Here is a 47,940-nt window from a genome sequence, read left to right on the forward strand (position 1 = left end):
TCATGGAATTTCCAGAAAAGATCATTCCCTAATTCACCATAAACCGTTTCAGCAAATAAAGCTGTTCGGTGAGAATCTACAGCAATAAATGGATCTTGGAAGAAATAAAACTGAGCTATGCCAGTCTCCACAAAAGCTTTATAAATCTGTTTTACAAGCTCTTCATTAAATGTTTTGCAGGCTGGGCACTTATAATCACCAAACTCTACAATTTTAACTTTGGCAGTCTCTTTACCAAAGTAAGGCTGCCCTTCATAGTCTGTAGCTTCCATCAATGCCAGTTGCGTTGATTTCGGCATAAGAAAGAGAAACGCCACTACTAAAACAGCTATGATTCCGATACTCCAAAAAATCCATTTTGAAGATTGATCAGAGGATTGTCCTTTTTTACCTGATCCAGCTTTCGTCTTTTTGTTGTGTTGCTTTTTCAACTTGACACCACCCATACTATTATTTATTTACTTACAAAAGTACAGTTATTTTCCATAGTAGTTGATCTTGGACTTTATCGCAATGCTGTGATCTTCTCTAAAGTGGATATTTTTTGAACGAATTGTAACATTACTTCTAGTTTTCATTTTTTTCTAATCAGCAATCCTTATCGAGTATCTTCAGTATATTTTTTATTTGTTTCGAATTGCAAGTCTCTTCTTTGCCAATTTCGCTTTATTAGACATTTATGATGTATGGATTGCATCACTGTTTAGACAATTTCCTTCAGTTTACATCAACTGAAGGATTAGTAATTATTTCCTTTATTTACTTTGGATACTTTTATCTTAACTAAAAAACTTTCCCAGTATAAAAGCTTTTAATTAAAATAATGGAAAAAAACGACACGAACCTAGCAGGAAAAAAGATGAAAAATGGGACGACAGTATGACTTTTTTCTCTTGTAAAAAAGCGTGATAAGCACTATTCTGATACTTAGCCGTATATTTTTAGGAGTTCTATTTTCGAGAGAATTCCATGCTAACTTGCCGTTTCAATATCGGGATAAAATGTTTACAAATGAGTATCAAAAGAAGATTGATCCACTATCTGGAGGGGAAAGACATGTTTAAAAAGAAAACGCTACTTTTGCTGTCTTCAGCTTTGTTAATCGGGGCTTTGCCTGCTACAACTGATGCAGCTGTCGTGAAAAAAAATATTCAAGCTACTTACAACAATGTGAAAGTAAAGTATAACGGCTATGTAGTTCCAACTGATACCGAACCATTCATCGTAAACGGTACTACATACATCCCGCTTCGCATGATGGCAGGGGTATTTAACAAGGATGTTTCTTGGGATCAAGCTACCTTTACAGTATCTGTAGGAGATCGTGTAGATCCTAAAATTGCACAGCTACAAGCAGAGCTTGCTGCCAAAGATTCTAAAATCTCTACGTTAGAAAAAGACGTTACCTACTATAGAGATCAATTAGATAAGAAGGATAAAGATAAAAAGAAAAAGAGCAAAAAAGATGATGTAGATGATCTAGAGGACAATCTAAACGATGATTACGGTAAATGGAAAAAGATTGAATGGGATATCACTCTAAAAGGTGACGAGGATGATATCGACGTAACCATTAAGGTTGACCTTGATGATTATAAGAGTAAATATGAAGACCTAAGTGATTCAGAAATCAAAAAATTCATCAAAGATATCTGCGATGACATCTGGGATGAGTTTGATGATGCTGACATTGATGGAACAATCTATGACACTGATGGTAAAGATGACTTGTGGGAATTCAAAGGTAAAGGTAAAACGAATAAAGTTACCTACGACAAGCAATAAGCTAAATAACCAAGAATTCTTATTCAATCGGTCCCGGGGGCTTTCTCCGGGGCTTTTTGCATGATGTTCAGCCTATAAACAAAAGGAAACAGAAAGCTGAACAGAACAAGAAACCAGATATGAACAGAAATTACCTGTTTCATCTTCTGGCTTCTTTAGCATTTATCCCTATATTTATAAATAAAAGGTACTCGTACCTGAACGATTAATTACCCAAGCTTCTGTGCAAAGGTAGCGCCAAACTCCTTGCATTCCTCAATTTCCTTATCTCCAGGCGAAAGCTCTATTTTCAAGCCCTCTACTACGATTTCTGCTCCTAAGGATTGCAGCTTCTTAGTCAGTGTCTCTACAGCCTCTCCAAACATTGGATAGCTCGTATCGCCAGAGCCGAATACAGCCGCTTTCTTGCCGCTAAGATCAAGTCCGTCCATTTCATCATAAAAGTCTAGGAATTCATCCGGCAGATCTCCGTCGCCCCAAGTGTATGCCCCTAACAGGATTGCATCATATTCAACCAAGTCAGCAGCTTTCGCATTCCATACCTCTTTTACTTCAATTTCTAACCCTTGTTCCCGAATGCTTCCCGCAATCAATTCTGCCATTTCCTCGGTGTTTCCTGTCATGCTCGCATATATCATTCCAATTTTGCTCACGGAGATCTCTCCCTTATATCTATATTTCTAATCCTTAAATGAAAATTATTATCACTTACATAATATTGATACTGATTCTCATTGTCAATATTTTTTTTATAAAATAACAAGCTGATTTTACACCAGCTTGTTGCCTACATATCCTAGAAGAAGCCTTGCCCCATTCTTCATTCTTCTTTCTCTTCTGAAGGGGTTGCTGTTAATCTTTTTCTCGAGCTTTGATATTTACCAGTGGCAGGGACCTGACCAATCGCTTTGGCTAGCCCGAACAACGGCATATTCGCGTAAATTGCCTCGTACTTGGAGGGTTCCATGCTATATGTTTCGTGAAAAATACCTACACTTCCATCTGAACCTATTTTGCGCTGAAAATTCTTCCAAGCCTCCAGATGATAGCCACCATGCGCATAGCTTTCTAGCTGTTCATAGGAATTCCAGTACTGTATGAGACCGATCGTTCTACCATTCCAACAATTTTCTGCTCCTATAAACCCTAATTCTGGGTGCTGGTATAGCTCTTTAAGCATTTTCACCATTGCAAGAAATACAGGGAGCCATTTATGGACGGCCCACCATTTATTGATGCGCATCCCAATATAAAACACCACGAAGGATTTGCCCGCTGATGCTGCGAATCGACCATTTTGTACTTTATTCATCGTCTTCTTCTCCTATTCTTTTTGTATTCTTATTTCGCATCTTCAGTTGTTACGCAATATATTTTTATAGCTGTAGTACAAAATAATTGAGAGGATCACTACTAGAATAATAGTAAGGATTATTTTAAAATTGCGCGTCTTTGTTCATCTTGCTTCCATGTAAGCTAAACACTCCTATCAGCATACCGACTGGCGGTTTGTATTCGATAAAAAATAAGGAGCTCCTATGCTCGTTATCGCTCAAGGCAGAAGGATCGTGTTCCATACTTGGGTCATTTGAAAAAGCCCCTTTCCCTGTAGGTCAAGCAGACGGAGATCAGTAGTTGATCCCCTGCTATTCCTAGTATTTTTCACTTTCTTCGTTTTTGTTTTGTAATAAATCATTCATAATATGGTATAAATCATCAGCCGAAAATAGATTAACGCCCATTTCTTTTGCAATTATGCTCCCATACATATTTGTCATAAAAAAATGAGCCATTTTCCGTGGATCGATATTTGGGGAAATAGCATCTGCTTCCTGCCCACATTGAAGCCACTTCATTTGCATGTCAACAGAAAATTGATGAAATCGGTTCAATAAAGCAGCAATCCCTTTATTTTCTTTTTGACTAAGGAGATAAATAAAAATTTGACTGGAGACTTCCTTTTCTCCCTGTAGCAACTCAGTAAAACCATCAATGATGGCTTTTAGTGGATCATGCAATTCTCCACGTTTGGCAATTTCCACTTGGTGCTGAAATTGCTCGTTTACCTTTTCCATTTTCGTTTGCAAAATATAAGCAAATAGCTCATCCTTACTTTGCACATAATGGTAAATGGCTCCTTTTGACAATTTGGTTCTGTTCATAATCTCTTGTAGGGTAGTTTGCCGGCATCCGCGTTCACGAATGAGCTCCTCCGTAGTTGCTACTAGCATCTGAAAAGTGGACACGGCGTGATTCTGTTGTGTCATAAGCACGTTCTCCTTTTAGCATAATTTCCTTGTCACCATTTTATAAACCGACCAGCGGTTTGTAAAGAGGAATATAAAAAAACAGACAACAGATTAGCAGTCTGTTTTTCCTTTTGCGGGTTTTCATAGGACAAGTGTCAGCAGAAAAACCAAATCTAGCTAGCTACACCGATAAGTGAGACTTGATTTCTTTGATTTGCTCTAGGTGTCTTTGCTCATGAAGTCCAACAAATTCAATCCATTGATTTATGTCTAGAAGCCCAAATGCTGGATGAGTAAATCCTTTTTTAGCAAGCTGAGAACTTTCTGCACCTTCACAAACAGCCAGCAAAGAGGTACGAGTAGATTCCAGCTTCAGGAGTAAGTCCTGTAGATGTTTAGGCTCATCTGTTGGTTCATAAGGAGCGGGAGCTTGCACTTTGTTGCTACGATCCAGTATTAAGGAAATGGACTTTGGCTCGATTTGTACATCCTCATTACTTAACGCCTTTCTCACATGGTAAGCTACCGCTTTTTCGGTCAAATACAAATGCTCCATCACCTGTCCTATCGTCCAGACACCCTCCATTGCTCTCTGATTGAGTTCTTTATCTGACAAACCAACTACCGTGTTAATTAATTCTGTCCTGACTGCATGTATATTCATAGGTGTACCTCCTTTTTCTAGAATTTTTCCCATATCAATCTGTTCTTCACATTGATTGGAATTTCCTGTATGCGCTTACACTTATAGAATGTAAACTCACAGATAATATACAATGAATGCGGAATGTCACCGTAGTGTCCTGAAATATATTGTCCCATTGGTAAACGCATCCATCCCTTTTGATGTATTCACATACCTGATTTCGTATTCCTGAAAAATAAACACTCATCTAAAACATGTGTATAAAAATACGAGCCTTAGTAGTAAAGAATCAGAAGATCATACAAATATTTTTCGCACATGAAGAAGGCCACAACTCAAAAACATGAATTGCGGCTTTTTCGTATCTAGCTTGTTAATGGAATGCCTTCCAAAACGCTCCCTGTGTATTAATAATTGGCATAATCTCTTTAAATGGAATCCGAAAAGTAGGAAAGCCTGCAACATAAGGTGCGATTTCATAGGGGGGGAAATAGATATACAAAGCGTCCTCATGCACATAAAAGGGCTGGTCCGGCGCAATTCCTTTGTAGGTATCGGGAAAAACATAGGAGTATTGTGGGTCTGTCTTTATCTTTTGGCCGATAATGTAACTTAAAATCTTTACATAGTCACTACTAGATTTGAATAAATCCTGTAGCTTATAGAATTGTCCCGTCACCAAATCAATTGGAGTATAGATCTGTGTAGGCATTCCATGTGCAGCTCCAAACGGATAGTTATAACCCTGTAGCTTTAATTGCACAAGCTGTTTATCGAAAAAGTCAACAGAGAAGTCACCGAAATAATTATAATCTAGCTGGGCATTCGGATCGATCGGCTTGACTTGAGATAAATCTTTTAAACGCTTGTTTACTTGTTCCTGTATCGTGCTGGTAGCCATTCCCTCTATTTGTGGATAGTAGACGAGATAATCCTTGTTAGGACGATACATCTCCTCTTTGACCCGGTATTGCTTGGCGAGCGGAATAACTGTATTTTGTGCGTAAATCAATGTGCCATTTGGCTGATAATAGCTTACTCGCTGGTTCACATCAGCCCTAATTACGTTTCCTAGCTTACTAAGCGTTCCGTTTCCTTTAAGAATGGGGAGATTCCTCATAATCTTTCCAAAACGATCGATAAAGAAGGTAGACTGTTCATTAGTCGCTGAGGCTATCCCATCCTGGTATTTCTCTACTTTATTGAACACGAATTCTGTAAAAAAGCGCCCATCCTTATCAGCAATTGCATATGTAGAACCCATATATGGTGCTTTGCTGTCCCTAAGAACGCCTACTGCTACCCGGTCTTCCCCTAGCATCTCAATATCACTGTACCCCGGTTTAATTTTAAATGCTCCTGTTTTATCAATCAGCCCCAATTTAAACACGAAATCATCCACCGATGTATTAACTACAGCACGACCTCCTTTGAATGCCTGTGCTGAAGTAAATTGCGGCTCGATAATTATTTTTCCTTGTTCATCCATATAGCCAAACGGCTCTTTGTCCTTAAGCTGAACAGCCATTAATCCATCGCTCAACGGCCCTACAGCATGGTAGGGATACGTATGTAATACCTCCCCATTACGACCTAAAAGCGCATATTGATTCTCTTTGATTTTGGCAACTGCCTTCCCGTCAATGAAATCATTGGCTTCTTCATACTTGTTAGGTATCACAACCTTCCCTTCCAAATTAAGATAGCCATATCGATACCCCTGCTCATTTGTATCAGCAAATACTGCCCTTCCATCATGGTACGTTCCAATATAAGAGTGGGGTTTATCGCTTAGCACTGTTCCCTTGTCATCGATCACCCAAAAGCCCTTGTCATCGATTACAGTTGCTCGACCTTCCGTAAACAAGCTAATTGAATTGTAAATAGGCTTTACAACGTACTGAGCTTGTTCATTGATTAATCCGGTACCATTTGCAACCGTTACAACAGCAAGCCCGTTCTTTTCAAAGGGAAGAGCGTATTCAAATTGGGGGATGATTAAAAACTGTCCGCGCTCATTAATGTAGCCCCATTTCACTCCTTCCCTCGTACTCATTGATGCCGGATAGAGAGCAACTAATTTTTGTTGTAATTGCATGCGAATCGTTTGAATTAACTCATGCCATTTTGGTGCATAGATAGCTGATGAATTGATTCGGATACCTGCTCCTATAGATTCAACAGCCATAGCAGGTAAATTTTCCTGCAATTGAGCTTCAGCCAGATAGTACCAATAGAGCGGATGAGCCGTATCTTCAAGAACCGCCTGCCAACCAGCACAGTCTCGCTTGAGCATCACCAGTGAAATTCCCCCAGACCATCTATAAGCAACAGCAACGCTCAGATTGCCTTTTTTGCCCGTGTCAATTATACGAACATAAGATGTATGTTGAGGCTTTATCACCGGCAAAACTTCCGCATCATCCGGCAAATATTGTCGTGCCACCTCTAAGACATCCGATTCCTCCCACATCATGAGTCACCCTCCTCTAGTTGTGTTTTTCATATTCTATGTAATAGAAAAGGCAATGTGCCCAAACAAAAAAGCATCTGTCACAGCAATAACGCTATAAACAGATGCTCTACATCAATTTTTATTTTTTGCCAACGGAATGCCACGTCACATAAACACTTGCCTAAAGTGCCTGTTCAATAAAATGCTTTACACGCTTTTGATACTCTTCTTTTGCTACGGTAAATGATTTCGTGTGTCCTGCTCCAGGCACTATCCAGATCTGTTTTTCTCCTTGTGCAGCGTCAAAGATTCGATAAGCCATCTCTGTTGGCACCAGCTTATCCTGATCGCCGTGGATGATAAATAACGGTCGAGTATTCTTCTTCACTTGTTCAATAGGAGAGACTTCTGCAAACGAATAACCTGCCCGTAGCTTAGTCGTCCAACTCGTTGTTTGCATAAGCGGGAAAGTCGGCAACTGATATAAATGCTTCAACTGATAAGCCAATTCCTCGGTCATAGATGTGAATCCACTATCCTCAATAATTCCTTTTACCTCAGGCGGCAGTTCCTCACCGCTAGTCATTAAGACTGTGGCTCCACCCATTGAGACTCCATGTAAGAAGATATGCTTTACTTTTGCCTGCTTCGTCAGCATTTTAATCCAACCAAGATAGTCCTTACGATCATGCCAGCCGTACCCGACATAGTCGCCTTCACTATTACCATGGCCACGAGCATCCGGCATTAGCACTTGAAAGCCTAAGTCATGATAGAACTTTGCGTAGCTTTTCATGTCTTCCCCTTTACGGCGATAGCCATGAGCTAAAATAACTGCCTTGTCGCTAGGTTGATCACTTGGTATGTAAGTAGCTTTTAGCTTTAATCCGTCAAAGGACGTTTGCTCTAAACCGCCCTTTTCCTGATTTTTGTACCATTCCTCTACACGAATTTTATCCTGTTCCACTGCTGCATTTACAGGGGTAGCAGCAGCCTCCTGCTCACCAGAATACAGCGTGACCTGACCATCGCGACTGATGCTGATCTGATAAAAATAGCTACTGGCGGCAATGATCGCAATAAATAAGAAAGCTACGATTGAGCCACAAGTAATAATGATTCGTCGTTTGTTCATGCGTGTTTCTCCTCTTAACGTATGCTTATTCTGTTCTCACAGGATATTTGGTGTTACATTTCCTTGAAATAGAAATCAATACCAACTAATTCTATAAAAAATAACAAATCCCTCTGAATGTTATTGCGGACTGTCATATTTTTGTCAAAGGTGTTACCTGTGACCACCCCTTCTTCTAGAGAAATGAGGCACATTTCATTATATTTTTTGATTTCCCTATTCATGTCATCTATTATTTGCTGTATAGAACCCTTCTATTACCATTTACTCCCACATGAATTTTTCCATTCCTCTTTTTCAATAAGCAAAAAGCCATGCGCAAAGAACTCGCATGACTTTTTGGTTGTTGTCTATTTACTAAAGATTTTTTCAGCATGATCCAATGCCATTTTTGCCCCAAGTGCTGAGTAATCCAGCCACGGTTGTTCTGGAATCATGTAGACGTGATTTGCTTTCACAGCCTTTAAATCTTTCCAGATCGGATTGCTCTGTAATTGCTCAAACACCTTATCGGCCCCACCTCTATTGTTCACAATAACAAAGATGGCATCTGCATCAAAATCAGGGAGTACCTCTTGTGAAATCACTTCAAAAGCTTTCTTTTTATTTAGCTTCTCTACACCCTTCGCAGGTTTCAAGCCTAAATCGTCGTATAAAAGGGGTCCCATTGGTCTTCTTGTGCTAAATACGCGCAGCTCTTTCCCCGTTACACGTATTCCCATCACGGTTCCATCACCGATTTTGCTCTGTACAAGCTTTTTCACACGCTCTGCCTGTGCTTCGTAATCCTTAATAAAGGCTTCCGCTTGCTGCTCTTTGTTTACAAGCTTCCCTACTTTTTTCAAAGTATCTCGCCATGTACCATCATCTAGGTTAAATGAATGTGTTTCAGCAATTTTTTCATACTTAGATAAATCTTTTCCGGCATATTGTTGATCTACATAAATTACATCTGGTTTTAGTGCCAATAGAGCTTCCATATCAGGGTCCGCTACTACCCCTAATGGTTTCGTATCCTTCAGACGATCAGCTACGTGAGGCAGGAAGGATTTTAAATCGCCGCCAATGACAGAACCAACTGGCGTAATGCCTAATGCAAGCAGGTTATTTGTCAAATGGATGGACATGGAGGCAATACGGGGCTCTTTCTTATCTGCCGATTGCTCGACTGTTTGCCCTTTTGTCGACTCTGTATTTGACTGTGGCGTGCTTTGTCCACAAGCAGACAATACAAAAATAGTGAGGATGCACATCAGAATCAGTAATTTCTCTTTCATTTTTTCTCCTTTTGAAAATGATTTATTTTGTTTTACCTAATACATATAAAAAATAGGGGGCACCTACAGCGGCCACTACTACACCTGCTGGAATCGCATTTGGTTGAAAAATAGCACGACCAACCGTATCTGCAATCACTAGGATGACCAAGCCAATAAGACCCGCTATTGGCAGCAAATGCTGATACAACGGTCCAACAAGTCGACGCGCTAAATGAGGAGCGACTAACCCAATAAAACCTATTCCTCCCACCATCGAAACGCTGGCGCATGATAAGGCTACCGCGGTTGTCAGTAATAAGAAGCGTTTACGGTTCACGGCAGTTCCAATCCCCATGGCCACTTCATCCCCAAGTGAGAAAGCATTCAGTGCTTTTGATTGAGTGAATGCATATGGTGTAAAGATCAGAATCCATGGCAGAAGGGCCGCTACATTGATCCAATCTCGCCCCCATACGTTACCAACCAGCCATCTAGAAGTGAAAGCATATATTGTTTCATCTAAGGCAAGTGACAGAAACAGCGTAATTGCACTGAAGCCGGCTGTAATGGCAATGCCAACCAGTATGAGGCGAATAGGCAGCAATCCTTTATGTCGATCATAAGCAAGGAGCATGATCAGTACCGCAGTCACTACACCGCCTAAAAAGGTAAACAGTGGAATCAATAAAGCTTGGGACCCTTTTAGGGATTCAAAAAAACTAACAAAGATCATCAAGCCAAAAGCAGCGCCTGCATGCAGACCCAAAATCCCCGGATCTGCCAATGAATTACGGGATACCCCTTGCAGTATAGCTCCCGAAACCCCTAAGCCCACTCCAGCAAGCATCGTGACAACAATACGCGGCAGTCGGTATTCAAATAAAACCATCATATCCTCTTGACTGCCATTGCCTATAAAGGCTTGTAAAACAGTTAACGGAGCAAGTCGGATAGAGCCTGTATTAAGACTGATAAGAATGGCAACGAAGCTAATAAGCAGTAGAATGACCCCGACTATCCCTGCTCTCCTGTCTCTTTTGAAAATTAGTTGTTCCATTTATAAGCTCCTCCCTTCTTTGCAGGCAAGGTAAAGAAAGAAAGGAACACCGACAAGTGCCACCATTACGCCTATCGCTAACTCTCTAGGCGGATTTATTGTCCTTGCTCCCAAGTCAGCTAGCACCAGCAGAATTGCCCCTAATAAAGCTGACATTGGAATAATAAATCGATAAGTAACTCCTACTAGCTTTCGGGAAATATGCGGAATGACTAATCCGACAAATCCAATGGAACCAACAGCAGACACAGACACACCAGCAAGCAATACAGCAAGCGTAATTCCAAGTAACCGAATCCGCTTTGTATGAGCACCTAAATTATCTGCCACCTCGTCGCCCAATGAAAGTAACGAAACAGAACGCCCCAATAAAAAAGCAAACAAAATGGCAATCAGGATAACCGGCACCAGTATCCTAAGATGAGACCATCTCACTCCAGAGACACCGCCGGCATACCAAAAGGCCAAATCTTGACTCAAATCATAATAAATAGCGATTCCTGAACTGAGTGAATGTAAAAAAGCTGCAACAACCGCTCCTGCGATCGTTAGACGCAATGGTGTTAACCCTCCAGTTGCCCTCGATCCCAATAAAAAGATGAGTAAGGTACTAAGCACGGCTCCTAGAAATGACAGAACCATCAAGCTTGAGTAGGTCAAATTTGGAAAGAATGCAAAGCTGAGCGCTACAACAAACGTAGCACCTGCATTAATCCCCAAAATCCCTGCATCAGCTAGCGGGTTACGTGTAACTCCCTGCATCAACGCCCCAGCAACTGCGAACGCTGCTCCGACCACAGCAGCCCCAATCACACGCGGTAACCGCATTTCATGAATAATTTGATGTGTTGTCAGCTCCGAATGATAGGAAGTAATAGCTGTCCATACCGTTTCTAGTGTCAAATCCTTTGCTCCAAATGAGATGGCTATGAACATCGAAACAAGTAAACCGACAAGCACCAAGAGAAAAAGCATCGAGATGAGTGATAGACCCCATCTTGCTGTAGTTTTTTTTATCACAAGCGTATTCAACAGCATTCCTTCTCCTCAAACCAATTCTTGTTTGAATTTTATGTATAACGAGCTTATTCTTTGAAAATGATAATTATTTTCAGTTGTGATTATAGCTTGGTTATTTATGAAAAATCAAGAAAAATGATATCCACAATTGTTTTTATATTTTTGTGAAAGTTGTTCCTTCATTATTATCTATCAGATCGAAATCAATCTCTAACGTCAATAAAAAAAACAGCACCTGTTGGCGCTGAGTTTATAAAAGGAGCCATACTGCTTACGCTCGAAATATCACCAATAATGTGATTCATCTCTACTTGAAGAGCTTCATTGCCAGAATAGATACGTACCTCCTTAGGATGTTTCGTTAATAACTGGGTCACTAGCTCCCAGCCCCAAGAACCGGTACCTCCTGTTAATAAAAATGTCTCGTTTTTCATTCGAATTCCCTCCAGCGCGTTCTTGAAAAATGACTAGATATATCGTAGTGCTGAAGTGTTACGCCAGTATGACAAAAAAGAAAATGATACGATCGTAGTGCTTAAACGACAAAAAAGTCACCCTGACAGGTGACTTTCCATTGATAAATGACGTTATGATACTCCTATGCTTACGAACGAACCAATTCGATTTGGACGACCTTTAGCTCTGAGTTTTGATCTTGCTTTTGCTCTACGACTGTCCAATTCTTAGAGAGCACAGACTGTAGCCAGATGACTTCCGCTTCTTTCAGCTTGATTTCCGATAGATAGTCTCCCTTGTTTTGATAATCACGGTCAGCTACTTGGTTTAGTCTTACAGAGATCAGATATTTAATCCCATTGATTGTATTAAATTTAATCTGATATCCTTCTCTGACTGCTTGTTCAAGCTCATTCCAGTTTTGTCTGGAAAAATCGAGCAGATGAGAAAAGTCGAAGTCATCGCTACATTGCTGAAAATCGCTGATATCTTCCTTTTTTACAGCATCCAATAATTCTTCATCTGTCACACCCTCTGCTCGAAGGACTTCAATCATCAGTGCTTCATTTTGCGAAAGCTTTACTAGAGACATTGTGGAATACCCTCTCGATTTTTGACTTATTCACTGAATAAATGACAGGCAACCTGGTGACCCGCGCTAATCGATACTAGCTTTGGCTGCTCTTGTGCACAGCGTGACGATGCATAAGGACATCTCGATTGGAACTTACAGCCGCGAATGGTTGACAACGGGCTTGGAATGTCCCCCGTCATCATGATACGCTTTTGATCGCGCAGCTTCGGATCAGCTACCGGTATAGAGGAAAGCAGTGCTTGTGTATAAGGATGTGCCGGATGCTCATATAGCTCGTCACTTTCAGCTACTTCTACCAACTGACCTAAGTACATCACTCCAATGCGATCTGAAATATGACGTACCATTGATAGATCATGGGCGATGAACAGATAGGTCAACCCCAGTTCATTTTGCAAATCCTCTAGCATATTGACCACTTGTGCTTGAACAGATACATCCAGTGCTGAGATTGGTTCATCGCACATGATAAACTCCGGCTTCACAGCAAGAGATCGAGCAATGCTGACTCTTTGTCTTTGTCCACCGCTAAATTCATGCGGGTAACGCTCTAGATGTTCTTTCTTTAAACCTACACGCTCCAAGAGAGCCGAAATAACTTCCTTGCGTTCATTTGCCCCGAGCGATTCGTGGATATTCATAGGTTCACTGATCAGCTCAAAGACAGTCATACCCGGATTTAAGGAAGAATACGGGTCTTGAAAAATCGTTTGCATTCGTTTGCGGAATGGCTTAAGCTGTTGTTCGTTCATTTTTGCTACATCATGTCCATCAAACCGTATTTTCCCGTCAGTCACATCGAACAGTCGAACGATACTGCGTCCTGTTGTAGATTTCCCACAGCCAGACTCACCAACCAGTCCAAACGTTTCTCCCTTATAAATTTGAAAGCTGACATCGTCCACAGCCTTCACAGATGTCTTTACCCCACCAAAAAAGCCTTTATTGATTGGATAATATTTTTTGAGATGCTCTACATCAACTAAAATGTCTTTGGTTTTCATACCTGCTCCCCCCGATCTCTTCTCCCAGCCAGCATTTCATCCGTTGATCGGAACCCAATTCATAAGAAGGCGGAATCTGATTCAGACATTTATCCATCTTATGCGGGCAACGCTCGGCAAATGGACAGCCATTCGTAGGGTTTAATAAGCTAGGCGGAGTTCCCTCGATGGGAATTAGTCTTTCTTTATTTCCCTTATGATGTTTAGGCAGGGAACGCAAAAGCCCCTGTGTATAAGGATGCTGCGGGCGATAAAAGATATCCTCAACCTTTCCCTCCTCCATCACCATACCGCTGTACATGACAATTACTCTTGTACATACTTGGGCAACTACACCCAAATCATGCGTGATCAGCATAACTGCTGTATCTGATTGGTTAGCGAGCTCTTTTATTAAATCAAGAATCTGCGCCTGAATCGTAACATCTAATGCGGTAGTAGGCTCATCTGCGATCAATAGCTCCGGTTCACATGAAAGCGCCATGGCAATCATCACTCTCTGCCTCATTCCGCCGCTGAATTCATGTGGGTATTGGTTGAAGCGTTCTTCAGCAGAGGAAATGCCTACCTGTTTTAATAATTCGATTGCCTTTTGTTTCGCTACAGACTTACTCACCTTTTGATGTCTGATGATTACTTCCGTTAGCTGTCGCCCGATTTTATATACAGGATTCAGCGAAGTCATGGGGTCTTGAAAGATCATAGCGATCCGATTCCCGCGAATGGCTTTATGCTCCTTTTCTGTCGCTAAAAGCAGATCCCCTCCACCGAAATGGATTTCTCCACCAACAATTTTTCCCGGGTGTGCAATCAGAGAGAGAATGGATTTGGCGGTTACGCTTTTTCCACTTCCCGACTCGCCTACAATCCCAATTATTTCACCTTTGTGTACGGAAAAACTGACTCCTCTAACAGCCTGCACCTCTCCAGCGCGTGTGAAGAAGGACGTTCTTAAATTCTTCACATCCAATAAAACTTCCGTCATATGACTCACTCCAAGCTGATCATCTTCATTCGTTATTCTATGTCTATTCGTCATTGGCTTTTGGTTCAAAGGCTACTCGCAAAACATCCCCTAGGACATTAAAGCTCATTACCGTAAGCAGAATAAACAAGCCGGGAAATAGAGCTAGATGGGGTGCTTCCCCTATAAATCCTTGTGCGTTGTTTAGCATGCTCCCCCAGGATGAATTAGGCTGTTGAATACCTAATCCCAGAAAGCTCAGCGCCGACTCCATCAAGATGGCAGAAGCAATATTGATGGTCGCCGTCACAATGATAGTAGAAGAGATACTTGGAATGATGTGATAGCAGATAATTTTACATGAGCTTTGTCCTGATACCTTGGCGTACAATACATACTCTCGTTCCTTGACAGATAGTGTCTCTGCTCGGACAAGTCTAGCTACATTCATCCAGGTCAAAAGTCCAATAATAATAATCACGGTTTGAATACTAGGCTTTAAATACACACTTAGAATCAGCATTAATAAAAAGGATGGAATTGACATTAAAATCTCTACGGTGCGCATGATGACGCTATCGACCATGCCTCCAAAATAGCCGCTAATCGCTCCAATTGTTGTACCAAGTCCGGTCGCGATAATCATAGCAGCAAATCCCACCAGTAAAGAGACTCGCCCACCATGTAGAGCCCGAGAAAAATAATCTCTACCGTAATCATCAGTGCCAAAAAAATGCGTTTGGCTCATCGCCTGAAGTCTATCCTGGATAACGATCTGATTAGGATCATACGGAGCTAGAAAAGCAAATAGGGAGCCAAGGGCAAAAACAAGCAAAATCATAACCGAGATCAAGCCTAGCTTATTGGATAACAATTCCATTTTTACGTTATTCCATCTTCTTCTATTCATCTTGCTACCTCCATGCCCTGATTCGAGGATCAACTACGCTGTATAGGATATCTGCCAGTAAATTGCCGATGATGAGCAAGACGGACGTAAACATGGTAATCGCCATAATGATCGGGTAATCAAATCCAAAGGCAGCTTTAATACTAAGTGAGCCAATTCCCGGCCAAGAAAATACCGTTTCAGTAATAATCGCTCCAGCAATCAAATCAGGTAATGACATCCCCAAAAGGGTAATAATCGGTAAAAGTACATTTTTTAGCACATGGCGAAAAAGAATCTGCCATCGGGTAGAGCCGTACGCGTATTGGATTTGAACATAATCCTCTTTTAGTTGTCCAATTGTATTGGAACGAATATATCTCATATAAACAGACAATTGCCCAAAGCTAAGAACCAAACAGGGAAGAATCCCGTGCTTGATAACATCCCAGGTGGAGTTCACTCCGATCGTTCTTATTCCCATGCTAGGAAGAAGATGCAGTTTAATCGCAAAAAAGTAGATCAGAAGCATAGCAAACCAAAAAGCTGGAATGGAAATTCCTACATATGAAAACATATTTAGAATACTGTCAATCCATTTATTTCGATTTGCCCCCGCCAGCAATCCTAATGGAATAGCCAACAGAACAGAGAGAAGGATAGAAGCTCCCATTAAACCTGCCGTTGCCGGTAACCGTTCGATTACCTGTGTCAGCACAGGCCGATGATTGATAAGCGAATAGCCAAAATCACCCATAAACACATTTTTCAGCCACATAAAATACTGAACATACCCAGGTCGATCTAATCCCATGTTATGCCGAATCCGTTCGATATCCTCAAGACTCATTTTGGGAGTAATGAAGGCTTGCAGGGGATCACCAGGAGCCAGCTTTATCAAAGCAAAGCAAACAATAGAAATAAAAAATAACATCGGAATGGATTGAAGAATCCGTTTTGCTATAAATGAAAACACATGAATGTCCTCCTACAACAGCTTCTGGGAATGAAAATAAGCTGATTCGAATCAGCTTATTTTCTCCCTTGTTTCCTATAAATGTTCTAACTGTTATTATTGCTCGTAAATTTTCGACAAATCCTCAAACATGGTAACCGGCTTCGTAACCGCCTCTTGCAAACCACCAAATTTTTTGTCCACCGCTATAATGGATTTAGGGTATGCAATCGGATAGATCGGCACATCATCTGCTACTGTTTGCTGGATTTTTTTATACAGCTCAGCACGTTTTGCTGTATCAACCTCTACAGCAGCTTTGGACCATAGCTGATCAAACTCTTTGTTATTGTAGTGCGAATAGTTAAAAGGCTCTGTACTAACAAATAGAGATTTATAAGCATCCGGTTCATAGCCCATAATATAGCCGCCAAAGGACAAGTCATAATCTTTGTTTTTCATATCCTGAGATTTGTTTGAGAACGCTGCTGGATCTAATGGCTGTAGTTCAATTTCAATTCCGATCTCTTTCAATTTCTGCTGAAGATAGAGCGCTTGGCTGGTTTGCGGTTTATTGTTATTCACATAGGCCAATCTAAGCTTCAAATGATTGACTCCTGCTTTTTTAAGCAATTCCTTCGCTTTCTCGACGTTATAATCATACGTAGGCAACTCCTTTGTATAGTAAAGCGCATCAGGAGTAAGCAGGGAATAAGCAGGTTCAGCATAATCAAGAGACGAGTACGCTGCATGAACTAATTCATTTTTATCAATAGCATAGGCAATCGCTTGGCGAACCTCTTTTTTCTGTAGTACATCGATATTGAGGTTAAAAGCCATGTACACCAATCGACCTTCATTATATTTAATTAAGTTAAACATCTGCATGTCATTCATCTTGTTATAGTCCTGTGGGTCGATGAACCTCATCTGAATTTCGCCATTTTGCATTGCTAAATTCGCAGCGTTACTATCCTTGGTAATTCGATACGTGATCGTGTCTAAATAGGATTTTCCTGCAAAATAGGTATCAAAACGCCCTAAGGTTACATACTCTCCTGGTTTATATTCCTTGAATTTGAACGGACCAGAACCGACTGGACTGAAGTTTTTTTCACTCTTTTCAATATCCTCTACATTTTCAAAAATATGCTTAGGAATAGGGGAAACCTGAACCAAAGCTCCTTCAAAGGCTGCACTGACCTGAGGAAGTACAAAGTCTACTGTTGTATCGTCAATTTTTTTCACCTGAATCGGCTTTCCATCTAAGACAAACAAGCTTCGTTGTGGGCTGTGTTGCTTTTCATCCAAAATACTAGCAAGCGTAAAGACTACATCATCAGCAGTCAGCTTTTTCCCATCATGCCAAGTCAGGTTATCTCGCAGTTTTAGCGTATAGGTTAAAAAATCCTTGGATTGCGTCAGGCTCTCAGCCAATACAAATGTTTTCTTCCCATCATTGATTGTAAATAAGGGTGCAAACAAGGATTGATTAATCGTTAAGGTCACGCGATCCCCAGCATAGTTCGGGTTAAGTGCGCTAGGATCATCGCCAACTGCAATTACCAAGCTTCCCCCACTTTTGGGTGTGCCGCTCGCGGTTACAGGTTGACTTTGGTCTCCTCCCTGCTGAGGTGCTGTACCTTCACTAGCACAGCCGCTAAGAAATAAAAGGATACTCATCATAATAGAAATAATTCCAACGCGCTTCTTCATGTCGACTCCTCCGATTTTGATCTTCATTTCGGGAATAACGTTAAGTTGTTTTCTAGTATAGCACCTTAACCAAAAAAGGCAAGTAACCCGATCGGAATTTACACATAAAATAAAATAAAGCAGCCACTACAGGATGACTGCCTGTTAATGCCTGCTTTACATCTGGATAATTCGGCTTTGAACAAGATTCGCTCCTCAAGCATGAGAAGTTCACTACTGATGTTATTCACAAGGAAACGATAAGGTGATCGCCGTGCCCCTGCCTACTACCGTTTCTACCTCGACTGTACCGTGATGCCCCTCTGCAATGGCCTTTGCAATACTCATTCCCAGACCGGAGCCTTCTGTCTTCTCCTCCGTATGAGTGCCACGATAATAACGTTCAAATAGCTTTTCTTTCGTTTCCTCATCCATCCCTAATCCTTCATCTTTTACAATTAATATTGCTCTGTTCTCCTGGCGCTTCGTCATAACTGTAACCATCGTCCCCGGAGGAGTATGCTTCACTGCATTGATAATCAGGTTATCCAGCATGCGCGTGAACCACTTCGGATTAGCCATCATGTACAGTGGCTCAGGATTACTTTCGTAGGTAAATGAGGTTTCCTCTATGGTTACGTCATTGATATGCTGCAAGATAATCCTTCTTACAAATTCATTTAGCTCCACCCGCTCTACTGAAAAGGATACCGCATTGTTCTTTAATTGAAAGGAAAGAGAAAAATCCTCTACTAAGATACGCATATAATCCGCCTTTTCTCGAATCATATGCCCCACTTGCTGTAATTCCGTTTCTGTCCAATCAAGCTGTTTGCTCTCAAGCATATGTCCATAGCCCTGAATTGTTGTCAGAGGTGTTCGCAGGTCGTGAGTAATTCCAGTCATCCACTCTTCCCTGGTTTTTTCCAACCGTTTTTTCTCCCGCTCCGACTCTGTTAGCTTTTCAGCCATCTTATAAAAAGCCTCAATAACCTCCTGATAAAGTCGATATCGCATGCGCAGCTTTCCGTTTTTACGATACGCATTTTTCCTGTCCTTCTTGGTCAATACCTCATCGTAGCGCCCCTGTCCCATTCGCTCCAGCCAGCCGATAAATAACAGCAACGGCTGACCATAACGATAGCCATGCCAGATGGAAAAAAGAATGGCCAGAGCAAAAAGTCCCCCGCATAATTTTACGAGAGTATAAATGATTTCATGTAAAAGCGGTTGCTTTTGATACTCTCCGTCTTTTTTCGTAATATGTAGAACCCACGTATTAAGAGATGCAGGGTCATAATATACATCAATTTTCGTCGGATAAGACCCTGGCTCCATCTGCATCTTCACTAAATCAATAGGAAGATACCGCTGTTTTTCTGTTTTTTTTCCAATTGCTTGAATAACATTTCCTTGTGGATCGACAACATGCAGGTAACCGTCTATTTCATTCACTTCTTTTTCTATCTGTGCCATAGAAGAAGGGGCCACTATTCCTTGGTGAGCATAGCGGGCAAACCATTTAGCCGCCAATTCTTTGTTTGGTTCCCTATTACCTAGTAAAAATAAATAATACAGTGAATCGAATGTGTTATAAATTTTTGTGTATACAGTATATGAATTCCAATGACTTGTTTGATGAATCCCCCACAGCTCATCGATTCGATAGCTGTTTGGCAAGCCTTCGGGAACATTGACTGAATGAACAACGCGCCCATCTTCACTAACGATTTGTAGCCACATGCCCTTTTCACGCATCTGCTTTATTAACAAGTCATTTAATTGGACTTTGTCTTTTTCAATTATGGTATCAGACACCATGATGTCCAGTGCACCTGTGGGAAAATTCCGCTTAATCTCGTTCTGACTGATTTCTTGTACAAGTACAATTAATCCTACAGTGATGAGCAGAAGCGTCCCGATTGCAAGTAAAAAAAACTGATACATAAAGTGTACAGCTAGCCTTCGTTTTAACCTACTCACGTCTGTTCTCCTTGACAAGTTTGTACCCCAGCCCTCGAACGGTTACCAGATATTTTGGATCGCTGGGATTCACTTCAATTTTTTCACGAATTCTACGAATATGAACCATGACGGTGTTATCATCTGCTAGACCATCTAATCCCCACACCGCTTCATACAATTGACCTTTCGAAAATATCCGGTTGGGATGTTTACACAAATAGAGCAGCAACAGAAAAACCTGTGCCGGACACGAGACCCGCTGTCCTTCCACGATAAGCTCCCCTGCCGTTTCGTTTACGATAAACCTGCCAAAATCGTAGCTATATGTTGTAATCTCTGGCTCTGAGATTGGAATGGATAAATTACCTCGTCTCAGGCGAGCCTTAATTCTCGCGGCGATTTCCAATGGATTAAATGGTTTTGTTACATAATCATCTCCGCCTGTAGCAAATCCCGTCAAAATGTCCAAATCCGAGGTTCTTGCCGTAACAAACAAGATATGGGCATGGGACATCTGCCTGATTTTTGGACAAATATCAAACCCGCTTTGGTCAGGCAGCATGACATCAAGCACAATGAAATCTGGTTTCTGCTCCTGAACCATTTGCAAGGCTTCCTTTGCTGTTGAAGCGTGAAATATTTGATTAAAGCCTTCATTTCTCAATACCTTCTCCAGCATCATAACAATTGATCTTTCATCATCAACAAGTAATATCTTGGCGTTCTCCACAATTCTCCACCTCGTTGTTATCCTATCACAGTAACCTTAACAACACCTTAACGTTAGGGAGGAGATTTTATCCCTGCATAAGGCTGTGTTTACTTTTCCATAAAGGAGCTGTCTTATAGTAGTGGCTGAGGTGAATACAAAATGGAGCTAAACAGACAAAGAATAACAGTCGTAGACGGAATCCGCGGAGTAAGCCTTTTAGGTATCCTGATGGCTAACATGTTGATTTTTCAATATGGACTGTGGGGTAAGGATCAGCTACATCTTTTCTCCCCTTCCTTATTGGATATCTCTACTTACTCCTTTCTGAAACTAATGGTGGAAGGAAGCTTCATGCCAATCTTTACATTTCTGTTTGGATTTAGCATGGTGAAACTGAAGGAAAGCTTAGAGAGGCGTGATTGCAAATACAAAAGGCATTTCATACGTAGATTTTTGTTCCTGATCTTGATTGGAGCGCTTCACGCTACATATCTGTGGGAAGGCGATATCTTATTTTTCTATGGAATGAGTGGACTAGCATTACTCCTATTTGTCAATCGCAGTAAAAAAACACTGCTTATCTGGGGAAGTATCCTGCTTCTGCTACCGGCTCTACTGGTAATTAGCGGTGGTGAAAACGTAACAGATGAAAATGCAAAAATGTTCCCTTCTGATAAGCTGGAGCAGTATGTCAAACAGACGCAGATTATTAACTCCTCAGGTACATACACCGAGATTAAAGAGTATCGCAATACCTCCCATGACTTAGGTATATCTGATGAAGCGATCGTTGCGATCATGCTGATAGCGCCTGTCCTGACTACACCCATGTTCTTGTTTGGCATGTATGCTGCAAAAGCTGGGTGGTTTGTCAATTCCAATGAAAAACGTTCTTTCTATGTAAAGAGGGCTCTCTTCTTTCTTCCCGCAGGTTTACTTCTCAAGAGTTTGCCTAGTGTATGTAGCGGCAATTGGTCAGGAATTGGAGACTTACTCGGGCCTAGCGCTCTATCCTTTGGCTATATTTTTTTCATCGCCTTCCTTTTATCTATCTTGAGTCATACTCGGTGGTTTACCTACTTCGAGTGTGTCGGCAAGCTATCGATTACAAATTATGTAATGCAAACAGTAATCTGCACGACCATTTTTTACGGCTATGGGTTGGGACTATTCGGTAAAATCGGCATCCTTTCTGGTATTTTTCTGTCCCTTCTCATCTTTTCATTACAAGTGGTAGCCAGCTTCTGGTATCTGAGGTTTTTTAACAGCGGTCCAATTGAAAGACTACTGCGTATGTGGACATATTTCTCTTGGTCGGGGAGACCTTCATCCCGAATAGCCAGCACGATATCAATGAAAAAAACAAGTTAGTCTGTTGATATACATTTACCTAGATTTTTTAAATAGAGAGTGATCGTTTTCCAGTCGACTGTCTGGATTAGCAATCGCTCTTATTTCGTTTTACGACATAATGTAACAACACCTTCTATATGGAATCTGTCAAAGCAGAGGTACGCACCTTAACGCTAATTACTTCCCTTTCTATTATTTTTGATAGGCAAGCACCTATTTTCTAGACCTTAGTAGCAAATGATAAATGACCTAAATAATATATAGAAAATATTTCCTTAAAAACTACTGAAAGCTGGTGTTAATAATGCCTGTAACAAGAAGACCGTCCGGTCGAATAGACGTCTTTGCTCGCGGAGGAGACCAAGCTCTTTGGCATATTTGGCAGGTTGCTCCAAACAATGGTTGGAGTGGCTGGGCCTCCTTAGGTGGTACCATCAATTCGCCTGTAGTAGCTCGTAATGCGGATGGGCGGTTAGAGGTTTTTGCTATTGGTGCAGATAATGCACTTTGGCACATTTGGGAAATAACTCCTGATGGTCAATGGAGTAATTGGGCTTCCCTTGGCGGTTGGATTGATCGGTTAACTGTGGGACGCAATGCAGATGGACGACTGGAGGTCTTCGCCCGCGGAAGAGACCAAGCTCTTTGGCATATTTGGCAGGTTGCTCCTAATGATGGTTGGAGTAATTGGGCTTCCCTCGGTGGTTGGATCGATATGCTCACCGTAGGAAAAAACGCGGATGGACGCTTAGAGGTCTTTGCTCGTGGAAGAGACCAAGCTCTTTGGCATATTTGGCAGGTTGCTCCTAGTAACGGTTGGAGTAATTGGGCCTCCCTTGGCGGTTGGATTGATCAATTGGCTGTGGGACTCAATGCGGATGGACGCTTAGAGGTCTTTGCTCGCGGAAGAGACCAAGCTCTTTGGCATATTTGGCAGGTGGCCCCCAGTAATGGCTGGAGTAATTGGGCTTCTCTCGGCGGTTGGATTGATCGATTAGCTGTGGGACGCAATGCGGATGGACGCTTAGAGGTCTTCGCCCGCGGCAGAGACCAGGCTCTTTGGCATATTTGGCAGGTTGCTCCTAGTAATGGCTGGAGTAATTGGGCTTCTCTCGGCGGTTGGATTGATTTACTAGAGGTAGGACAGAATGCAGACGGACGACTAGAGGTCTTTGCTCGAGGAAGTGATCAGGCTCTTTGGCACATTTGGCAGGTTGCTCCTAGTGATGGTTGGAGCAATTGGGCTTCTTTAGGTGGTTGGATTGATCAGATAGCTGTAGAATCCAGATTTCGTCGATAAGATACCCGTAGCAAATTTATTTGCTCTTTATAAAAGCAGCGATAAAAGAAAAAATGGAGATTTGAACGTAGCTTGTCTGTTCAATCTCCATTTTTGTGTGTTTAGCAAGAAAAAGGATTTTGCAGCCTACTTACAGCCTTCTCTCAAAGCTGCATCATAGGGATTAATCTCAAACGTAAGCTACTCCCCTTTGACAATCTCTTGTACTCTACCTACCATTCCGTTCGTCAATCTTACTTTTATGCCATGTGGATGCGTGCTGGAATTCGTCAGAATATCTTTCACAATTCCTCTTGTACGCTTTCCTGTTCGCTGATCTTGTTTTAAAACAATCTCCACTTCTAGCCCAGCTATGATCTCACTTCGCTTTTTCCCATTCATGTTCGCACCGCCTCTACCATGCTGTATCATTCTTAGCTATTTGATTACCAACGCAAGACTTCATCTAATCCCTTCCAAGTGATAAAACGTTCACATTCACGCAGAGTCCCCGTTCCAATCCCGTATTCATCCATCGCCTCCGCCTGCAAATCTAGAAGATGAAGCATTCCCCCATAGGTACCTACTGCCAATAGACGCTCGTCCTTGGAGACCGCTATGCCAGAAATCGTACTGCCGACAAAATGACGCCATAGCTCCTGACCTTCCGGATTGATATAACACACGTAGCCGTATGCATTGCCAAGCACAGTGCCTCCTGATAGTGCCACAGCAGTATAGACCCTGGACTCTTCATCCATGATTGGCCACTCTTCTACTGATTTCGCCTGACCACTCCCCACCTCTTTCAATGGGACGCGAAACGTTATTCCATTATAGAAGTGACATGAGTTAAACCAAACGCTCTGATTGTCTTTAGAGAATAAGCAGTAATGCGGGTAGCTAGACTCCGGATAGAACGAATGGCTCTCCCCTGTTTTTCGATCTATAAGCAAATGGTCACTGCATTGGCTGCCAAAGGCAATCCAACGTTCATCATGGGAAACAGAAGCGTGAGGCATATCAATGTGAGTATCCTCCAGCTCATCTTCTAAGCACTCTGACATACTAGGATGCAGGAGAGTTACTTGATCTTTTTCTATGAAGTAAATCCCGTACCCACTAACCAGTAGCAAGCTTTTCCCGTCTGAAAATGGAATTACTTCCTCTAGTATTTTCTCAGGATGCTCACAATCTGCAAGCGTATTCAAATCAGGAATTGTTGATTTAATCTGTGACAATATATCCTCCCAACGAAATACTGCTATTTCTTCTCCCTGTAAATGTCGATCCAGATGACGAATCAGACGGATATCCCGCTGACTAACCAAAGCATATACAGAACCATCCATAGAGCAGCCAATATAGCTTAACTCTTTACACTGCTCTATTCCTTCTTCACTCGCTATGAAAACACTACTTTTCTCCCATGTTGCTCCTGAGGTGAAGACGAGTGTTTTGCCATCCAGAAATGAAATAGACCTTACAGCCTGCATCTCCTTTTCAAACCTCGTAGCCAATGGCCATGTCGCAGGTGGAAGCTCTTGACGAAGCTGTTGCCATTTCCCCTTCTTGTTAGCGGCCTTTATCATTTCGAAAACTTCTTCCGCCAATTGAGACCTTTGATCATCTGAAGGATACGCAGGCTCCTGTTTTCCTTCCATCTCTCTTATTTCGCGGATAAAACGGTTTACATCTGAAGCATACCGTTTTCCTTCCTCACGCCATGCCCCTGCCACTTCTTTGTTTAACCAGTCCATGTTTTCCCCTCCTAGATGCTTACACTAAAAGAAACTGAATTCATTTGTATGCCGATATGATCAGCCACTGCTCTTGCATACTGCATGAAATGTTCGCTCCTTCTAATTCATTTTGTCAAGCGTTAGCGATCGCTCCTTAATGATATATGAACTTTCCATTTATTCCATAAAAGCATCATGCTCATGATAATATTGGAGTGCTTTGGCTATCAGCAAAATATCCGGCTCCTCCCCCCGCCTTCTTATTACCTCATCCGGGTATTTGTCTTTGTGTTTGCTAATCTTCAAATTTTTTCTGTAGCTTATGGAGTATTTTTATGATAGCGTCCCGATTCTTCGCCTCTTTCATATAAACAGGAAGGGAATGAGAGGCAGTTCGCATAGGACCATTTGCTGGTTTTTCACGCAAGGTGGCTGACGTATAGGATATCAGATAGCTCAAATGCTCTCGATTTACTGCCCACACCGGTTTCCCGCGAAAATAATCCAAATAGTATAATTCCAAATGAAAAATAGGATCCCTCCCATCTCGAATATCCTGATATCGCCAACGATAATCTGCCACTCTATGCATTGGCACTTGATTGATTGTCTGGCAATGAGGGCAAGCTATATTCAGTTGTTTTTGGGTCATTTGCTTTTCATCCTTTACTTCCAGATTGAAGTATCTTTCACAATGCTGGCATACCCCTCTAGCCGAGTATTTATAGGCTTCCATTTTCGTTTCGGTATAATAACACGCTCCGCATCTTAGAACATATTCATTAGATTCTATTGAAATATATGCGTTTTTCGAGCATTTTGGGCAATGCACGGCTACCTTGCCCCCATAATGAGTTACCATATTAAAGCAATATTTATGACCATACTCGTCTGTAAATCGTTCCAATATAGACCCTCCTACTTGTTTACATATAAAATAATTGCTCCTTCTCTTCTACACTTACTGCGTTATTGACCTACCATATGTATCGTCAAGATGGTAGACATCTCTTGAATGGACTAAATAAACTAGTCCAGCGCTTTTCTGAATTAGATGATCGACTATTTTTTCTATGGGATAAAACCGTTGACAAGCATACACAGGATAATATTGTGTCTAACTGCACGATAATGTTGTCTTTCAGAGTATGGCTTTACTTGGATAATCTATAAAATAACATAATATTTCAAAAAAACGTATAATAGATAAAATGATCAACGGGATTAAAAGATATCCTTGTTCCGATAAAAAACCTAGAGATTCTCCATAACATTGCACCTGATTTTGATCTGATCTCACAACTAAGCAAAACATATCAGGTTACTGGCTTTCATTTATTCACATTGGATACAAAAAACGAAATGATTGCTGCTTGCCGGAACTTTGCCCCTTTGTATGATATACCGGAGGAAAGTGCGACAGGGACATCCTGCGGGGCACTAGCATGCTATTTGTACAAGCATAAATTCATTTCTGATCAGGCCATTCACCGCTTAGCTTTCTCTCAGGGTCATAGCATGAATCAGCCTTCCACTCTTATTTCAAGACTCTCTATTAATCAGGGGAAAATCAAACAAATTGAGGTTGGCGGGACTGCATCAAATATTCAACGAAGGTCCGTCGTCATATAAATATTATTCTGGAGGCCTCATGTATTTGTACAAGAAAAGACACCTGAATCATGAGGTGTCTTTTGCATTTGCGATATTATAGAGAACGATAGTTAATCTCTTAGAAACGTCTAATGTTCAACCATTGATTAAACTGTGACTCATCAGGTTACGAAAGGTTCAGTGAGGTGAGTATTTTATATGGTTTGATACCAACTAGAACTGTCTAGCCTATTACATCCTCAATAAACCTCTCTAACGCAGTAACATCCGTAATCCTGCTGTTACACTCATGACTATTGATACATATATAATGACCAACCGCTTTGTAATAATCAGAGGATACATGAGCAGCTCTTGATTTCGAGATCGCTGAAAATAAAGCAACATCCGTATATCCATGGCATAATGCACATATGTTTTTCTTGTGTACAAGAGAATATCTCCCTTCGATCCCGACGGCTTTCCCCTTCAAATGATAAACAATGAATAGTTTATTGCTAGAAATGTTAATCCAGCCAAGATAGGTTACCTTGAGGAAGTCAATCGTTACTAAATCAGGAACCTTAAGCTTTTTATTTTTGGGGAATAGCTTCCTGATCTGTTTTTCAGTCACCTGTGGAAATTCAAGTAAGTAGGGTGTTAATGAACGGAGATAATCCTGAAAATCTTCCGCTTTTATGGAAGAGATTCTCCCCAACAATTGTTTTTGAATATCCGTAACGGTAGGAAACACGTCTATTACTTTTGCCTCTGAACCGTACCTCACCGCTTCCATTACTTTAGGATCGGCAACAGTTAAGGTAGCGTTTCGCAGAATATCTATTTGCTTCTTAATAAAGTTATATTGATGATTTTGAATAAATGGCTCCACCATATCGTTCCCTCCAAATCCATAAACCTAGTCTTTTCAAAAGGCTCAAGCTTTCTTCCATTCTCCGCTCTTTCACTATAAAAAATTGGCTTGTGCTTTGATATGCAGTCTTTGATTATGAAATGAACTCGACATACAAAAAGCACTTATAATCTTGGGAATAGATTATAAGTGCAGCAATCTTCACGCCTGTTTATTTGAATAAACAATTTTTTTAATCGTTTCTATCGAAAGAAAATGGTCATCAGCTAATTGATGAATCGTTTTTCCACTTTTGAATGCATGCCTAATGGCAGTATTTCTATCATCAATGAGCTTTCTTCCGCCAGAACGCGAGCCCCATTTTTGGTGCGTCGTTTTTGGTTTGGGAATATATATGGTTTCACCTTGAATATATTTTTGAATTTCAACAAGCAGCTTTTCGGGTAAAATAGCTGTTGCACTCACATATTTCATTTCTGACTGCCCCCTATTCATTAAATCAATGAAAATAAGGTGCAAAGCCAAAAATTAGAAATGATCTATGCTAAATTGGGCGATTTTCTATTGAATGTCCACCCCATGCAAAGTATCGCCTCCAATACTTGGCTTTGCATGAGATGCTGCGGTTTCTGGCAAACTACGCTTTATTGCCATTGCTTATCACCTCCTGGGATTTTCATCAGGCATTTTTCATTTGTTGTATAATTTCAATCATATATGATGTGGTTTGTCAGGGGAAGTGAGTTGTGGTTTGATTGGTACTGATTTCGGATATCCAGTCTAACTAAAATCTTCGCTTAGGAATACATTATAATGATTATATCGAGTTTCTAACGTATACCTATCATTCATGTTGTTCTGTAATTTGGAAATATGCTCATACAGCCAATCTTCATGTACATCCCTATTTTTGTATTCCTTTATACTTGTCTCATTAAAAATTTTATCTTTTTCATTGCTGCTCGCCTTGTATTTTATCAAGCATTGTACATCATTTGGGATGTCGCCTAATAAATAGCTTATGCCCTCTGCTGTTATATCTATTTCACTCAAAGTCTGATTGTAATTAACCTGCTTCACTAATTTTCCATTTAGCGTTTTGGGATTGGCTTTTACCTGTTCAATAAAATCCTTCGTGTTAAAAATCATGATGGTTTCCAAATGGTCATAGTAAGGGTTGCTTGCTTTTGTCTCTCTCCACATGCTTTGTTTTTCATACGCATAAATTCTACCTGTCTTCATATAGAAGTAGTAATGCTGATCAGCATAGAAAGCTTGTAGGCTATCAAGTCGAAGCAAACTATCATTATGACCTATATCTGAAGTTATTTTATAAACAGATGGTTCAATCGAATCAATTAAGAAAATATCACTATAATAAGGTTTCCCATACTCTACCCCTGAATTTGAGATGAAAAAAATGGCGTACTGATCATCTAGGGCATATATTTCAGATAAATGAGCCTCAACGTCATTAAGGCTATTGGTTTCCATCCATTTATTGCGATATTCGTCAGCTGGTATCACTGCAATTTTATTTGTACGTTTTTCATTGATCTCTATCCTATAAAATGCGATTACATTTTTGTTATCTTGCTGATCAAGCTCAGCTCCGTATATTACATTGCCTGTAGGTGAGATTGAGATTTTCGCTATTTGTTGAGGGATGGAATATATGGTTTCCTTTTTCCCTTTTTCGAGATTAATGTTACAGATTGCTAGTTTTCCTTGCTCTTGGGAATGACTGCAAGCTATGAATGATGGACTTACGATAGGCTTAAGTGGGATTATTAGAGGTATTTCAGCTCGTTCTTTTTGCATTATAAGTTCGCCCCCGATATATAAAATACGAGTGTGATTATATTAATAATATTACCACACTCGCGATTATCTTAATTATTCAATTAATTCCCAAATAAAATGAATGACCACGACTCTCTCTATACTTACCAGGTCGGTTGTCATCTGGTACTTTTCCGTGAAAATGGTACAAATAATCTGGATAACTCCCATGAATCTCCGGACCTCTAGTTACCTTGTAAAAGATTTTCTTAGCTAGACTTCTTGTCCTAGCAAAAGTATCTGAATCTTCCATTAAGCGAGCCTCTGCTTCCCCCTCACTGATACCAGGTCCAATAACGACTTTAGAATCACCTTCCTTTTTAAAGTAGTATCTATATGCTGCAAAATAGTCATATTTTTTATTTTGCCTTAATTGTTCGCTTACTTCTGATACTAAAACGTATGTCGCACCACCAATAACAATAGTCGCGGTTGTTATTAACAATGCTTCTAAAGCAGCTGTTAATCCTAAATCTAGTGGATAGACAAAAGCAAAGCTAGGAAAATTTTTATTAAAATCCTCTTTTTGGTTAAAATTATCGAGATTAATTATTTCTCCATTACTCTCGTTAATTAGTTTCCCCTCTAAAATACTAGTACCATCTTCTTCATTTTTAATTCCATCAAGAATAACCTCATATTCTGCTTCTTCTGTTTTAAAGGTAATTTTTTTTGTTTCCTTATCCATTGAAGCAATATAGTCTTCCCCATTCTCATGTACCATTGCTTCTGTTACGTAATCATCATTCCGTAAAACCTCAAAGTCCTTATCCTTTGCATATGTATAATTACTTAATGTAATTGTTAGTAACATACATAGAGATAAGAATGATAAAAAAGCTGTTTTACATCTTCTTACTATTTTTTTAAACAAAAATATTCCACCCCTTATTTTGAATTATATGTAAATATCAGAACAAAACTAATTATTTGTAAACTATATCCATTTATTTAATTTCACAATAAATTCCCCTTAAAATATTAGTTAGATTTATTTGTAGTTTGGAGCATAAAATAGAGTATATGTCTAGCCATAGTAATGAATATTATGTCTATAATATTGTGAGGATTGGTAAATACGAATAACATTTACTGGGTATTCTGCTGTTCACAAGTTACTCTTTGGTAAAACTAAAAACGGTACAACGAAATCAAATTTGAATACATCGTGAAACTGAAATAAGCAACAGAAGATGAAAAAACTGGATGATGGTTTTAGCAGATGACACCCTGTCCTTAGAGGAATACAGTTCATTAATTGATAAGGAAGAAAAACGTATGAAGAAGGTATACAGTGAATTTCAGGCTGAGGAAGTGGACCTTGGTGCCGACATGCTTGTGAGTGGGGATACTGCTGATATTAATAATGCCATCATACTTACAGCTACTAGCGTTTGTTTTTAATGTGTCATTCCCCCTTTCTGATTCCAGATCAATTATTTGATCCAGCTGAGCGGATTTTGTGACACCATTTCATTTTTTTCGTAGGCTTATGTACAAATACCCTCCAAGGTTAATAATGTACGAGGGAGTCACCAAACAGCTCATGAAAAACTTGATCTGAACAAAAAAACAGTCATCACAGAAAGATAAACTGTGACAACCGTTTGTAGTTTTGTGGAAAAGGATATCGTTTTAAAAAACAAGTAGACGATATAATTAAATTAAAAAATCGTAGATATATTTATGGTGGGGGTGGGTCGTGATGATTCAAATCCACATATTAACACTTCTATAAGCTTTATAGAAAACCATATTTGTTCTCTCTTTGTTTAAATGCTTCTTCCCCACCTTCTAGCAAACCTGCCACTTCCTTTCTTAGGTGATTATTCTCAATTGATCCTGATGTATAAACTATACTGTTATTAATAAAATCTGCGACAATAATCTGTTCAGCATCTGCATTTACTACAAGGTTAGCATTGTGTGTCGCTATAATAATTTGTCTTTTCTCTTTTGCTTTACGAAAAGCTGTTATTAACTCGTTAGAGATAAATCTATTATCTAAATTGTCTTCTGGTTGATCAAGTATAATTGGATAGTCTCCATCGGTTAAATATAATTTTAATATTACTGCACCTTTTTGACCAACGCTTAATTTTGATAGTTCAGTCCCATTAAAGAAAACATTAGTATCGAGACGGAAATAATCCTGTGTTAACCATTTGGATAATGGAGGCATCGAACATGACGCCTTCGGCATCAGGTTCGGCGGCGAGCACTTCGAGCATCCGGTCAAACAGCCCCGCTTATTCCCAGCGGCGGAATCATGTGTACACCGATTGCCACGGTCCGTAATATTCGGGCAAATCACACACGGCGCTCCCGAGCGGAACAACCAGAGCATCACATTTAGCATCCGCCGGTTGTCCTTTGCCGGGCGTCCGCCTTGTGGCTTCCATTCAGGCGGCAAGAAACCTTTAATTTGTTCCCATTGATCGTCGCGTAGTTCGTATCGTCTTCTCATATGAAAAGTTTACCAAATTCTTATGCCCGTTCATAGTTTGAAACACACTCTATCATAAGCAGAATTATAATCCCTGCCTTGATTCATTTATCTACTTGATTTTTAGAAATCACAGAAGATACTTCTTTAATCCAATTACTTCTCAGTTCTTTCCCAAATGATTCCTGGTAAACTTTTGCTTTAATCTGTATCATCTCTTTTGCTAAGCCTCCTTCTAATCCTTGAAGGATTTTTAAGTCTGCATCAGATAAAGGTTTGCTTTTGGGTGCAACATAATTACGATATATAGAAGTTTCCATACGCCAAGCGTAAAATTCTGCTGAGAACTGCTCCTTCATATTGTTTAACATCTGAATGCCTGGAACATCAAGGTCCCCAGAATAGTAAATAACGCAACTTGGGTTTGCTTCAAGACATTTTTCTATAAATACTTTAGAAGCAGTTCTTGCCTGTCCGATAGTACAAAGTAGAACTGGAAAATCTGATGGAAGTTGCTCTAATGAAAATTTGTTTAAATTAAGAAAATGAATGGTTTCATCAACTAGATAAGAAATGACAGACGGATTTTCGATAATATACAATGACGAATATTTTGGATATTGCTTCATCTCTTCGATTTCCCGTAAATTTAACGTACGAGGAGATGTGCCTTTAATTAGATGGGGTACAAAAACATGTGAAATCGAACTAAGATCATCGTCCAGAACGTCGAAATTCCTATAAATTTGACGTTCAAACAAATACTCTGGCATGACTGTCGTATCGTTATCAACATTTCCGCTTAGTTTTAGGCTTTGGCTATTTATATCATTAAGGGCACTCCATAATAATCTTCCTAATGCATTTGTTTTATCGAAGGCATGTGAATCCTCAGTAACATAAGCAGCGAACATAGGTAATCTAATTTTGCCAGTAGAGATTCCACGTTCTTTAAGCATCTCGTCTTTTCTCATGAGCAAATGCCATAAGGCACTCAAACATGTTAACAATTCTGAATAGGCATTCGTTTCTCTGTCAAAAACCGTTCTCAAAACCCTATAACCTTTGGCTTCTCCTTCCTTCAATCTTTGAAACCAGTTAAATGTCTTTTGAATAAAATTTTCAAGATCAGTATTTGAGATATTGAATTGGGTAATAAAATCTCGTTCTACTCGAACAAAAAGATTCGTCCAAGCCGATAGTCTTAAGTCTTTTTGTTCGCGTTTGGTGGAAAGTTGACAGCCGTAGTATAACTCCAACAATTCAAGCAGTGAAGCCGAGTATCCTGCTTCTATGGCCGCTTTTTCAAAGGCGGCGGCTGGGAAACGAGGTCCCTTGTAGCGAACGCCAAGAAAACCGCGTAGAGCTTTTTCCTCTTCTCCGGTGGGCCGCATTTGCACCGTGCCGAATGCCCCATAACTTTCAAACTTCTTACGATACAAGTCGAAAAGGCGGCCAAAGCCGCCGCTGCGCCGAAAAATCTCCACAAGTTGCCTGTTATCCTGCATTGCGGGAATGCTCCTCGATACTTTGCTCTAGCGATAGATGATGTTTTTCTTTGCCGTCCCAATAGTAACGTGCAACAGCGAGCACAGGGGAATCCACAGAGCGAAGAATTTGAGCAATGGAGAGTTCATCTACCGTTTCGTAACAGCCCCACAGCACCTGGGAGTTCATAATATAATCGAACTCAAAATCGTGTACGAGCTGGAACATCTGCGCAATATTTTCGCTGTCGATGCCCGCAAACGCTTCATCCAATGAAATGATACGTGGCGCATCAGGCGCGGCGTACGAATATTTGGCCGCTATCGCCGCAAACAAAGGCGAGTAGATGCTCATGGCCTTTTCCCCGCCGCTGAGCTCCCCGAACACCTTGTTCGTAAAGCGCTCCTCTGGAATACCCTTGCGCGTGATGAACATGTCAAAACGGAACCATCTACGATAATCCAGCGCATTCTTCATTTCTTCAAACATGGAGAAACTCGCGTCGTCCTTGCACTTTTTGCGTGCTTCATTGATTTTGGACATGAAGTGCAGGCGTACTTTTTCCTTTTGCGACGGCGTCAAATAGATGGACTCTTTAGATAAATACGACAGCAACTCCGTTGTCGAAATTTGGTCTTCTTCTTTGCTTGTGAGAGGAACCCATTCGAGCCGCATCTGGATGGTGCCCGTCACACGTTGCAGCATCACATTCGCGTCTTGTTCCCAACGCTTCGCGGCCCGCACTTTTTCATGGATCGCAGTACCGACAACATCAATGAGCACCTTTTCAAACAACTTCTGCTCCTCTTCCTGAATATGTTGTGAGATGAGCTTTAATTGATCATCCACATCACGGTGTACTTCACGCGGCGTGCTCTCCACATGCTGGGGCAAAAAGACCAGGAATTGCCGCGAGCAGTGCTGTTCAAGGATCTGCCAGGACGGGGCTTCCTTGTCTTTTGCCTGAATCTCAAGCTGGATCGTGCGACGCGACTGCTTTAGATTGTAATCCGCAAGTTCGCGCTGCGCGTGGCCTTCTGCATCTTTTAGCGCAGAAAGCACCACATCCGACGAAAGTGCCTTGCACGTTTCCTCCAGCGCCTTCACGACCTGGGAAGCACTCTGCGGAGGACATACAAAACAGAGAGACAGCTCCTCTTGATACAATTTCGTCCACGCATTCAAAAGCCTCAGCCGCTCTTCCATTTGCGGCTGTTCTTTCTCATGATTCTCAGCAAGTGTACGGATGTTAATTTCTGCTTCAGTAATTTGTTTTCTATAATTTTCCAATAGCTGGTCTGCCGTCTGGGCCGCCTTTCTTGCTTCCTCGATCTCCTGTTTCACGTCTGTATCACCGAGATCCTCAATCCGCTCGAGATACATCGCCTCCAGCGATTTGTTCCTGGCAATGCTCCGCTCAAGATCCGTTTTCTCATCGGTAAGTAATTCATAATAATCAACCAAACGTTCTTTCTCTGCTGTAAGGTCAGATAGCGATTTAATCTCAGCAAGCCACGCGGTGTGGGCCACGCGAAGCTCAGCGAGCATTTCCTTGTAGCGTGCAATATCGCAGAGTGCTTGTTGATAGCTGGCGTGCGTAAGCGGGAGCTCCAGTTCCTGCGCTACATAATGGAGCGCATTGCGCGCGACTTGGGTCTCGTTACGATACACACGCAGATCGTTTTGGAGCCGTTCCAATAAGGAGAGCTGGGCGACACGCTCCCGAGTCTTGTTTTCATGGCAGGCAAGGGAATCCTTTAGCCCCTCGAGAGACGGGAACATATCCCGCTCCATATGAAGCAGGCTCTGCTGCTTTTCCACGGAAAAGCATTTAGATTCCAGATTGTCTTTTTTGTGAATAAGTTCTTCACGTAACTTTTGCAGTTCTTTCAACCTGCGTGCCTGAATTTGTTCCCGCGCGGATTTTCCGATGTACGCATCCTCGTATCGAGGTGCCAGCCCCCCAACCATGCCGCTGCGGAATTCACCCGTTTCAAGCACATATCCTTCCTCATGGGGAACAATGGATATGGTTTGCAGCACGGCGCGGATGTCAGCCTCGGAGAGCCCGTTTATCGGCGTCGAGCGCATGTAAGTCAGCAGATTTTCTTCTTTATAAGAGCCTGTTTGTACTACGGTCATGGAAGCGGCAACCATCGAACGATCGCTTTCATGCACCACAAGGGCCGTTAGAAGGCCCGCGCGTGTAATAGCGCCTTCGATGGCTTCTTTCACGGACGGCTCTATGTTTTCCATAAATTCAACTGTTTCATAAAAATAAGCGGCGCGGATGTTCTGTGCGCGCAAACGCTCCATTTCAACCACCTCAGAAGCGGTAAGATCGGGCTCTATCTCCGTTTGCGCAGACAGCTCTTCCACCTTTGTTTCCGTTTCCTCTATTTGCTTTTGTAAAAGACCAATGGAGGCCGTAAGGTTTGCTCGCTCTTCTTGAAGTGCGCCGAGGCGCTTGTTGTACAAAACGTTTAACCAATCCGTAACTGCCGCAGGGGAGGAGTCATCCAGAAGGTCGCCAACCCCTTGCAGTATTTCCTTTGCTTCGAGAAGCTCGGTAGGCTGAACCTGAAATTGTTGTGCACCTTCTGCCCATTCTATAACGGCGTGTTCGACCGAGGCGGCACATTCGGCAATTCCTTTCTCCAAGGCACGAATCTCTGCCTCGATTCCTTCTTCGTGTTCTTCTTCGACCGCCACATGTCGCTGCATCCGATCCTCGTGTTCGAGGCGAGATTGCAAGGAACGAAGTTGACTCGCAATGTCCTGCACCTTGCCGTGATGCCCCTGAAGGGTTTCTTGCCAATTTTTAAATCCCGCGTCTGAGAAACTTTCGAGACTGGATTCGAAGTGCTGACTCAAGGCGGTGTGGGGCAAGAAATAGGCCTCATCCGCTAGCGACTCCATCTCCGAAAGCGCATCCTCGCGGCTTTGAGCAGCTTTGTATTCCTCTCCTTCACTTCGCTTGATTCGATCTTCCACCTGGCGTTGTTGTCCTTTATTCTTCTCCATGGCTTCGGCCTTATCTCGCAGTTTGTTCTCTGATTCCTGCAGGGCATCCTTTACCTTACCTAACTCTTCCTCCAGTGTAAAGAGGGGGTGATCTTGCAGGGAGACGATTTTTCTCTGGAGGGTCTCTTTGATATTGGATTGTTCCGTCCATTGCCGCTCTAGATTTGTTTTGGTTACCAATGCCGCAGCTTCGGCGGTTTTATAATCCTTCATGCGCTTCATAGATTCATTAAACCGCTTCTCGCTGGATACGAGATATCTCGCCTTTTCATATAGAGAGAGCTGGTTGTATGTATCGTACGCGTCCGCCAACATCGTAAGGAAACCGAGTTCCCGGCCAAAACGAGTCTTCTTTTCTTGCAGGCTATCCATGCTCTCCAACGCCGAGGAGAGCGGGGCCAATTCATATTGCGACAATTCTGGAAGAGCATCGGAGAGAACGTTGGACACCTCGCTCGCTTTCACAGCATTGGAGAGCTTCGGACTTCGGAGCTGGAGCAGCACGCCGATCAGTTCTTTGAATTCCTGCGTGGTTTTAAACCGATAGATTTCTTGATTCACGATCTCCACGTAACGCTGCTGGCTATCGGTAACTTCTCCGTCCCCGCCAATGCGGTCTGCCAAGTCCCCCTTGGTAAGAGGAAACTTTTTGGCTTCCCCGCTTACAATCTTTTCATCATACAACTGAATGTCATACCCAATGCGCTTGTTGCGGAGAATGAAATACCACGTGCGCATGGTGTTGTCGCTTTCCCGCCGTTTTCCATTCAAGCCGATGCCAACGGTTACAAAGGTGTTTCCTTTGCGGTACTCTATGTAGAGATATCCTGTGCCTTCCTCGCGCTTTGATACATGCTTATTGCCGAGCAAAAGATCGATCATCCGCCGATCTTGCGAGCCGAATGGGTCAAGTCGCGACGGTCGCTTATCGCCGTCGAGCAAAAATGGCACTGCCATGGTAGTGGATACCGATTTACCAGAGCCGTTGGCACCGCGGACAAAAAGGCGCCCATTGCTAAACTCAAAAACCGTGTCACCGTGATACCAGAAATTTATGAGACCGAAGCGATTCAAATGAAACGTGCTCATCGCCTATCACCTCCGTTTATATAGATTGAGATACGTATTCTCCTGTAACGCGGCCCGCAGCGGAATAAAATACAACCTGCTTGTCCGTAAGCGCATCCGCCATATGAAAGTAAGACATATACTCCATAACTTCTCTCCAAATGACGGTGACAGGCCGTTCCGTAAACGATTTGGTCCACCCATGGCTATGCAGATCTTTGATCTCTTGAAACCATTTGATCGCCTCATATTCCGAACATAGAACACGGCCGTTATGGTCAAGAGCTACTTCTTGGCTGTTTACCTTATCCCAAATGAGGGTTGCATATTGCACGGCTGCATTTGAAATCTGATCATCTTTGGGATAATAGTCACCGTAACGGTTTTCTGCATGGGTGAGCATCGTCGTACGATGGTACCGTTCGAGGTGCCAATATTCAAACGGTCCTGAAATCATTTCGTTCAGTCTCTCTAGCTCTTCCCTCTCTTCCAGAAGCTTGACTTCCTCTGCTAACAGTTCGTCATCATATACGGCCGATTCTAAAAAGAATCTGCGCAGGAGCCGTTGTCTCGGGGTTGTGCCATTGGCAATCTCTTTCACAATGTACTCTTCCAACTGACTACGATTTTGGATTTTGCTGAGATCAAAGAAGTAAAGCGGTGCGAAGTGACGAAAATAAGGCGTGGTCTGAAACAAAACATCATACCTTTCATCGTCTCGAAACCCGTCGATGTCACGGTCCACGACATAGACGAGCCTCAATTTCACGCAATGCTGCAGAACATCTGCAAAGGCCCTACGGTGCGAACGTTCCTCCCAGGCGAAAGGAACGGCTTCTTCAGGATAATACATACGGATGGCATCACAAGCGTTATGCAGCGTAAACTGCTTGTCTTCCCCGTTGTCTTCCAAGAAAGCAAGGAAGCAGCAAAAAAACAAATAGTGGAGCGACGTCGTAAAGTCGCTAATGCCCATAAACGGCTTTGTCGAGACGGGAATTTTCTCTAGTTTGATAAACTCATTACGCAGGAGTAAACGATAACCGAAGTATTCGCGCACCATGTCGGCAATTTCCGCTTTTCGAGCGAGAATCTGAAAATACAGGTCCGCCTGCGTGTCCCGATGAATCCAGTGGTAATGAAACAGGGCTTCAATGCATTCCTGAAGCACCAACCGATCTTTACCCATGCTGTTCCTCCATAAATACGAATTCGTAATCATTCATCGTCAGTGTACCATCAGTGGAACGCAGGCGAATACGCTTGCTGGAACGTAACCTAAGATAAAATCGGCGCCCGTCTTCCGTTCGGCTTTTTAAGCCTTTTGTAATCATGGCTTGTCCCAACAACTCAAGTAGCAGATCTCGCACTTCGGGATACACGACACCGATCTCATCCAGCGTAATTTTTCCGTCCTTGATCAGGCTGTTGAATTGCTCTTGCACCATCCGCGTTTTCTCTAGATGTTCCTGAACCAGAGACATCTGTGCTAAGGGATCTTCGTATACAGGCAGTTTGGTGCGTCCGTTGCGGTTCCCAGGCGTCTTTTTGTTGAGTGGCTGTTCGAATGGAACACATTCCCACACGTGCTTAGTGTTATCATCCTCAGATTTACGTGGGACTAAGAAATGTTTTGTGGTGGAAACGCCAAACATCGCGCCAGCAATAACATGACAGTCCCGCAAGTCCGAAGTGTTCGCAAAAATACGGGCCAGTTCCAAATAGTCATTCTTGCGGCTTTTAAAGTAGTTGAATTTATCGCTGATCTGATCTGCAATCCGTACAATTTTTTGGATGGTGCCGCGGGTTTGCTCGATGAGAAATCGGGAACTCGCTTTGCGGCCATTGATCTCCACGAACCACCCTTTAAAACCGAGCCATTCTGCCCTTCTTCGCTCGGAGGCAAGCTCCACCTCAAACTTATCATCAATCTGCTGCTCCGCTTCGTAAGAAACAATCGCGGAAATAATGTGCTCGATCTCACTTTCATCGATGAACCCGAGGCGCTCCTCGATCAAATCTTTCTTCTCCATAATGCCGACCACAAAGTCGCTTAACAGACATACAAATTTTTCTTTGTACGGCAAAAATGACTCCGTGCGGATCAGGCGTTCATATGGTTCGCTGTTTACGTGTGACAAAAAGTCGGCGGTACCGTTGCGAAGGGCTTCAAATCGGGACATGAGGTCCCGCCAGATGTTGCGGATATCGCCCAACGTCCCATTGTCCGAAGGTCTCCACCTGCGAAGTTTGGTCAGGTCCTCTAAAATATGGTCCGCCAAAACGCGCTCGAACGATCCACCGCGGATCGCCTGCAGATTATGCTGCATCTCCTCAAGCGTACGTTCGAGTGAAATGGTATATTGCGTGACCTCATAATAATTCTTGCGTTTATAAAAATCCTCGATGCGTTGTGCATGGGATTCGTCTTGATGGACGATCAGGTTGTTCCATTTCACGAGCGCCTTGAGGTCTTCTTCCAATTCTTTCTCGGAGTAATCCTTAAAGTGAGGGCCAAACTGCTCTGACGTTACTAATTCTTGATACACATCATCCAGGAACATATAAGAGTTGTATTCCTGACGGTACTTCTGATAGAAAACGTAGCAGATTGGACGGTATCTTTCTGCTTTAGGAACAACAAGATATGTCGCCTCTTTTACGGAATTTAATAGAAGGCTCATTCGGCAATCTCCTTTCTAAGACTGATATGTATGTATCTACTCTGGAATCTTAGGATCAGAAACATTTTCGCCACTTCAAAAAACACCAAACCACTCCAGCTTTATTAATAGCCCATAGAGACAGATATTTGTCATGGAATGTATATTCTTATGATTTTTTATTGTTAAGTAAAGCAGTCACAACTGATACGCTAAGGAGGGCGATACAGTAGCAGCGCCGGATAATTCAAATTGCAACATTCTGAGAACCCCTTCAATTGATATCAAACTTTTCCGACAACAATTTAATGGTGGTTAGGATATTTCTAGGGTGTGTTTTCAAAGCCTAAGCCAACCAAATCATAGCCGAGGCGAGCTTTAAGAAAGTGACAAAGGTACGAGGCAATTTATCGTACCGGGTCGTCAGTCGGCGATTATGCTTCAGCTTGTTGAACAAGCACTCGACCAAGTGACGCTCTTTGAACAGCCGCCCATCGGTTAGACGTTTGGACGGTGCGATGCTTGCAACTGGGAATGACCACATGCGCCTACTTCTCTTCCAGCAGTGCGAAGATCTTGTTTGTGTCATATCCGTAGTCTGCCATAACGTTCTTGCCTTCGACATCCATCTTTTACAGGATCTCATAGCCCGTTACGTAGTCGTTCACGTTGCCGGCGTTCCTTCCTATTTCAACGGGTAGCCGAGTGCGTCCACGACCGCGTGGACTTTGGAGGCTAAGCCTCCCAGTGAAATTCCGATCGCTTGGAATTGCTGCCTCTTTTTGCTTTGGCCCCGTGCTGGTGAACCCGGATGATGGAGGCATCGATCATGACGCTTTCGGCATCCGGTTCAGCGTCCCGTACTTCGAGCCGGTCGAGCAGGCCCGCTTGTTCCCAGCGGCGGAACCGCATATACACGGAATGCCACGCTCCATAATAGTCGGGCAGATCCCGCAATGCTGCTTCCGAGCGGACCACACAAAGTATCGCATTCAGCATCTGGCGATTGTCCTTCGCCGGACGTCTGCCTTGTGCCTTCCGCTCAGGTGGCAAGAGGTCTTTAAGCTTTTCACATTGGTCGGCGCGTAGTTCGTATCGTCTCCCCATATGAAAAGTTTACCAAATTTTAAGACGCATTCAAAGTCTGAAAACACGCCCTAGCGACAACCAGCGAGACGAATCAATCGATGCTCAAAATCGAGCCATTGAGGAGTATGCCAAACTAAACAACTTCGAAATCGTAAAGGTCTACGCAGATCGAGCCAAAAGTGCTACATCGGACAAGCAACCTGAATTTCAAAAAATGATTCATGATAGCGCACTCAACCTGTTTGAATACGTAATCGTCCACAAGCTAGACCGCTTCAGACGCGACAGGTACGACAATAGCCACTATAAAAGAAAACTAAGACAGAATGGCGTACGAGTTCTGAGTGTGACAGAAAACCTGGATGACTCACCTGAGAGTATTATGCTTGAATTTGTTATCGAAGGAATGGCGGCATACTGCAGCAAAAACCTAACCCGAGAAGTGATGAAAGGCATAAAAGAAAATGCCTTTCAATACAAGCATACAGGCGGTCTCTCTCCCCTCGGTTACGACGTCGATCCAGTCTCCAAACAGTACGTCATTAACGAGACAGAAGCTGCTCAAGTTAAAATGATCTTTCTATGTAACTGGATGGGTACGGGTACAACAAAATCATCGATGCACCAACGCCAAAGGCTACAAAATAAAGCTGGGAAAACCTTTCGGCAAGAATAGCATTCATGACATCCTGCGAAATGAAAAGTACTCCGGCGTGTATGTTTTCAACAAGACCGCGAGCAAGAACGCTTTCGGCAAGCGTAATGGACATGCCATAAAAGACGATGAGGATGTGGTCCGCGTCCCAGACGGAATGCCAGCCCTCATCTCCCCCGAAGATTACCAGAAAGTCTTTGAAAAAATGAAAGCCAACAAGCGTTCTCCAGCAGCGTACGAGGCAACAGAAACCTATCTCCTCAGCGGCCTGATCGTCTGCGGCGAATGCCTTGAGAAACACGATCACTAGTTCGCTATGATGGATGGACAACTCCCACCCCTTCGACAGAAACAAAATAACGTACGTGACATACCGGAGTGGCAATCGAGACAACAAAAAGAACTGTGACAACAAGGAATTGCGAAGAGAGCACATCGAAAACTTCGTGATTTCCGAACTACACGCCCAGATTTTCAATGACGATGTGATCCCCCATCTAGTCGAGCAGTTGAACGAGCATTAGAACTCGCTAAATACTGAGCGGCAGGAAGATCTGTCGGTACTAAAAGCAAACTCCAGGAAGTCAACAAACAGCTCGACAACATCGTTTCGGCAGTTGCCCAAGGCTTCACTCAAGCGACGTTCATGGAAAAAATGACGGAACTAGAGGAGCAGAGAAACCATCTGGAGTTTAACATCAAAGAACTCGATCTGAATAACAAAAAAACAGTCATCACGGAGGACATCCTGCGACAACTGTTTGGCATGTTCAAGACTTATGTAACTGAGAAAATTGTGGATTTGTTAGGTGGAGGCGGGGGGATTCGAACCCCCGTCCGAAAACAGCGATACATGAGCATCTCCGAGCGCAGTCACTCATTTATGTTTCGGTAGTGGATTCGCGGAGTGACGCGCTGACCCGCTACCTAGTCTGATTGATCTTCTTCCATCAGCTCCAGACGGAAGCCTCAGGCGTATCCCACTAAGAGTGAGTGCTAGTCACGCCACATGGGCGATGGAGTGGTAGCACCTAGCTGAGATTAGGCAGCTAGAGAAAGTTGTTTGTTGCCAGTTAATGGCTTTCCGCGTTGTTGACGAGGTCCGCAGCCCCCCGGCTCGCTTCTCATGCTCTACCATCCCCGTCGAATCCAAAACGCCCCCAGGATAGAAAGAGCAAAGAAAACTTATTCAGTTTTTCTTTACTACACAGCCTCATATAAAATAAATGGCTTGCAACGATGTCTCGAATCGTCCATCGTTGTACACCTATACTACCACAGTTTACGTAAAAATCTCAATGTGAGTTACTGGCAGAGTTGGAAGAACTGCCGCCTGAAGCCGTTCTTTTCCTCTAATATTTCTGACGGTCTCTCAGCGCTCTCGCAACCTCGCGTTGGGCATCCTTTTTCTTCAGGTCCTCACGCTTGTCATAATTCTTTTTCCCACGGACAACAGCAAGCTCAAGCTTTGCCCAGCCGTTTTTTAAATAAATGCTAAGCGGAACAAGGGAATATCCCTGTTCACGAATCAAGCTGTTCAATTTCAGAATCTCCAAACGCTTCATTAACAAACGGCGATTGCGTTCAGGTTCATGATTGAATCGATTGCCTTGATCGTAAGGGCTAATATGCACGTTATACAAGATTAGCTCTCCATTAACAATACGAGCAAAACTATCCTTCAGCTGCACTCGTCCGCCTCGAATCGACTTGATTTCCGTACCGGTTAGCTCGATACCTGCCTCCATCACTTCTTCAATGTGATAATCATGTCGGGCTTTTCTGTTTTGGACTACAGTTTTTGTTCCTTTTTTAGAAACGGTCACGGAAATCACCTCATCTGAGCAAGAGTAGTGCCTTTAATTTTAACAAAAATAAGACAAGAAGGCAATGCTTTGTACTCCATTGCCTTCTTGCGACTCTTCTAGGATTATCTCCGCTTACGCTTCGCTTGTTTTACCACGGATTTTCGTTTTTTCTTTTGCTTGGAGCTTACAAAATCCTCCCAAAAGCCCTTTTGTTTGGTTTCCACTGCTTCCTGATTTTCTTGGCCTGGAAGTGAGATAAACCGTCCCGTTCCTGTTTTACCAGTTGAACGGCGTTGAGCATCTTTTCCACGGGTATTCTGATCGCCTTGATTTCGTTCCTGCTTACGCTTCCGTTTCGCAGCCGCCGGACCCGTATCTTTATAAGACTTCGAACGACGCTGTTTTCGATTGCCACCGCGATCTTTGTCTCGGCCATTACCATTAATCACTTTTGCCTGACGAGATCTGTTAAATCGCAGCTCACTTGGTTTTTTCATACCTACGATTTCAAAGTCAATGGTACGCTCGTCAACATTAACAGTAGTTACACGGACCAATACCTCATCGCCAATGCGATACTGCTTACCTGTACGTTCTCCGATCAAAGCGTACATTTTTTCATGGTAATTATAATAGTCATCTGTTAGATAGCTAACGTGGACTAATCCCTCAATCGTGTTTGGCAGCTCTACAAAGATACCGAAGGAGGTGACACTTGAAATCACGCCCTCGAACTCTTCGCCAATATGCTGTAGCATGTACTCTGCTTTTTTCAGATCGTCTGTTTCGCGCTCGGCATCTACCGCTACGCGTTCTCGTTGTGAAGTATGTTCTGCGATGATTGGCATTTCAGCAGTCCAATATGCCTCTTCCTTCGCATCAAGCTGTTTTTTCTCCAACCATAAACGAATCATTCGGTGCACAATTAAATCCGGATAACGGCGAATAGGCGAAGTAAAATGCGTATAGTAATCGGTAGATAGCCCAAAGTGTCCCATACTTTCCGCATCGTAACGTGCCTGCTTCATGGAACGAAGCAATACCGTACTAATAATGACTTCTTCTGGTGTCCCCTTGATTTCCTCTAACAGCTGCTGTAACGCTTTTGGATGGACCGACGTTCCCTTGCCTCGCACGCTGTATCCAAAGCTAGTGATGAACTCCATGAAGTTTTGTAGCTTTTCTTCCTTTGGGTCTTCATGAATCCGGTAAATAAAAGGACGCTTCAGCTTATGGAAGTGTTCTGCAACTGTTTCATTGGCTGCGAGCATGAACTCTTCAATGATTTGCTCAGCTATGGAGCGCGTGCGGAAGCCGATATCGGTTGGTGTTCCTTCAGCGTCTACATAAATCTTAGCCTCACGGAAATCAAAATCGATAGCCCCGCGCTGCATCCGTTTTTTACGCAATTTGAGACAAAGTTCTTCCATGCTTTCAAACATCGGGACTAATTCCTGATATTTCTCACGTAACTCCTGATCCTGATCCTGTAAAATACTACGCACATCTGCATATGTCATTCGCTCGTTGGTTCGAATCACACTTAAATAGATATCATACGAAACAACATTAGCCCCTGCATCAAATTCCATATCACAGGTAATCGTTAACCGATCCACTTTTGGATTTAAGCTACAAATACCGTTTGATAACCGGTGTGGGATCATCGGAATGACTCGATCCACAAGATACACGCTTGTACCACGTCTGTATGCTTCCTGATCTAGCGCTGATTTTCCTTTTACATAATAGCTAACATCAGCAATGTGAACGCCTAGACGCACATTCCCGTTCTCTAATTGCTCCAGAGAAACGGCATCGTCCAAATCCTTTGCATCTGCTCCATCAATAGTGACCATCATGCGCTCACGCAGGTCGCGTCTACCTTTTATCTCTTCATCCGAAATTCTATCAGGAGCCGCTTCGGCTTCTGATAGAACATCATCGGGAAAGCCCTCTGGTAAGTTAAACTTTCTAATAATCGAAAGGATATCCACCCCAGGATCGTTTTTATGCCCTAGAATCTCGGTTATTTCACCTTCAGGGTTTCCTCTACCCTCTGCATACTTAACGATCTGTACAACCACTTTATGGCCGTCTACAGCCCCATTTACTGCTTGCTGTGGGATAAAGATATCTTTGCCAATCCGCTTGTCATCTGGAATAACAAAGCCATAGTGGCGCTCATCCTGATAGGTTCCGACAATCGTATTGGTGCTACGTTCCACTATCCGAACGATTTTACCCTCCAGCCGACTTCCGAATGCTTCTTTTTCCACTCGAACTAATACCGTATCCCCGTGCATTGCTCCCTGCATATCATTCGAGTGCACATACACATCCTCTTCGCCTTGAGTCTCAGGAATGACAAAGCCAAACCCTTTAGGATGGTTTTGTAGCCTACCGCGAATCAAATTCATTTTTTCTGGAATCCCATAGCGGTTAGCGCGTGTACGTACAACTTCCCCATTATCCTCAAGCTGATTCAAGGTTTTTACTAGTTGCTTAAAATCGTTCGAGCCCTGTAAGCCAAACGCTTCTTCTAGTTCATGTATTGTCATCGGATGATACGCCTGTTCCCTCATAAAGGAAAGGATATCTATATCTTTCATGTAAAAGCTCCTTTTTTCTTGATTATGTTTTAGTATGCCAAGTTATGTTCAACACAAAACATGTTCTTATTTCGTAACTTTCCTTACTATTGTACCCGTCATTTATTTCTTTGTACCATCATATGTAGAAATGCGTACAAAAAAAGACAGCAACACAAAAGCGTCTGCTGTCTTTTTACCATTTACTTTGCTTGAAGGAAGAATGCCAGCAAGATAGCGGATAGCATAAATAATACAGCGAGAACCACTGTGATTTTACCTAAAACAGCATCCATTCCTCTTGCTTTCTGTTTACCAACAAGTTGTTCAGCCCCACCGCTAATTGCACCAGAAAGACCGGCGCTTTTACCGGATTGCAGAAGAACGACAAGAATTAAACCGATAGCGGAAACTATTAAGAAAATCTTTGCAAGTAAAGCTAGCATAATATTTCACCTCGTTACAATGTAAGTACAACCGACCCTTCATTGTCTATAATCTTTACTTTACCACAATTAAAAGGGAACAACAACTTGCTGAAACATCCTTTCCATACACTTCCAGACAATGGATTCCCTATACAAAAAATTGCCAAGGTTTTATAATGATAAATGTCAGACTTTTTTAGATTAATCAATTTATTTCACTTTTAATCTTTACCTTTTTTACCGATAAAAGCGCTTACTTTATCCATCATTTTGAATATGTTTCTATAATAAGGTAAGAAAACATAAGTTCTTTAAATATTGTCAGAATTGTGTACATTGTGAACTAGTGTGTCACTTTCCTTGCAAGTACACTGCTTTTCCCGTAAAATGCAAGTAGGTTTCATTCTTATATCTAGTATCTAGGAGGTTCCTTTCGCATGGCTGGTTCAAACTTTAAGAAAGACGTGAATCAAAACGACGTAGTTGACTCGGCGAAAGCATTTGGGTTCTCTTTTGGTATCTTGTTCCTCGTTTTCGTACTGTTCCTCGTGGCCTCTATTATTTATCCGCCTAAACATGGCGAAGAAGCAAAGGGCGGCGGAGCTGGTGGAACTACCAATATCAATGCTGAACAAATCGTTAAACAAAGTTGTACATCCTGTCACGGTCAAAACTTGGAAGGTATGGTAGGCCCTGCACTTGCTAACATCGGCTCACAGCTTGATGAAAAAGCGATAAGTGATGTCATCAAAAACGGTAAAGGTTCTATGCCAAAAGGTATTCTTAAAGATGCAAAGGAAATATCAGCAGTATCTAAATGGTTGTCTGAAAAGAAATAATTCATTTACTCTTCCGAACACATCAAAAATATATCAGACGAACGCCTTACCTGATATAGTCAAAAGCTCTGATCGTCCAAATGACGTCAGAGCTTCTTTGTTTTTGTAAGAGATGATGGCGATGATGCATCTCTACCAAGGCATATCACTCCTGCGCAATCAATGCTCCTAAGGCTGGATGCGGCAGCTTTAGATGAGACGGAATTTCCTCACCTTCGCTCACTTCCTCATACTCTCCAGCACACTTTTTAAGCCTTGTTCTACTTCTTCATTATAAAAAAAAGACACCCTTGCAAAATGAAGTGCACCCCTTAAAG

42 protein-coding genes, 1 other RNA gene and 3 pseudogenes are annotated in these 47,940 nt (G+C 42.2%); 8 read left to right on the forward strand and 38 right to left on the reverse strand.

Features of this window, described 5'->3' with window-relative positions; genetic code table 11:
* Positions 1–431 (reverse strand): thioredoxin domain-containing protein (locus AYJ08_RS18245; protein ID WP_197490753.1); only part of this gene is annotated, 431 nt, incomplete at its 3' end.
* A gap of 625 nt (positions 432–1,056) precedes the next feature.
* On the opposite strand from AYJ08_RS18245, the gene AYJ08_RS18250 reads away from it, so the two are divergent.
* Positions 1,057–1,785 (forward strand): stalk domain-containing protein, encoded by a 729-nt coding sequence (locus AYJ08_RS18250; protein ID WP_064018910.1) that lies wholly within the window; start codon positions 1,057–1,059, stop codon positions 1,783–1,785.
* 209 nt (positions 1,786–1,994) lie between these two features.
* On the opposite strand, the gene AYJ08_RS18255 is transcribed toward AYJ08_RS18250, so the two are convergent.
* The 18 genes from AYJ08_RS18255 to AYJ08_RS18340 form a co-directional block, all read right to left on the reverse strand.
* The gene (locus tag AYJ08_RS18255; RefSeq protein ID WP_031411671.1) at positions 1,995–2,438 is read right to left on the reverse strand and encodes a flavodoxin; all 444 of its coding nucleotides are present in this window, start codon (positions 2,436–2,438) and stop codon (positions 1,995–1,997) included.
* A gap of 167 nt (positions 2,439–2,605) precedes the next feature.
* Positions 2,606–3,097, reverse strand: coding sequence for a DUF4188 domain-containing protein (locus AYJ08_RS18260; RefSeq protein WP_064018911.1), 492 nt, complete (start codon positions 3,095–3,097; stop codon positions 2,606–2,608).
* A 340-nt stretch (positions 3,098–3,437) separates the two neighbouring features.
* Positions 3,438–4,052 carry a TetR/AcrR family transcriptional regulator gene (locus AYJ08_RS18265; protein ID WP_064018912.1) on the reverse strand — a complete coding sequence of 205 codons (615 nt, stop codon included), beginning with the start codon at positions 4,050–4,052 and terminating at the stop codon, positions 3,438–3,440.
* 163 nt (positions 4,053–4,215) lie between these two features.
* On the reverse strand, positions 4,216–4,698 hold the full coding sequence (locus AYJ08_RS18270; protein WP_064018913.1) for a DinB family protein: 483 nt from the start codon (positions 4,696–4,698) through the stop codon (positions 4,216–4,218).
* A 355-nt stretch (positions 4,699–5,053) separates the two neighbouring features.
* Positions 5,054–7,156, reverse strand: a complete 2,103-nt coding sequence (locus AYJ08_RS18275; RefSeq protein WP_064018914.1) for a WG repeat-containing protein — start codon at positions 7,154–7,156, stop codon at positions 5,054–5,056.
* Between the two features lie 160 nt (positions 7,157–7,316).
* Positions 7,317–8,270 carry an alpha/beta hydrolase gene (locus tag AYJ08_RS18280; protein WP_064018915.1) on the reverse strand — a complete coding sequence of 318 codons (954 nt, stop codon included), beginning with the start codon at positions 8,268–8,270 and terminating at the stop codon, positions 7,317–7,319.
* 350 nt (positions 8,271–8,620) lie between these two features.
* Positions 8,621–9,547: an iron-hydroxamate ABC transporter substrate-binding protein gene (locus AYJ08_RS18285; RefSeq protein WP_031411680.1), complete on the reverse strand. Its 927-nt coding sequence runs from the start codon at positions 9,545–9,547 to the stop codon at positions 8,621–8,623.
* Positions 9,548–9,569: 22 nt separating this feature from the next.
* On the reverse strand, positions 9,570–10,586 hold the full coding sequence (locus tag AYJ08_RS18290) for a FecCD family ABC transporter permease (protein WP_064018916.1): 1,017 nt from the start codon (positions 10,584–10,586) through the stop codon (positions 9,570–9,572).
* Positions 10,587–11,561, reverse strand: a complete 975-nt coding sequence (locus AYJ08_RS18295) for a FecCD family ABC transporter permease (RefSeq protein ID WP_064018941.1) — start codon at positions 11,559–11,561, stop codon at positions 10,587–10,589.
* Positions 11,562–11,809: 248 nt separating this feature from the next.
* On the reverse strand, positions 11,810–12,040 hold the full coding sequence (locus AYJ08_RS24990) for a polysaccharide biosynthesis protein (protein WP_064018917.1): 231 nt from the start codon (positions 12,038–12,040) through the stop codon (positions 11,810–11,812).
* Positions 12,041–12,210: 170 nt separating this feature from the next.
* The gene (locus AYJ08_RS18305) at positions 12,211–12,654 is read right to left on the reverse strand and encodes a YehS family protein (protein WP_064018918.1); all 444 of its coding nucleotides are present in this window, start codon (positions 12,652–12,654) and stop codon (positions 12,211–12,213) included.
* A 26-nt stretch (positions 12,655–12,680) separates the two neighbouring features.
* Positions 12,681–13,661, reverse strand: a complete 981-nt coding sequence (locus tag AYJ08_RS18310; protein ID WP_064018919.1) for an ABC transporter ATP-binding protein — start codon at positions 13,659–13,661, stop codon at positions 12,681–12,683.
* Positions 13,636–14,646: an ABC transporter ATP-binding protein gene (locus AYJ08_RS18315; RefSeq protein ID WP_064018942.1), complete on the reverse strand. Its 1,011-nt coding sequence runs from the start codon at positions 14,644–14,646 to the stop codon at positions 13,636–13,638. Before AYJ08_RS18315 ends, AYJ08_RS18310 begins: the two co-directional genes overlap by 26 nt.
* 43 nt (positions 14,647–14,689) lie before the next feature.
* A complete protein-coding gene (locus AYJ08_RS18320) occupies positions 14,690–15,535 on the reverse strand; it encodes an ABC transporter permease (RefSeq protein WP_031411686.1) in 846 nt (281 codons plus the stop codon).
* A 4-nt stretch (positions 15,536–15,539) separates the two neighbouring features.
* Positions 15,540–16,490, reverse strand: a complete 951-nt coding sequence (locus AYJ08_RS18325) for an ABC transporter permease (protein ID WP_064018920.1) — start codon at positions 16,488–16,490, stop codon at positions 15,540–15,542.
* A 96-nt stretch (positions 16,491–16,586) separates the two neighbouring features.
* Positions 16,587–18,185, reverse strand: coding sequence for an ABC transporter substrate-binding protein (locus AYJ08_RS18330; RefSeq protein WP_064018921.1), 1,599 nt, complete (start codon positions 18,183–18,185; stop codon positions 16,587–16,589).
* Positions 18,186–18,407: 222 nt separating this feature from the next.
* A complete protein-coding gene (locus AYJ08_RS18335) occupies positions 18,408–20,147 on the reverse strand; it encodes a sensor histidine kinase (RefSeq protein ID WP_064018922.1) in 1,740 nt (579 codons plus the stop codon).
* Positions 20,140–20,859: a response regulator transcription factor gene (locus tag AYJ08_RS18340; protein WP_064018923.1), complete on the reverse strand. Its 720-nt coding sequence runs from the start codon at positions 20,857–20,859 to the stop codon at positions 20,140–20,142. The genes AYJ08_RS18335 and AYJ08_RS18340 overlap by 8 nt, the downstream gene beginning before the upstream one ends.
* A 141-nt stretch (positions 20,860–21,000) precedes the next feature.
* Between AYJ08_RS18340 and AYJ08_RS18345 the strand changes: the two genes are divergently transcribed.
* On the forward strand, positions 21,001–22,212 hold the full coding sequence (locus tag AYJ08_RS18345; RefSeq protein WP_064018924.1) for a DUF418 domain-containing protein: 1,212 nt from the start codon (positions 21,001–21,003) through the stop codon (positions 22,210–22,212).
* Positions 22,213–22,498: 286 nt separating this feature from the next.
* A complete protein-coding gene (locus AYJ08_RS18350) occupies positions 22,499–23,494 on the forward strand; it encodes a PLL family lectin (RefSeq protein ID WP_064018925.1) in 996 nt (331 codons plus the stop codon).
* Positions 23,495–23,674: 180 nt separating this feature from the next.
* Here the strand turns inward: AYJ08_RS18350 and AYJ08_RS18355 are convergent, their stop codons facing one another.
* The 3 genes from AYJ08_RS18355 to AYJ08_RS18365 all read right to left on the reverse strand — a co-directional run bounded on the left by AYJ08_RS18355 (position 23,675) and on the right by AYJ08_RS18365 (position 26,122).
* A complete protein-coding gene (locus AYJ08_RS18355; protein WP_064018926.1) occupies positions 23,675–23,875 on the reverse strand; it encodes a YwbE family protein in 201 nt (66 codons plus the stop codon).
* 44 nt (positions 23,876–23,919) lie between these two features.
* On the reverse strand, positions 23,920–25,233 hold the full coding sequence (locus AYJ08_RS18360) for a WD40 repeat domain-containing protein (protein ID WP_064018927.1): 1,314 nt from the start codon (positions 25,231–25,233) through the stop codon (positions 23,920–23,922).
* Positions 25,234–25,510: 277 nt separating this feature from the next.
* A complete protein-coding gene (locus AYJ08_RS18365; RefSeq protein WP_064018928.1) occupies positions 25,511–26,122 on the reverse strand; it encodes a hypothetical protein in 612 nt (203 codons plus the stop codon).
* A 320-nt stretch (positions 26,123–26,442) separates the two neighbouring features.
* Here AYJ08_RS18365 and AYJ08_RS23135 point away from each other — a divergent pair.
* Positions 26,443–26,847, forward strand: a pseudogene (locus AYJ08_RS23135) (PhzF family phenazine biosynthesis protein); the annotation flags it as partial.
* Positions 26,848–27,052: 205 nt separating this feature from the next.
* On the opposite strand, the gene AYJ08_RS18370 reads toward AYJ08_RS23135, so the two are convergent.
* From AYJ08_RS18370 to AYJ08_RS18385, 4 genes are all read right to left on the reverse strand, one after another.
* Complete coding sequence (locus AYJ08_RS18370; RefSeq protein WP_064018929.1) at positions 27,053–27,703, reverse strand: FusB/FusC family EF-G-binding protein; 651 nt, start codon at positions 27,701–27,703, stop codon at positions 27,053–27,055.
* 180 nt (positions 27,704–27,883) lie between these two features.
* Entirely contained in the window at positions 27,884–28,156 is a 273-nt protein-coding gene (locus tag AYJ08_RS18375; protein WP_064018930.1) for a CD3324 family protein, read from the reverse strand.
* A 306-nt stretch (positions 28,157–28,462) separates the two neighbouring features.
* The gene (locus AYJ08_RS18380) at positions 28,463–29,503 is read right to left on the reverse strand and encodes a hypothetical protein (protein WP_064018931.1); all 1,041 of its coding nucleotides are present in this window, start codon (positions 29,501–29,503) and stop codon (positions 28,463–28,465) included.
* Between the two features lie 79 nt (positions 29,504–29,582).
* Positions 29,583–30,398, reverse strand: a complete 816-nt coding sequence (locus tag AYJ08_RS18385; RefSeq protein ID WP_064018932.1) for a hypothetical protein — start codon at positions 30,396–30,398, stop codon at positions 29,583–29,585.
* Between the two features lie 332 nt (positions 30,399–30,730).
* Between AYJ08_RS18385 and AYJ08_RS18390 the strand changes: the two genes are divergently transcribed.
* Entirely contained in the window at positions 30,731–30,928 is a 198-nt protein-coding gene (locus AYJ08_RS18390; RefSeq protein WP_064018933.1) for a hypothetical protein, read from the forward strand.
* 337 nt (positions 30,929–31,265) lie between these two features.
* Here the strand turns inward: AYJ08_RS18390 and AYJ08_RS24580 are convergent.
* The 8 genes and pseudogenes from AYJ08_RS24580 to AYJ08_RS18420 form a co-directional block, all read right to left on the reverse strand.
* Positions 31,266–31,691, reverse strand: a pseudogene (locus tag AYJ08_RS24580) (TrlF family ATPase); the annotation flags it as partial.
* A gap of 159 nt (positions 31,692–31,850) precedes the next feature.
* Positions 31,851–31,991: pseudogene (locus AYJ08_RS24995) on the reverse strand (transposase); the annotation flags it as partial.
* A gap of 83 nt (positions 31,992–32,074) precedes the next feature.
* Positions 32,075–33,478 (reverse strand): TIGR02679 domain-containing protein, encoded by a 1,404-nt coding sequence (locus tag AYJ08_RS18400; RefSeq protein ID WP_018670240.1) that lies wholly within the window; start codon positions 33,476–33,478, stop codon positions 32,075–32,077.
* On the reverse strand, positions 33,468–37,571 hold the full coding sequence (locus AYJ08_RS18405) for a TIGR02680 family protein (RefSeq protein WP_064018935.1): 4,104 nt from the start codon (positions 37,569–37,571) through the stop codon (positions 33,468–33,470). Before AYJ08_RS18405 ends, AYJ08_RS18400 begins: the two co-directional genes overlap by 11 nt.
* Positions 37,572–37,587: 16 nt before the next feature.
* On the reverse strand, positions 37,588–38,739 hold the full coding sequence (locus AYJ08_RS18410) for a TIGR02678 family protein (protein ID WP_064018936.1): 1,152 nt from the start codon (positions 38,737–38,739) through the stop codon (positions 37,588–37,590).
* The gene (locus tag AYJ08_RS18415; protein WP_064018937.1) at positions 38,732–40,234 is read right to left on the reverse strand and encodes a TIGR02677 family protein; all 1,503 of its coding nucleotides are present in this window, start codon (positions 40,232–40,234) and stop codon (positions 38,732–38,734) included. Before AYJ08_RS18415 ends, AYJ08_RS18410 begins: the two co-directional genes overlap by 8 nt.
* A 325-nt stretch (positions 40,235–40,559) precedes the next feature.
* On the reverse strand, positions 40,560–40,859 hold the full coding sequence (locus AYJ08_RS23145) for a transposase (protein ID WP_157452892.1): 300 nt from the start codon (positions 40,857–40,859) through the stop codon (positions 40,560–40,562).
* An 89-nt stretch (positions 40,860–40,948) separates the two neighbouring features.
* The gene (locus tag AYJ08_RS18420) at positions 40,949–41,320 is read right to left on the reverse strand and encodes an IS5/IS1182 family transposase (protein WP_064018938.1); all 372 of its coding nucleotides are present in this window, start codon (positions 41,318–41,320) and stop codon (positions 40,949–40,951) included.
* Positions 41,321–41,417: 97 nt separating this feature from the next.
* On the opposite strand from AYJ08_RS18420, the gene AYJ08_RS24585 reads away from it, so the two are divergent.
* Positions 41,418–41,978 carry a recombinase family protein gene (locus tag AYJ08_RS24585; RefSeq protein ID WP_231929162.1) on the forward strand — a complete coding sequence of 187 codons (561 nt, stop codon included), beginning with the start codon at positions 41,418–41,420 and terminating at the stop codon, positions 41,976–41,978.
* A gap of 1 nt (position 41,979) precedes the next feature.
* Positions 41,980–42,267, forward strand: a complete 288-nt coding sequence (locus AYJ08_RS24590) for a recombinase family protein (protein ID WP_231929164.1) — start codon at positions 41,980–41,982, stop codon at positions 42,265–42,267.
* Between the two features lie 497 nt (positions 42,268–42,764).
* Here the strand turns inward: AYJ08_RS24590 and ssrA are convergent.
* The 4 genes from ssrA to secG form a co-directional block, all read right to left on the reverse strand.
* Positions 42,765–43,119, reverse strand: a transfer-messenger RNA (tmRNA) gene (gene ssrA, locus AYJ08_RS18430).
* Positions 43,120–43,309: 190 nt separating this feature from the next.
* Positions 43,310–43,783 (reverse strand): SsrA-binding protein SmpB, encoded by a 474-nt coding sequence (gene smpB / locus AYJ08_RS18435; protein WP_031411713.1) that lies wholly within the window; start codon positions 43,781–43,783, stop codon positions 43,310–43,312.
* Positions 43,784–43,887: 104 nt separating this feature from the next.
* Positions 43,888–46,377 carry a ribonuclease R gene (gene rnr / locus AYJ08_RS18440; protein WP_064018939.1) on the reverse strand — a complete coding sequence of 830 codons (2,490 nt, stop codon included), beginning with the start codon at positions 46,375–46,377 and terminating at the stop codon, positions 43,888–43,890.
* A 182-nt stretch (positions 46,378–46,559) separates the two neighbouring features.
* On the reverse strand, positions 46,560–46,802 hold the full coding sequence (secG, locus tag AYJ08_RS18445) for a preprotein translocase subunit SecG (RefSeq protein ID WP_003334399.1): 243 nt from the start codon (positions 46,800–46,802) through the stop codon (positions 46,560–46,562).
* Positions 46,803–47,221: 419 nt separating this feature from the next.
* Between secG and AYJ08_RS18450 the strand changes: the two genes are divergently transcribed.
* On the forward strand, positions 47,222–47,623 hold the full coding sequence (locus AYJ08_RS18450) for a c-type cytochrome (RefSeq protein ID WP_064018940.1): 402 nt from the start codon (positions 47,222–47,224) through the stop codon (positions 47,621–47,623).
* Positions 47,624–47,940: the final 317 nt, after the last annotated feature.

The sequence above is a fragment of the Brevibacillus sp. SKDU10 genome (assembly GCF_001645205.1).
Classification (GTDB): Bacteria; Bacillota; Bacilli; order Brevibacillales; family Brevibacillaceae; genus Brevibacillus_B; species Brevibacillus_B halotolerans.

Excerpts from the sequence above, each read along its gene's own strand:
- AYJ08_RS18250 (WP_064018910.1), top strand. The coding sequence starts at position 1,057 with ATGTTTAAAAAGAAAACGCTACTTTTGCTGTCTTCAGCTTTGTTAATC.
- AYJ08_RS18260 (WP_064018911.1), bottom strand. The coding sequence starts at position 3,097 with ATGAATAAAGTACAAAATGGTCGATTCGCAGCATCAGCGGGCAAATCC.
- AYJ08_RS18265 (WP_064018912.1), bottom strand. The coding sequence starts at position 4,052 with ATGACACAACAGAATCACGCCGTGTCCACTTTTCAGATGCTAGTAGCA.
- AYJ08_RS18270 (WP_064018913.1), bottom strand. The coding sequence starts at position 4,698 with ATGAATATACATGCAGTCAGGACAGAATTAATTAACACGGTAGTTGGT.
- AYJ08_RS18275 (WP_064018914.1), bottom strand. The coding sequence starts at position 7,156 with ATGATGTGGGAGGAATCGGATGTCTTAGAGGTGGCACGACAATATTTG.
- AYJ08_RS18280 (WP_064018915.1), bottom strand. The coding sequence starts at position 8,270 with ATGAACAAACGACGAATCATTATTACTTGTGGCTCAATCGTAGCTTTC.
- AYJ08_RS18285 (WP_031411680.1), bottom strand. The coding sequence starts at position 9,547 with ATGAAAGAGAAATTACTGATTCTGATGTGCATCCTCACTATTTTTGTA.
- AYJ08_RS18290 (WP_064018916.1), bottom strand. The coding sequence starts at position 10,586 with ATGGAACAACTAATTTTCAAAAGAGACAGGAGAGCAGGGATAGTCGGG.
- AYJ08_RS18295 (WP_064018941.1), bottom strand. The coding sequence starts at position 11,561 with ATGCTTTTTCTCTTGGTGCTTGTCGGTTTACTTGTTTCGATGTTCATA.
- AYJ08_RS24990 (WP_064018917.1), bottom strand. The coding sequence starts at position 12,040 with ATGAAAAACGAGACATTTTTATTAACAGGAGGTACCGGTTCTTGGGGC.
- AYJ08_RS18305 (WP_064018918.1), bottom strand. The coding sequence starts at position 12,654 with ATGTCTCTAGTAAAGCTTTCGCAAAATGAAGCACTGATGATTGAAGTC.
- AYJ08_RS18310 (WP_064018919.1), bottom strand. The coding sequence starts at position 13,661 with ATGAAAACCAAAGACATTTTAGTTGATGTAGAGCATCTCAAAAAATAT.
- AYJ08_RS18315 (WP_064018942.1), bottom strand. The coding sequence starts at position 14,646 with ATGACGGAAGTTTTATTGGATGTGAAGAATTTAAGAACGTCCTTCTTC.
- AYJ08_RS18320 (WP_031411686.1), bottom strand. The coding sequence starts at position 15,535 with ATGAATAGAAGAAGATGGAATAACGTAAAAATGGAATTGTTATCCAAT.
- AYJ08_RS18330 (WP_064018921.1), bottom strand. The coding sequence starts at position 18,185 with ATGAAGAAGCGCGTTGGAATTATTTCTATTATGATGAGTATCCTTTTA.
- AYJ08_RS18345 (WP_064018924.1), top strand. The coding sequence starts at position 21,001 with ATGGAGCTAAACAGACAAAGAATAACAGTCGTAGACGGAATCCGCGGA.
- AYJ08_RS18350 (WP_064018925.1), top strand. The coding sequence starts at position 22,499 with ATGCCTGTAACAAGAAGACCGTCCGGTCGAATAGACGTCTTTGCTCGC.
- AYJ08_RS18355 (WP_064018926.1), bottom strand. The coding sequence starts at position 23,875 with ATGAATGGGAAAAAGCGAAGTGAGATCATAGCTGGGCTAGAAGTGGAG.
- AYJ08_RS18360 (WP_064018927.1), bottom strand. The coding sequence starts at position 25,233 with ATGGACTGGTTAAACAAAGAAGTGGCAGGGGCATGGCGTGAGGAAGGA.
- AYJ08_RS18370 (WP_064018929.1), bottom strand. The coding sequence starts at position 27,703 with ATGGTGGAGCCATTTATTCAAAATCATCAATATAACTTTATTAAGAAG.
- AYJ08_RS18375 (WP_064018930.1), bottom strand. The coding sequence starts at position 28,156 with ATGAAATATGTGAGTGCAACAGCTATTTTACCCGAAAAGCTGCTTGTT.
- AYJ08_RS18380 (WP_064018931.1), bottom strand. The coding sequence starts at position 29,503 with ATGCAAAAAGAACGAGCTGAAATACCTCTAATAATCCCACTTAAGCCT.
- AYJ08_RS18390 (WP_064018933.1), top strand. The coding sequence starts at position 30,731 with ATGATGGTTTTAGCAGATGACACCCTGTCCTTAGAGGAATACAGTTCA.
- AYJ08_RS18400 (WP_018670240.1), bottom strand. The coding sequence starts at position 33,478 with ATGCAGGATAACAGGCAACTTGTGGAGATTTTTCGGCGCAGCGGCGGC.
- AYJ08_RS18405 (WP_064018935.1), bottom strand. The coding sequence starts at position 37,571 with ATGAGCACGTTTCATTTGAATCGCTTCGGTCTCATAAATTTCTGGTAT.
- AYJ08_RS18410 (WP_064018936.1), bottom strand. The coding sequence starts at position 38,739 with ATGGGTAAAGATCGGTTGGTGCTTCAGGAATGCATTGAAGCCCTGTTT.
- AYJ08_RS18415 (WP_064018937.1), bottom strand. The coding sequence starts at position 40,234 with ATGAGCCTTCTATTAAATTCCGTAAAAGAGGCGACATATCTTGTTGTT.
- AYJ08_RS23145 (WP_157452892.1), bottom strand. The coding sequence starts at position 40,859 with ATGAGATCCTGTAAAAGATGGATGTCGAAGGCAAGAACGTTATGGCAG.
- AYJ08_RS18420 (WP_064018938.1), bottom strand. The coding sequence starts at position 41,320 with ATGGGGAGACGATACGAACTACGCGCCGACCAATGTGAAAAGCTTAAA.
- rnr (WP_064018939.1), bottom strand. The coding sequence starts at position 46,377 with ATGAAAGATATAGATATCCTTTCCTTTATGAGGGAACAGGCGTATCAT.
- secG (WP_003334399.1), bottom strand. The coding sequence starts at position 46,802 with ATGCTAGCTTTACTTGCAAAGATTTTCTTAATAGTTTCCGCTATCGGT.
- AYJ08_RS18450 (WP_064018940.1), top strand. The coding sequence starts at position 47,222 with ATGGCTGGTTCAAACTTTAAGAAAGACGTGAATCAAAACGACGTAGTT.